This is a genomic window from Stenotrophomonas sp. YJH_SMC_16 (assembly GCF_059367875.1).
The window spans coordinates 1-52,020 of record NZ_JCAFRH010000014.1 but is presented as its reverse complement, the minus strand read 5'-3'; the positions used below and the strand labels follow the sequence as shown (position 1 = coordinate 52,020).

The following is a 52,020-nucleotide window of genomic DNA, read 5'->3' as shown; positions in this document are numbered from 1 at the left end:
AACATTCTGGCAAGGAAGCTGGCCAGGATCGCCTGGGGCGTGTTCAAAAGCGGCCGAGACTTCGATCCGGCCATGCTGAAGGTCGGTCAAGCCTGCTTCCAGCAGGCTTGACCACGAACATAGGATCTCGACTCTACAAAGTTCTGTCGCCCGCCAGCACCGGAGCACCGCCAGCCAGCTTTCGCCAGCCAGCTGCTCCACCGCCCGCCAGCCGACAACGAAAAAGCCGGGGAATGCCCCGGCTTTTTCGTGTCTGACGTCAGGCAAGGCGTGTCAACCGAGGTCGACACCTACCAGGCGGGCGCCTTACTCCACCGACAACCCTTCCACCTTCTGCCAGCCGCGCGGCAGCAGGTGGCCGCGGGTGGCGCGGGCGCCGAGGTAGGCATCAAGCTCGTTGAACTTCAGCCCCATCGTGCGCTGCCCGCTGCGTACCTGCAGGGTCTGTCCCGGGCTGATCGCCACGATGGCGACCACGCGTTCGGTGGCGAGCTTGGCCTTCGGGATCTCGATGATCTTGTTGCCCTTGCCCTTGTCCAGTTCCGGCAGGTCGTTGGCAGCGATCGCCAGCAGGTTGCCCGAACTGGTCACTGCCACGATGCGATCGGTGGCGACATTGGCCACTACCGACGGGGTCAGCACCGATGAACCCGCCGACAGGTTCAGCATCGCCTTGCCGGCCTTGTTGCGACCGATCAGGTTCTCGAAGCGGGTGACGAAGCCATAGCCATGACTGGAGGCCAGCACGAAGCGGGTGTCCGGCTCGGCACTGGCCAGGGTCACGAAGCTGGTGCCCGCGGCTGGCGAGAAGCGGCCGGTCAGCGGTTCACCGTTGCCACGCGCGGAGGGCAGGGTGTGCACCGGCGTCGAGTAGGCGCGGCCCTCGCTGTCGAGGAACGCGACCTGCTGGGTGCTGCGCGCACGCACCGCGCCCTGCAGGGCATCACCGTCGCGGTAGGAGAGGGCGGACGCATCGACGTCGTGGCCCTTGGCGGCACGGATCCAGCCCTTCTCCGACAGCACCACGGTCATCGGCTCGCTCGGCACCAGCTCGGTCTCGTCGATGGCCTGTGCGGCCTGGCGCTGCACCAGCGGCGAACGGCGTGCGTCGCCGAACTTCTTGGCGTCGGCGGTCAGTTCATCGCGGATCAGCTTCTTCAGCTTGGCCTTGCTGTCGAGGATGCCGAGGATCTTCTCGCGCTCCTTGGCCAGTTCATCCTGCTCGCCGCGGATTTTCATTTCCTCCAGGCGGGCCAGCTGCTTCAGCTTGGTTTCCAGGATGTACTCGGCCTGTTCCTCGGACAGGCCGAAGCGCGCGATCAGCGCGGCCTTCGGCTCGTCTTCGGTACGGATGATGTGGATCACCTCGTCCAGGTTGAGGAAGGCGACCAGCAGGCCTTCCAACAGGTGCAGGCGGCGCTCGACCTTCTGCAGGCGGTGCTGCAGGCGGCGGGTGACGGTGTTGCTGCGGAAGGTCAGCCATTCGCTGAGCAGCATCTTCAGGTTCTTCACCTGCGGACGGCCGTCCAGCCCGATCACATTGAGGTTGACGCGGTAGCTGCGCTCCAGGTCCGTGGTGGCGAACAGGTGGCCCATCAGCTGCTCGGCGTCGACGCGGTTGGAACGCGGCACCAGCACCACGCGCACCGGGTTGGCATGGTCGGACTCATCGCGGATGTCTTCCAGCCACGGCAGCTTCTTGGCGCGCATCTGTGCGGCGATCTGCTCGATCACCTTCGACGGCGACACCTGGAACGGCAGCGCGGTGACCACGATGTTGTGCGCTTCCTTGGTGAAGGTCGCACGTGCGCGCACGCTGCCGTTGCCGGTCTCGTAGATGTTGCGCAGGTCATTGGCCGCGGTGATGATCTCGGCGCTGGACGGGTAGTCCGGGCCCTGCACGTGCTCGCACAGGTCGCGCACGCTGGCATCGGGGTTGTCCAGCAGATGCAGCAGCGCGCTGACGATCTCGTTGAGATTGTGCGGCGGCACGTCGGTGGCCATGCCCACGGCGATGCCGGTGGTGCCGTTCAGCAGCAGGTGCGGCAGCCGCGCCGGCATCCAGGTTGGTTCCTGCAGGGTGCCGTCGAAGTTCGGTGCCCAGTCGGTGGTGCCCTGGCCCAGTTCGCCCAGCAGCACTTCGGCGATCGGGGTCAGCTTGGATTCGGTGTAACGCATCGCCGCGAACGACTTCGGGTCGTCGCTGGAGCCGAAGTTGCCCTGGCCCTCGATCAGTGGGTAGCGGTACGAGAACGGCTGGGCCATCAGCACCAGCGCCTCGTAGCACGCGCTGTCGCCGTGCGGGTGGTACTTACCGATGACGTCACCGACGGTGCGCGCGGACTTCTTCGGCTTGGACGCGGCGTTCAGGCCCAGCTCGCTCATCGAATAGATGATGCGGCGCTGCACCGGCTTCAGGCCGTCGCCGATGAACGGGAGGGCGCGGTCCAGGACCACGTACATCGAGTAGTCGAGGTAGGCGCGTTCGGCGTACTCGCGCAGCGGCAGTTGTTCGAATCCGTGGAACACGGGGCGGGCAAGTTCGGTCATGCGGCGTTGTTACCTGTTGTCAGGAGGCGGCGACGGCGTCGCCGCTCGCAATCCTGTGATTATCCGGATGCGGCGGGGGATGCCAAGCCGCGTGCAGGGTCCAGCCCGGTTTCCAGGCCGTGGCCGGCCCGTGCCAGGTAGCGCCCCGGCGGCAGCCCGAAGTGGCGGCGGAACACGGTGACGAAGGCGCTGGCGCTGCTGAAGCCCAGCGCGTGGGCGATGTCGGCCACGCTGCGGCCGTCGGTCAGCTGGCGCAGGGCCTCGGACAAGCGGGCCTGCTGCCGCCACTGGGCGAAGCTGAGCGTGGTCTCGTCGCGGAAGTGACGGGTCAGGCTGCGCGGCGACAGGCCGGCCCAATGCGCCCATTCGGCCAGGCTGCGCTCGTCGGAGGGGTCGGCCAGCAGCTGCGAGGCGATCTTCAGCAGGCGCCGGTCGTGCGGCATCGGTAGATGCATGCGCTGGCGCGGCGCGGTGCGGATCTCGTCCAGCAGTACCTCGATGATGTGCTGGCGCTCGGGTGTGGTGTCATAGCCCAGCGGCCATTCGCAGATGCGGTCGGCCAGCGCCTGCGCCAGCTTGGACAGGCCCAGCACGCAGGGATCGGCAGGCAGGGTGGCGCAGGCCGGCGCGGCCAGTGCCATGCCCCAGCCGCGCAGCGGGCCGTCGAGGGTGACCGTATGTGGCTCCAGCGGCGGCATCCAGCCGGCCGAGCCAGGCGCCAGTGACCATGTCCCGTGCGAGGTCCGGGTGGTCAACAGGCCGCGCTCCACGCAGATCAGCTGCGCGCGCTGGTGATGATGCCAATCCACTTCTCGGACCAATCCCTGCGGGCTGTCGAAGCGGAAGGCGACAGCCGGTGGCCCGTCATTGCGCTCGAACCAGTCCAGTGCGTCGTCCCTGAGCAGGCGCTTGGGAGGGGGAATTTCTGCCTTGTTCATCATATCCGCTGGCTGAAATGTGTCATCCATTGGCTGAATTGTACTACCGGGCCACCTGACCAGATCATTAAGGTAGGCGCCTTCATTGATCCAGCCCACTGCTGCAACACAGCATTCGATGCCAGATCGAATATTTCCATTGAGAAATATTTTTTTTGGAAGAGAATGCTCCCCCATGATCTGTCCTGCAACCACTCCCCCCAGCTTCGGCCTGCTGCTGCGCCAGGTGCGCGACGGCCTGGTCCGTCAACTCGACGCATCCATGGCTGAAGAAGACCTGGGTATCGGTTTCACCCACTACATCGGGTTGAAGGTGCTTTCCAACATGGCCCCGTGCACGGCCAACGAGCTGGCCCAGGCCATCGACCAGGTGCCCAGTGCGGTGACCCGCCTGTTGGACAAGCTGGAGGCGCTGGGCTGCGTCCGCCGCGAGCCGCATGCACAGGATCGGCGGGCGCTGCAGATCGTACTGACCGATGAAGGCCGCGCGCTGTGGGCGCGGCTGAAGCTGCGTGGCGACGCAGTGATGGATTACGCCCTGCGTGATCTTTCCGCCGACGAGCGCACGCTGCTGCTGTCCCTCCTTACCCGAATCCGCGATTCCCTGACGACCCCATGAACCCGATCCCGCATTCCACTCTCCGCCGGTCCGGGCGCGCGCTGCTGGTGTCAGCGCTGGCCCTGGCCCTGGCCGCCTGCGCCAGCAGTCGTGGCCTCAACCCGCAGGGCCACGTGCTTGACGTGGACAGCCTGCACAGCGAACGCACCTTGGCCGACACCGACCTGAGCGCCACCGGCTTCCCGGCGCAGGACTGGTGGAAGGCGCTGGGCGATGCGCAGCTGGACGCGCTGGTTGCCGAGGGCCTGGCCGGCCACCCGAGCCTGGACGCCGCCGACGCGCGTCTGCGCCAGGCCCAGGCCCAGGTCGGCACCGCACGTGCCGATGAACTGCCCAGCCTGTCGGTGTCCGGTGGCTACACCGGCCTGCGCCTGCCCGAGTCGATGGTCGGCAGCGAGATGGGCGGCCGCTACGGCGGCAGCAGCCAGGTCGCCTTCGACTTCAGCTACGGCGTGGACCTGTGGGGCGGCAAGCGCGCTGCTTGGGAAGCCGCCGTGGACGGTGCGCATGCCGCCACCGTCGAGGCGCAGGCCGCACGCCTGAGCCTGTCCACCGGCATCACCCAGGCTTATGCCGACCTCGCCTATGCGTGGCAGCTCAATGATGTGGCCGAAGAAGAACTGGCCCGCTCGCAGAAATCGCTGGAGCTGACCCGCCAGCGCCGCAGCGCCGGCATCGACAGCGACCTGCAGGTGCGCCAGGCTGAGGCCCGGGTACCGGCCGCACAGCAGCAGGTGCAGGCCGCGCAGCAGCGCATCGATGCCGCCCGCACCGCACTGGCCGCGCTGGTCGGCAAGGGCCCGGACCGCGGCCTGTCGATCCAGCGCCCGCAGCCGCTGAACCCGGTGGCGCTGCAGCTGCCGGGCGTGCTGCCCAGCGAACTGCTGGGCCGTCGCCCCGACATCGTTGCCGCACGCTGGCGCGTGGAAGCGGCCGACAAGCAGATCAAGGTGGCAAAGACCAAGTTCTACCCGAGCTTCAACCTGACCGCGCTGGCCGGCGTGGTCGCCCCGAACGTGGGTGACCTGCTGAAGAGCAGTTCCACCTTCGCCTACATCGGCCCGGCGCTGAGCCTGCCGATCTTCGAAGGCGGCAAGCTGCGCGCCAACCTGGCCAACACCGATGCGCAGTACGACCTGGCGGTGGCCAACTACAACCAGACCGTGCTCGATGCGCTGCGCGACGTGGCCGACCAGGTCAACGCGGTGCGCTCGCTGGCGCAGCAGGCGCATTCGCAGCAGCAGGCCGTGGACACCGCACGCTCGGCCTTCGACCTGGCCCAGCAGCGCTACCGCGCCGGCATCGGCAGCTACCTGGACGTGCTGACCGCGCAGTCCACGCTGTTGCAGTCGCAGCAGCAGCTGGCCGGCCTGCAGTCGCAGCAGGTGCAGACCTCGGTGCGCCTGAGCAAGGCGCTGGGCGGTGGTTTCCAGCCCGCTGACGCCGACCGCGCACCGATCGCCTCCCATTCCGATTCCTCGCATTCCTGAAGACTTCCGCCATGAGCCAGACCCAAGACACCGCGGCCCCGGCCGCCTCCAACCGCCGCGGCAACCTGCTGCGCGGCCTGTTCGTGATCGTCGTGCTGCTGCTTGCCGCACTGGCGCTGTGGTACTTCATGTTCGGCCGTTGGTTCGAAGAGACCGACGACGCCTACGTGCAGGGCAACCAGGTACAGATCACCCCGCTGGTGGCCGGTACCGTGGTCGCCATCAACGCCGATGACGGCATGCGCGTGGAGCGCGGCCAGCTGCTGGTGCAGCTGGACCCGTCCGACACGTCGGTGGCGCTGCAGCAGGCCGAAGCCAACCTGGCCAAGACCGTGCGCCAGACCCGTGGCCTGTACCGCAGCGTGGAAGGTGCGCAGGCGGACCTGAACGCGCGCCAGGTGACCCTGAAGCGCGTGCGCGAAGATTTCGCTCGCCGCAAGGATCTGGCCGCCACCGGCGCCATTTCCAATGAAGAACTGGCCCACGCCCGTGACGAGCTGGCCGCTGCCGAAGCCGCCGTGGCCGGTTCGCGCGAGACCGTCGAGCGCAACCGCGCGCTGGTCGACGACACCGTGATCGCCACCCAGCCGGACGTGCAGGCGGCCGCCGCGCAGCTGCGCCAGGCCTTCCTCAACAACGCCCGCGCCGGCATCGTCGCGCCGGTCACCGGCTACGTTGCCCGTCGTTCGGTGCAGGTCGGCCAGCGCGTGCAGCCGGGCAACGCGCTGATGGCGGTAGTGCCGACCGAGCAGATGTGGGTCGAGGCCAACTTCAAGGAAACCCAGCTGCGCCACATGCGCCTGGGCCAGGAAGTGGAGCTGAAGTCGGACCTGTACGCCGGTGACGTGAAGTACAAGGGTCGCGTCCAGAGCCTGGGCCTGGGCACCGGCTCGGCGTTCTCGCTGCTGCCGGCGCAGAACGCCAGCGGCAACTGGATCAAGATCGTGCAGCGCGTGCCGGTCCGCATCGCCATCGATGCCAAGCAGCTGGCCGAACACCCGCTGCGCATCGGCCTGTCGATGAAGGCTGAAGTGAGCCTGCGCGACCAGAAGGGCGAAGTGCTGCCGAGCACCGCGGCCAAGGGCACGGTGTTCGACACCGACGTGTATGCCAAGCAGCTGCATGATGCCGACGAGGTGATCCATACGATCATCCAGGGCAACCTGCCGCAGCAGCAGGCGAAGGTGGGCTGAGGTCGCCATGTCCGCACAAGCTCCAGCCGCGCCCGGCGCTCCGGGTGCACCGGCGGCGCCGGGTGCGGCCTCCGGGTTCCTGCCGCCCAGCGTCGCCCTGTGTACCGTCGGCCTGGCGATGGCCTCGTTCATGCAGGTGCTCGACACCACCATCGCCAACGTCTCGCTGCCGACCATCGCCGGCAATCTCGGTGCCAGTTCGCAGCAGGCGACCTGGGTCATCACCTCGTTTGCGGTCAGCACGGCCATCGCGCTGCCGCTGACCGGCTGGCTCAGCCGCCGTTTCGGCGAACGCAAGCTGTTCGTCTGGGCCACGCTGGCCTTTGTCATCACCTCGCTGCTGTGCGGCCTGGCGCAGAGCATGGGCATGCTGGTGGTGTCGCGTGCGCTGCAGGGCTTCGTGGCCGGCCCGATGTACCCGATCACGCAGTCGCTGCTGGTCTCGATCTACCCGCGTGAGAAACGTGGGCAGGCATTGGCGCTGCTGGCGATGATCACGGTGGTTGCGCCGATCTGCGGCCCCATCCTCGGTGGCTGGATCACCGACAACTACAGCTGGGAATGGATCTTCCTGATCAATGTGCCGCTGGGCATCTTTGCCGCGCTGGTGGTGGGCAACCAGTTGAAGGGGCGCCCGGAGCACATCGAGAAGCCGAAGATGGACTATGTCGGCCTGGTCACCCTGGTGATCGGTGTCGGTGCGCTGCAGCTGGTGCTCGACCTGGGTAATGACGAGGACTGGTTCTCGTCGATGAAGATCGTGGTGCTGGCGTGTGTGGCTGTGGTCACGCTGACGGTGTTCCTGATCTGGGAACTGACCGACAAGGATCCGATCGTCGACCTGAAGCTGTTCCGGCATCGCAACTTCCGCGCCGGTACGCTGGCGATGGTGGTGGCGTACGCGGCGTTCTTCAGCGTGGCCCTGCTGATTCCGCAGTGGTTGCAGCGTGACATGGGTTACACCGCGATCTGGGCGGGCCTGGCGACGGCGCCGATCGGCATCCTGCCGGTGATCATGACCCCGTTCGTGGGCAAGTACGCATCGCGCTTCGACATGCGAATGCTGGCCACGGTCGCGTTCATCGTGTTGTCGATGACCAGTTTCCTGCGTTCGAACTTCAACCTGCAGGTGGACTACACCCACGTGGCCGGCGTGCAGTTGATCATGGGCATCGGCGTCGCGCTGTTCTTCATGCCGGTGCTGCAGATCCTGCTGTCGGACCTGGATGGGCGCGAGATCGCGGCGGGCTCCGGCCTGGCCACCTTCCTGCGTACGCTGGGCGGCAGTTTCGCGGCGTCGCTGACGACGTGGCTGTGGGCGCGGCGCACCCAGGTGCACCATGCTGACCTGACCGAGCACATCTCGGTCTATCAGCCGGGCATGCAGGACCAGGTGACGGCGATGGGGCAGGGCAACCTGCAACATGGTGCCGCGGTACTGAACAACATGATCAACCACCAGGCATCGCAGATGGGCTTCAACGACATCTTCTTCCTGCTGGGCTGGATCTTCCTGGCGATCATCGCGTTCCTGTGGCTGGCCAAACCGCCGTTCGGCGCAGGCGCAGGTGCGGCCGCCGGCGGCGGGCACTGAAAACTCCCTGGAAACACGTGCTGTATTTTGACCCCGCCGCAAGGCGGGGTTTTTGTTTGTGCAACGTGGGTCGCACGGGCCCTGCCGTTGGGGGAGTGCAGCGGCGCAGGTTCAGCGCGTGCGATAGATGCGCTTGAACACCACCCGATCACGGAACAATCGGGAAATGGCCCACATTCCCGCCACAAGTACGGCGCCGCACGTGATCCAGCCGGCAGTGGCCTGCAATCGGCTGCCGACCAGTGCGCCGCAGATGATGGCGGCGACAAAGACGAACATTACGGCCTCCTTCGATGCGCCGTAGTGGACCTCGGCCTGGCATCCCACGCATACGCGTACGCCGTGGTTCGAGCCGGTGTGGCAGTGAGGGCAGATGATGCTGCGCTGCATTGGGGCGTCCTTTGGGGAAAGGGGGGCGCTGGTCAGGTCGTGGCGATAGACCTGCAACCGGCTCCCGTAAATCTGCCTTCCACCGAAAAGGAATCGGGTAGATCTCCGACTAGGAAAATTACGAATTGAACGCGCAATGTGAAATGCGACCCAGAAGAAAGCCGTTCAGGGTTTGGTGACGACGCGCCGGGAGGAGGTATGCATCAGCGGGTGACGCCTGGGTGGTGCGAGATACGACAGTTCGAGCGGTAGATGCGATGCCACGCTCGCCAAACCCCGGAAACGAAAAAACCCGCTTTCGCGGGTTTGATCATCTTGAGTCGTGGTGCCCAGGAGAGGACTCGAACCTCCACGGTTTTACCCGCTAGTACCTGAAACTAGTGCGTCTACCAATTCCGCCACCTGGGCGACTCAGGAGATGAATTGTGCGGTACGGCAGAGGATGTGTCAACAACATTTCACAGCTTTTTCTGCGGCTGCACGCCCAGGTGAAGCAGCAGGCTGCGCATTGCCGATGACAACTGCGCCCACTCGGCAAAACAGGCGCACAGGCGGCGCTGTGCCCACGCATCGGCGAGCGGTACGGCGACGGTATGCGTGCTGCGCCGATGCTGGCGGGCGATGGTCCGCGGCACGATGCCGATACCAATGTCGTGGCCGACCATGATGCACACCCCTTCGAAGGTCTTCATGCGGATGCGCACGTCCAGGCGCCGCCCGATGTCGCGTGCCTGGTCCTCGATGTAGGTCTGCAGTGCATTGCCATCGGCCAGGGCGACGAAAGTCTCGCCGGCAACATCGGCGAAGGCCAGGCTGCGCCGCGATGCGAGGCGATGGTCTGCGGGCAGCAGCATCACCAGTGGATCTTCGGCCACCACATGCTGCTGCAGGCCGGCAGCGTCGACCGCATCACTGATGATGCCGGCCTCGGCCTGGCCAGCGCTGATCGCACGCACGACTTCGGGGCTGGTGCGCTCCAGCAGTTCCACGTGCAGGCGTGGGCGTTCGGCCAGCCACGGTGCCAGCCGCGAGGGCAGGTAGTTGGTCAGCGCGGCGGTATTGGCATACAGATGCAGGGTACCGCGCGCGCCATGCGCGAATGCCTGCAGTTCGCCGCGCAGCTGCGCCTGCTGCTGCAGGATCAGGCGTGCATGGTGGGCGAGGGCGGCGCCGGCTTCAGTCAGGCTGACGCCACGCGGATGGCGGTTCAGCAGCACGGTGCCGGCATCGGCTTCGATCGTGCGCAGGCGTTCGCTGGCCGAGGCCAGGGCCAGGTTCGCCTGCGCCGCGCCGGCCGTGATGCTGCCCGCCTCGGCAATCGCCAGGAACAGGCGCAGGTCGGCGATATCCATCCGCATGTCATGCCCTCATCGCAACGCCCGAGCCTTCGGATCAGCCGAAGGGTGGGCCGGGAAGACCGCATTGTGCGCCGGGCGACGGCCCGATCCAATGAAGGCATGAATGAATCGATGTACTTCTACGCGCTGCTGGTGGTGGTGTTCGTGCTGGCTGGCGTGGTCAAGGGCGTGACCGGCATGGGGTTGCCGACGGTGGCGATGGGGCTGCTCGGTGGCGCGTTGTCGCCGGTGGCGGCGGCATCGATGCTGTTCATCCCCACCTTTGTCACCAACGCGTGGCAGCTGTTGTCCGGGCCGTCGCTGGGCCCCATCGTGCGGCGCCTGTGGCCGATGATGCTGGCGGTGGTGGCGGTGACACTGGGTTCGGCGGCGCTGCTGGTGCGGGTCGATCGCACCTGGTCGCGCGTTGCGCTGGGAGTGGCGCTGGTGGTCTATGCCGTCTATGCCCTGCTTGCACCGGTGTTTCGCGTGCCGCAGCGGCGCGAGCGTTGGCTGGGGCCGCTGGTGGGGGCATTGTCGGGCGTGGTGACCGGCGCCACCGGCGTGTTCGTGATGCCGGCGGTACCGTATCTGCAGTCGCTGGGATTGCAGCGCGAGGAGCTGGTGCAGGCGTTGGGGCTGGCCTTCACTGTGTCGACGATTTCGCTGACCACCGGCCTGGTGCTGCATGGCGCATTCGGCATCCAGCAGCTGGGGCTGAGTGCGTTGGCGGTGCTGCCGGCATTGCTGGGCATGTGGCTGGGGCAGGTGATCCGGCAGCGCATCAGTGCACGGGTGTTCCGGGCCTGCTTCCTGGGTTTCCTGCTGCTGCTCGGGCTGGAGCTGGTGCTGCGGCCGTTGTTGTGATGCCGGTGGCCGCAATGCCGGATTCCGGGCATGAAAAAACCCGCTTTCGCGGGTTTTTCTCATTCTCGACGTGGTGCCCAGGAGAGGACTCGAACCTCCACGGTTTTACCCGCTAGTACCTGAAACTAGTGCGTCTACCAATTCCGCCACCTGGGCGTCGAGGAGCGAGATTATGGGGTGTTGTGACGGGGGTGTCAACACCTGTGCCCGGTATGCCTGCGAGGGGGCTCACAAGGGCAGCCAGGCCCCCATGCATCCCACCCGTTTGCCGTCTGGATTGCCGCACGTTTTGGCCCGATGATGCAGCGCTGACCGATGCGGCGCAGGGAGCATGCCTGCCGTGGTCGGGTTGGAAACGAGATCCTGGCATGCAGCAGCAAGGAGTGAATGGTGGAGTGTCGGTCGTGCGGTGCGCCCCTGCGGGCAGCAATGCGGGTGTGTGCCTACTGTGGAAGCCTGGCGGAAGAGGCAGCGGCGGTCGGGCCCGCGATGGATGCCTGGAGTGCCGGCGAAGCGGAGCCGCGTGCCCTGGGGGCCTCCTTGCGTCGCGAGCTCGCGTTTCTTGTCGAGCAGCAGGTTGAAACCGGTCATCCGAGCATTGCCCGGAAGATTGAAAACGTCGAGCGGAGGCTCGGCGCACTTTTGCAGCAAACAGGGGGAGTGTAAGTGTCGGATGCAGCAGATTCCTTCGTCGAGAAAACCTTCGACGAGTTCACCGAAAAGACCGAAATCACGCATGTCCAGCAGTTCATGTGGGGAGAGGGCAACCTCTACATCCGCGATTACCTGGACGAGGTCGCCATCAGCTCGGAAAATCTGAGCGCGTTCAATGCCCGGTTTACACTGCGGCGTGTCAAGACGGCTGAGCTCGATGTCCTTGTGCTCGATTGCGTGGTGATCCGTGCCGATGATTGGTTTCATGCGCGCGATGGTGTGATCATCTTCAATTGCGACCAGGTCAATCAACGGGTCGAGTTCACCGAGCAGGACACCCAGGTCGAGCACATCGGTGGCCAGCTGTTCTGCTTCGAGAATGGGCGTTACATCATCTCCGAAGCGCTTCTGAAGACGATCTGCGCTGCTCAGGTCCTGAAAGTGCGCATCCAGGGCGCGACCGTCCATTCGGATCCGCCGCTGGACTGGTGCCAGGGATTCCAGAAGTACTGCAGGCAGTTCTACAACAACGTCTACGATGCCAGCGCCTGGCCCGAAGCGGTGGCCGGTGGCCTGCCGCCGCCGGCGAAGACGGGGTGTTTCATTGCCACGGCGGCCATGGGCTCATATGAGGATGGCAGCGTGCGGGTGCTGCGGCGGTATCGGGACCGCGTGCTGCGCAGGACAGCGGCAGGCCGCCGCTTTGTCAGGCTCTACTATCGCTGCTCGCCGCCGGTGGCTCGCCTGATCGAGGGCAGTGCGCTGGCCCGTGGCGCTACGCGGGTGCTGCTTGTTGCACCGCTGGCTGCGTGGGCGCGCCGTCGCCTGTCTGCCAACATGATCGAGGCCTGACTGCATGGCGCTCATTGATGTCGTTGCGTTCGAGAACACTGCGCAGGACTTCGTCTGGAAGTTTCCCTCCACCCGCCTGAGGTGGGGTTCGCAGCTGGTGGTGAAGCCTGGCCAGGTCGCGTTCTTCGTCTACCGCGGCACCATCCGCGAGGAGGTGCGCGAAGGGACGATTACGCTCGATACGCACAACCTGCCTTTCCTGACCACGCTCACCAGCGTGCCGTTCGGAATGGACAGTCCGTTCCAGGCCGAAGTCTGGTTCGTCAATCTCGTCTCGAAGCTGGACAACCTGTGGGGGACCCGTCGCCCGATCCAGCTGGAGGATCCCCGATACAGCGTGGTCGTGCCGGTGCGCGCCTATGGCCAGTACGGTTTCCGGATCACCGACGCGCGGCGGTTCCTGGAGTCGCTGGTGGGGGCGGGGACCGGCTTTTCGGCCGGGCAGGTGGTCGAGTACTTCACCGGTGTGGTGCTGCAGGCCGTCAACGTGCACCTGGCGCGCGCGCTGACGACGCTGCGCATCTCCGTCGTCGAAGCGTCGCTGCACCTTGAGGAGATTGCTGCGCAATGCAGTGCGGCCATCGATGAAGAGATGGGTCAATTCGGCGTCAGCGTCGTCAATTTCTACTTCCACTCGGTCAACGTACCGGAAGACGATCCGAGCTTCCGGCGGCTGAAGGAACTGAAGGAAAAGACGGCTGAGCTGAACATGCTGGGGCGCGATATCTACCAGTACGACAGGTCGATCGACGTGTTGAAAACCGCAGCGGCCAACGAAGGCAATCCGGCGGTGCAGGCCGGGCTGGGGCTCGGTGCTGGCCTGGGGTTGGGGCGGGGCATGGCAAGTCAGCTGGATGCGCTGACGCCGCGTCTGCCGGCACAGCCTCCCTTGCTTCCTGTCGCCACGCAGTACTTCCTGGCCGTGGACGGCAATGCGTCGGGGCCTCACGGCCTTGAGCAGGTGTTGCGCCTCCTGCGTGAGCGTCGCATCACTGTGGAGACACTGGTCTGGCATGAGGGATTGCCTGCCTGGAAGGCGGTGCGGGAGATCCCGCCGCTTGCAGAAGGGGGCATGCCACCGATCCCGGGTGGCCCGCCGCCGCTGCCCTAGCGCCTCTACCGGTTATCCGCCGGGACGCCGATGGCGGCGTCCCGTTTCCATGCCGCCATTGCTGGCGTGGGGGACGGGCATAACGCAAAAACCCCGCCATGGCGGGGTTCTGTGCGGCCGAAGCCTTGAAACGTGGTGCCCAGGAGAGGACTCGAACCTCCACGGTTTTACCCGCTAGTACCTGAAACTAGTGCGTCTACCAATTCCGCCACCTGGGCGTTCCAGAGGCGCAATTGTGAAGATGAATCCGCAGGCTGTCAACGACTTCCTGAATATTTTTCACGCAAGGCCTTCAAGACGGCCACTGACCCGTTCTGCACGCCGTCAACGGCTACCATGTAGGGCGATGACTACCAAAAAACCAAGCAAGGGCGGGAGCACCTCCCGCAGCCAGGGCCCGAAGAAGGGCGCCAAGGCGGGCGCAGCCCGCACCACCAAGCCGGGCAAGCCGTTGCCGGGCTGGTTCCCCGAATTGAATGAGGGCGGCGCACCACCGCGTGGCCGCAAGGTCCGCAATACCGACGCGCCAGGCCCGACCCCGGGCCGCAAGCTGCCGCCGACCGGCAAGGTGATCGACGATCCCTATGCCGCGCGTGAAGCGGAGAAATACGAACAGCCCATCGCCAGCCGCGAGGCCATCCTGGCCCTGCTGGAGCGCTGCGAAGGGCCGCAGACCGCCGAGGAACTGGGCGCACGCCTGGGCCTGACCGCACCCGATCGTGCCGAAGCGCTGTCGCGCCGGCTCGGTGCCATGGTCCGTGATGGCCAGCTGGTGCAGAACCGCCGTGGCGGCTTCGCCCCGATCCAGACCCTGAACCTGGTCACCGGCGTGGTGATCGCCAACCCGGAAGGGTTCGGCTTCCTGCGCCCGGTCGAGGGGGGCGACGACCTGTTCCTGCCCCCGTATGAAATGCGCAAGGTCATGCACGGTGACAAGGTGCTGGCCCGCGTGACCGGCATCGACCACCGTGGCCGTCGCGAAGGCAGCATTGCGCGCGTGCTCGAACGCGGCATGACCCGCCTGATCGGTCGCTTCAGCATTGAAATGGGCATCAATTACGTGGTGCCCGATGACAAGCGCATCCAGCGCAACGTGCAGGTACCGCCGGACCAGACCGGTGGCGCGCGCGATGGCCAGCTGGTGGTCTGCGAACTGACCCAGGCGCCGGACAGCCGCCGCCCGCCGATCGGCCGCATCATCGCCGTGCTCGGCGACAAGCTGACCGCATCGCTGGTGGTGGAGACCGCGATCCACGGCCACGAGCTGCCGTTCGAGTTCCCGCAGGAGGTGCTGGACGAAGCCGCCTCGGTGCCGATGGTGGTTGAACCGGCGATGATCGGCGACCGTGTCGATCTGCGCAGCACGCCGCTGGTCACCATCGACGGTGAAGATGCCAAGGACTTCGACGACGCGGTGTACTGCGAGCCGAATGCCGACGGTTTCCGCCTGGTGGTGGCGATTGCCGATGTTTCGAACTACGTCCGTCCCGGCACGCCGCTGGACGAGGAAGCGCAGAAGCGTGCGACTTCGGTCTACTTCCCCGGCTTCGTGGTGCCGATGCTGCCGGAGACGCTCTCCAACGGCATCTGTTCGTTGATGCCGAAGGTCGACCGCATGTGCTTCGTCTGCGACATGCAGATCGACCGCGACGGCCTGGTGACGCATTCGCGCTTCTACGAGGCGGTGATGAACTCGCACGCGCGCCTGACCTATACCCAGGTGTGGAAGGCGGTGGGCGAGGACGATGCCGATACCAAGGCCTGGATGGGTGACCTGCTGCCGCAGGTGCAGCGCCTGCACCAGCTGTACAAGGTGCTGTCCAAGGCGCGCGCCAAGCGCGGTGCCATCGAGTTCGAAAGCAGTGAAGTACGCTTCGTGCTGGACAACCGCGGTGAAGTGACCCAGGCCGGCATGCTGGTGCGCAACGACGCGCACAAGCTGATCGAGGAATGCATGATCGCGGCCAACGTCGAGGCGGCGAAGTACCTGCTGTCGCGCCACGTGCCGGCCCCGTACCGCATCCACGAGAAGCCGCCGGAAACCAAGTACGCCGACCTGCTTGAGTTCCTCAAGGAGTTCAAGCTGAGCCTGCCGCCGTGGTCCAAGGTGCGCCCGGGCGATTACACCAAGCTGCTGAAGAAGATCCGCGACCGCCCCGATGCCACGCTGCTGGAATCGGTGCTGCTGCGCAGCCAGAGCCTGGCGATCTACAGCCCGGAGAACCACGGCCACTTCGGCCTGGCGCTGGAGGCGTACGCGCACTTCACCTCGCCGATCCGTCGCTATCCCGACCTGCTGGTGCACCGCGCGATCAAGCACGCGCTGTCCGGCAAGCCGTTGGACAAGTTCACCTACAACGCGCGCGAAATGGCTGCGCTGGCGCTGCAGTGCTCCGAGCGTGAGCGCCGTGCCGATGAAGCCGAGCGTGAGGTCGACGAGCGTTACCGCGCGGCGTGGATGGAAAAGCACGTGGGTGGCCAGTTCGATGGCGTGATCAGCGGCGTGACCAGCTTCGGCCTGTTCGTCGAGCTGGATGAGTCGAAAGTGCAGGGCCTGGTCCACGTGACCCAGCTGCCGCAGGACTATTACAAGTTCGACGCCACCCGCAAGACGCTGACCGGCGAGCGCCGTGGCGCCAGCTACCGGCTGGGTGACCGCGTGCGGATCCTGGTGCTGAAGGCCAGCATGGAAGAGCGCAAGATCGACTTCCGCCTGGTCGAACACAAGGGCGAGGACGAAGGCGAGGGCCTGCCGCCGCTGCCGGAGCGTGGAAAGCCGGCCAAGCGGACGAAGAAGCAGTATTGAAAGGTGTGCCGACCAACGGTCGGCACCTGCCTCACCCGGTAGGTGCCAGCCGTTGGTTGGCACATCCCTCACCCGGTAGGTGCCAACCTTGGTTGGCACGACGTTACGGAGGACCGCAGATGCAGGGCCAACCCGAGTACAGCGGCGGCTGCCAGTGCGGCGCGATCCGCTTCCAGGCGCGTGGCGCGCTCACCGACAGCTCGATCTGCCATTGCCGGATGTGCCAGAAGGCCTTCGGTGCCTACTACGCGCCGCTGGTGTCGGTGCGCGGCGTGCAGTTCAGCTGGACCCGCGGCCAGCCGCGCTATTTCCAGTCGTCCAACGTGGTGCGGCGTGGCTTCTGCGCCGACTGCGGTACGCCGCTGACCTACGAGGCGCCGGACGGCGTGGCGGTGGCGGCCGGTGCCTTTGACGAACCCGAGCGCCTGCCGCCGACGATCCAGTACGGAGTCGAGCGCAAGCTGCCCTTCGTCGACAGCCTGGCCAGCCTGCCGGCGCGACGTACCGAGGAAGACATCGCCGCGCTGGATTTCCTGGCCACGATCGTGTCCCACCAGCACCCCGACCACGACACCCCGCACTGGCCGCCGCGCAGCCGTTCAGCCGGGGGATGAACGGCCGGTAGCGCCGGGCCATGCCCGGCGAGCGCGAAGCGCGGCCGCCGCCGATGCTCTACCATAGCCACCCCCTTTCCGGTCCCCGCCCGCATGAGCAAGAACAGCCAGTGGATTGTCGGCGTCAACGCCGTCGCCTCCTCCATCGAGAACGACGCCGAGAACGTCCGCGAAGTGCTGGTCGAGGCCGGTGCGAAGAACCCGCGCTTGACCGAGATCGAGGAAAACGCCCGCCGCAAGGGCATCGACGTGCGCAAGGTGAACAGCCAGGCGCTGGATGGCGTGGGTGGTTCGGTGCGCCACCAGGGCGTGGCCGCGCGCTATGCCGCCGCCCGTACCTACAGCGAGAACGAGCTGGAAGGCCTCGTCACTGCCGCCGAGGGCAAGGCCCTGCTGCTGGTGCTGGACGAAGTGCAGGACCCGCACAACCTCGGCGCCTGCCTGCGTTCGGCCGCTGCCGCCGGTGCGACCGCAGTGATCATCCCCAAGGACAAGTCGGCCACGGTCAATGCCACCGTGCGCAAGACCTCGGCCGGTGCCGCCGATCTGATCCCGGTGGTGGCGGTGACCAACCTGTCGCGCTGCCTGAAGGACCTGCAGAAGCAGGGCGTGTGGATCTATGGTCTGGCCGGCGAAGCCACCGCTTCGCTGTACCAGCTGGACCTGAAGGGCAACATCGCCCTGGTGCTGGGTGGCGAAGCCGACGGCCTGCGCCGACTGACCCGCGAGAACTGCGATGGCCTGGTCAAGATCCCGATGCCGGGCGAGATCGAGAGCCTGAACGTCTCCGTCGCCGCCGGCGTCAGCCTGTTCGAGGCCGTGCGCCAGCGCGGTTGATCTGTAGAGCCGAGCCCACGCTCGGCTGCTCTTCGTTGCAGCCGAGCGTGGGCTCGGCTCTACAGGACGGGCCTCAGCCCGCGCTGCCGCCCAGCGCCTTGAACAGGGTCACGTCGTTGTTCAGCTGGCCCTGGCGCACGCGCGCCAGTGACAGCTCGGCGTCGCGCCGGGTCTGCTGTGCCTCCAGCCAGGTGCGCAGATCGGTGGCACCCACGCGGTAGCGCACTTCCTGCGCGCGCTCTACTTCCACCGCTTCGTCATACGAAGCCTGCGAGGCCGCCACCTGGCGCGCCAGCTGCTCACGTGCCGACAGCGCGTTGTCCACTTCCGAGAGCGCGGTGTACAGCGTCTTGCGGAAGTTGGTTGCAGCAATCTGGTACGCCGTACCGGCGATGTCGGTATCCAGCTGCGCGCGCTGCAGGTTGAGGAACGGCAATGACAGGCCGGCGCCCAGCGTGGCCACCGGGTTGCGCAGCACATCGCCCAGCGAGGTTGCACTGGAGCCGAGGCTGCCGGTCAGGCTCAATGCCGGGTAGTATTGGGTCGCGGTGACCTTGATGGTCTTCAGGCTGTTGCGCAGGCGCAGTTCGGCTGCGCGCAGGTCGGGACGGCGGCCGAGCAGGTCGGTCGGCAGGCCTTCGTTGATCCCGGGGCTGCGTGCGGCCAGCAGGTCCTGCGGTTCGTCCTGCTGTGGCCACGGCGTGCCGTCCAGCAGCACGGTCAGCGCATTGCGCACTTCCACCCGCTGCTGTTCCAGCGCGCTCTGTGCGGAGCGCTGCGACTGCAGGTTCTGCAGTGCCTGGCGTACTTCCAGGCGCGATACCGCACCGGCGTCGAAGCGGGCCTGGACCAGTTCGCGGGTACGTTCCAGCCGCTCCAGGTTGGCCTGGCCGGTGGCGATCGACTGGTTGAGATAGGCCAGGTTCCAGTACTGGGTGATGGTGTCGCCGATCACCAGCAGCGCGGTGTTCTGCCGGTCTTCCTCGCTGGCCTCGGCTTCCCAGCGGGCGATGTCGCGCTGGGTGCGCAGGCGGCCCCACAGATCGACCTCCCAGCCCAGCGAAACGCCGGTGGAATAGCTGCGACGCCAGTCATCAGCCTGGTCGGTGGCGCGGCTGGCGCTGCCACTGACCCCGGAAGACGAAGGCTGCGGCCACAGCGCGTTGCTGGCCAGGCCAGCCTGCAGGCGCGAACGCTGCACGGCCAGACCGGCGGCGGCCAGATCGCTGTTGGCGGCCAGCGCCTGCGCCACCAGACGGTCCAGTCGTTCATCGCCGAAGCCGGTCCACCAGGTGTCCTGGCGGATGTCGCGGCCGGGTGTATCCAGGCTGCTGCGCGGGTCGTCGGCCGGTGCGTTGAGGGTGGCATCGCCACGCCCGTAGCTGGCCGCCACGTCGGGGGCCTGCACCGGGTAGCGGCCCACCGATGCACAGCCTGAGAGGGCGAGCAGAACAGCGCCCGCCAGCAGCAGGCGCGAGGGAGCAGGGAAGGGCAGTCGGGTCATCATCTTCATTCGCGGGCCAGGGCCTCCACCGGGTCGAGCTGCGCGGCATTGCGCGCGGGCAGGAAGCCGAACGCCACGCCGATCAGGGTCGAGCAGGCGAAGGCGGCAACAATCGAGGCGGTGGAGAACAGCACCTGGAAGTCGCTGGCGAAGCGGCCGATCATCGAGCCCAGCAGCAGGGCCAGGCCGATGCCGAGCACGCCGCCGAGCAGGCACACCAGCACCGCTTCGATCAGGAACTGTTGGCGGATATCACTCTGCCGCGCACCCACGGCCATGCGCACGCCGATCTCACGCGTACGCTCGGTGACCGACACCAGCATGATGTTCATCACGCCGATGCCACCGACCAGCAGCGCGATGGCGGCGATCGCGCCGATCAGCAGCGTCATCGTGCGCGTGGTCTGTTCGATGGTCTGGCGGATCTCGGCGCTGTTGCTGAGGAAGAAATCCTCGGTGCCATGGCGCATCGTCAGCAAGCGGGTGATCGCTTCCTGCGCCGCATCCATCGGCGTGTCGTCGTCCACGCGCACGGTGATGCTGGAGACGTGGCTCTGGCCGAGCATGCGCGACATCACCGTGGTGTACGGCACCCACACGCTGAGGCTGGTGCTGCCGCCGAAACCGAAACTCTGGCGCTTGGCCACGCCGACCACGCGTGCTGGCACGTTGCCGAGCAGGATCACCTGGCCGACCGGGTCGACATCGGGGAAGAACTGGGTCTGGGTGTTCTCGTCGATCACCGCCACCTGGCCGAGGCCCTTCACTGCATCACTGTCGAAGAAGCTGCCACTGAGCAGGGTCACGCCCTTGACCCGGAAGAACTGTTCGCCGACGCCGCTGACCTGGGCGGTGGACGACTGGTTGCGGTAACGCGCGGTGACCGAGGTCGACACGCTGGGCGTGGCGCTGTCCACGTAGCTCTGCTTTGCCAGTGCATCGGCATCGCTGGCCTTGAGCGTCTGTACCCGCGCCGAGCGCATGTCGCCGAAACCACGGCCTGGATAGACGTCGATGGTGTTGGTGCCGAGCGCGCTGATGTTCTGCAGGATCTGCTGCTGCGAGCCATTGCCCAGCGCCACCACCGAGACCACCGAGGCGATGCCGATGATGATGCCGAGCATGGTCAGGAAGGTGCGCAGCCGATGCGCGTTCATCGCCAGCAGTGCCATGCGGAACGCTTCGGTGAAGCGGTCGCGGGCCGCCCGCCAGCTGTTGCCGCGGGCGACGCCGGTGCTGGCCTCGCGCTGCGCACGGTAGGTCGGTGCGTTCGGGTTGGCGCGGTCGGCGATGATCTCGCCGTCGCGGATCTCGATGATGCGCTGTGCGTGTTCGGCCACGCTCATGTCGTGGGTGACGATGATGATGGTGTGGCCTTCGGCGTGCAGCTCGCCGAGGATCGCCATCACTTCCTCGCCGGATTTCGTGTCGAGCGCGCCGGTGGGTTCGTCGGCCAGGATCACCTCGCCGCCGTTCATCAGGGCACGTGCGATCGACACGCGCTGCTGTTGGCCACCGGACAGCTGCCCCGGCTTGTGGTGCATGCGGTCGCTCAGGCCCAGCCGCTGCAGCAGCTGCTCGGCCCGTGCGTTGCGCACTGCGCCGGGGCTGCCGGCATACACCGCCGGCACTTCCACGTTGCCGCGCGCGTCCAGGTCGCCCAGCAGGTGATAGCGCTGGAAGATGAAACCGAAATGTTCGCGGCGCAGTTCGGCCAGCTCGTCCGGTTCCATCTTCCCGGTTTCGCGGCCGGCCACCTGGTAGCTGCCACGGGTAGGGCGGTCGAGGCAGCCGAGGATGTTCATCAGCGTTGACTTGCCCGAGCCGGACTGGCCGACGATGGCCACCATCTCACCGGCGTGGATGTCCAGGTTGACGTCACGCAGCACGGCGATCACATCGTCGCCGGCCGGGAATTCGCGTCGCAGGTCGCGCAGGCGCAGCAGCGGCGCCGTCGTGCTCATCGGCGCCCCATGCCCGGGCCGCCGACCCGCATCTGCATGCCGCTGCGGTTGCCGCCGCCAGCGCTGGCACCGGCCGCACCGGCTTCGCCGACCACCACGCGCTCGCCTTCCTTCAGCCCGGACAGGATCTCGGCCGAGGCGCCGTTGTTGATGCCCACGCTGACCTTGCGCGGCTGCGGCTGGCCCTTGTCGTCCAGTACCCGCACCATGCGCTCGTCGCCACGGCGCTTCGGCCCCAGTGCCACCGCCGGCACCATCAGCACATTCTTGGCCTGCTTGAGCAGCACGGAGACCTGGGCGGTCATGTCGATGCGCAGCGTGCCGTCCGGGTTCTCCACATCGAACAGCGCGTTGTAGTAGACCGCGCTGCTGGAACTGGAGCTGGACGAACTGCTGGAGCTGGATGAATTCTCGTTGGCGATCGAGGCCGGCGCCGGATTGATCTGGCGCAGGGTGGCGTGGTACTTGCGGTCCGGGTCGCCCAGCGTGGTGAAGTAGACCGGCATGCCGGCCTTGATCTTGACCACGTCGGCCTCGGAGATCTCGGCGTTGACGGTGACCACGTCCAGCCGCGCCAGCATGACGATGGTCGGCGCGGTCTGGTTGGCGTTCACGGTGCGGCCTTCCTCGGCCACCACCGCCACCACGGTGCCGTCCATCGGCGCGGTGATGCGGGTGTAGGCCAGGTTGGCACGGGCGGTGCCCAGTTCGGTTTCGCGGCCCTTGATCTGCGCCTCGTAGGACTGCAGCTGGGCGCGGGCGGTCTTCAGCTGTGCCTCGGCGGCATCGTATTCCTGGCGCGAGGTGGCTTCGGCGGCGAGCATCTGCTGCTGGCGCGCGAACTCCAGTTCGGCCTGGCGCAGGGTGGCCTGCTGCACGGCACGCTGGGCGGTGACCTGGTCCAGCGAGGCCTGCGCGTTGAGCACCTGGTTCTGCTGGGTGGTGGCGTCGATCTCGGCGATCAGATCGCCTTCCTTCACGGTGTCGCCCAGCTGCACCTTCAGCGACTTGATCTGGCCCGAGGCCTGGGCACCCACGCTGACCAGCTTGTAGGCGTCGATCACACCGGTGGCCTCCACCGTCTGCTCGATGTCACCACGGCTGACGGGCGTGGTCGCCACCGCCGGGGCGGCGGGCTTGCGCAGCAGCCACCAGGCGGCTGCGGCGACGGCAAGGGCAAGCAGGGCGATCAGTATCAGGCGACCCCGGCGGGTCGCGGGCAGCAGGCGGAACGTCACGTCGTGGCTTCACTCTCGGGGCCGCGGCGGCGGCGTTGGTGGGCATTGTGAAGACCGGGCGATGGGCGGCTCAATCCTCGGGGTATGTCTCTATGTAACACTGTCGGTGAATACGCGTAACCACAGGTATCCCGCCCACGGGTGGATACACTGGTACGCATTGCCCCGGATGCGGTTCAGCTGCCGACACGGGATGATCGCGACATGGAGACTGAAAACACGATGCATCGACTGCTGATCGTCGACGACGACAACGACATCCGCACCCTGCTGGCCGAACAGCTCGGCCGTGCCGGCTACCAGGTGAGCACGGCTGCCGACGGCACCGCCATGCGCCAGTTGCTGGACCGCGAGCACGTGGACCTGATCGTGCTCGACCTCAACCTGCCGCGTGAGGATGGCCTGACCCTGTGCCGCGACCTGCGCGCACGCTCGAACACGCCGGTGATCATGCTGACCGCACGCGCCGAGCCGATCGATCGCGTGCTGGGCCTGGAAATGGGCGCCGACGACTATCTTGCCAAGCCGTTCGAACCGCGCGAGCTGCTGGCGCGCATCCGCAACGTGCTGCGCCGGACCGAGGCGCTGCCAGCCAACCTGGAGCCGCTGGCGGTGCGCCGTGCGCGCTTCTCGCGGTGGGTGTTCGATCTGGAGCATCGCCACCTGGTGGACCCGGACGATCGCGTGGTGGTGCTGTCCGGCGCCGAGTTCCGCCTGCTGCGGGTGTTCATCGCCCATGCCAACAAGGTGCTGTCGCGCGAGCAGCTGGTCGCGCTCAGCAGTGGCCGCAACTACGAGGCACAGGATCGCGCGATCGACCTGCAGGTCAGCCGCCTGCGCAACAAGCTGGGCGACGATGGTGGCCCGGACGGGCTGATCAAGACCGTACGCAACGAAGGCTATGTACTGGCCTCCTCGGTGAACCTGGAATAAGCCGCGATGAAGCGCCTGCGCCATTTCCTGTCCTCGATGGTCGGGCGGTTGTTCGTGATCCTGCTGCTGGGCATGAGCGTGGCCGCGATCGGCGCGACCATGCTGGCCACCTCCAAGCGCCAGCAGGAGTTCGAGCGGCAGAACCTGAACCGCATCGCCGACCGCCTGCAGGGCTACGTCAACCTGCTCGACGGCAATCCCGAGCTGCGTGAGCGCCTGCTCGAAATCGGTGGGCCGAGCGTCCGCGCGCTGCAACCCGGCGCGCGCCTGGGGCGGGCCGACACGGCGTTGATGGAAGTCCTGGATGACCGGCCGGGGCCGGTCGCTCGCGCGCATGTGCACTTCGCTTCGTTCCGCTCCTGCATTCCCAAGCTGCAGGACCTGTTGCCGCCGCCGCCGCCCGGGCATCGCAAGCACCCGCGCGAGCGTGATCCGGCATTCATCCCGCCCAAGTGCCGTGCGGTCGACGTGACCCTCAACGACGGCACGTTGCTGAAGCTGGCGCTGGATTCGCCGGCGGTGGCGCACAACGGCATCCTCGCCGTTGATCCGTGGTTCCTGACGCTGCTGGTGCTGGCGATCGCGGTGCTGGCCTACATCGTCGCGCGCATCGCCAGCGCGCCGTTGCAGGAGCTGGCGGCCGCCGCCGAAGACCTGGGCGACGACCTGCAGCGCGATCCCCTGCCGCTGCGCGGGCCGCGCGAGGTGCAGCGTGCTGCCGAAGCCTTCAATGCCATGCAGCATCGCCTGCAGCGGCACCTGGCTGAGCGCACGCAGATGCTGGCGGCGATCACCCATGACCTGCAGACCCCGCTGACCCGCCTGCGCCTGCGCCTGGAGAACGTCAGCGACGAGGTACTGCGCGAGCGCCTGATCGGCGATCTGGCCGCGATGCAGGCGTTGGTGCGCGAAGGCCTGGAGCTGGCGCGCAGCGCTGAGAGCGCCGAGCAGCGTGCCGCACTGGACCTGGATTCGCTGCTGGAGAGCATCGTTGAAGACACCGCCGAGGGTGGCGGTGATGTCGTCTTCGAAGGGGGCAGCGGTGCGGTGTTGATGTTGCGTCCGCTGGCCATGCACCGCCTGTTTTCCAACCTGGTGGACAACGCGGTGATGTACGCCTACCGGGTGAGGGTACGGGTCGAGCGCAGTGGCGGCGCGATCACCGTGGTGGTGGCCGACGACGGCCCCGGCCTGGCCGAAGATCAACTGGAAGCCGTGTTCGACCCGTTCGTGCGGGTGGAGACCTCGCGTTCGCGCGAAACCGGCGGCGCCGGTCTGGGCTTGACCATCGCCCGCGCTCTGGCCGAGAAGGATGGCGCGAGGCTGTGGCTGCGCAACCGCGCCGAAGGCGGGCTGGAGGCGGTAGTGCAGTGGCCGGCCAGTGCACAGGTAACGCCGCCGGGGCGCGCGGGCTGAGTCTTCGCGGCTGGCGATGGTGACGCCGTGGGCCGGGTTTGGCCTATCATCTGCGCATCTTCCCAGTTTCCCCCCGATGAGCCAGCCCGTTCCCGCCGGCATGCCGTTCAGCGCTGCCTGGCAGCTCCCGCATGCTGCCAGGCCCGGCAGCCCTGCCTGGCCGCCGCCGCTGCACTGATGGCCGGACAGGGGGACATCGGGCGCTGGGCGGAGCGCTGCGGATCAGGTATCGGTCGATGGCTGCGACAGGGCCTGCTGTGGCTGCTGCTGGCCCTGTCACTGCCGGTGGCTGCGCAGGAGGGGGCACCGCCGCTGCGCGATTACGCCATCGATGTATGGACGTCGCGCAACGGCCTGCCACACAACTCGCTGCGCGACATCGCGCAGACCCCCGAAGGCCACCTGTGGTTCGCCACCTGGGAAGGCCTGGTGCGATACAACGGCCTCGATTTCACCGTGTTCGACCGCAGCACCCGCCCGGGTCTGCGCGACAACGGCATCGGTGCGCTGTTCGTCGACCGTCAGGGCGGGCTGTGGATCAGTGATTCGCGCGGCAACGTCAGCCACCGCGGTAACGATGGCCAGTGGCGGGTCTGGGAGCACCAGGCCGATACCCCGCAGGTACTGATCCAGTCCATGCAGATGGACAGCCAGGGCCGCCTGTGGCTGCTCTATGAAGGCAAGGGCATCGGCTATCTGACGCCGGACACCGGCATCGTCTACCAAGCGCCGGCCGCCGACCTGCCGATGGCGATGAGCTTCACCAAGCTGGTGGTCGATGCGCAGGACCGGGTCTGGGCCGGTACGTTGGACGGGCTGGTGCTGCGCGACAACGACGGCGTGCTCAAGCGGGCGCCCGCGGCGTGGGGGCTGGGCGCCGGCAGCGGCCTGTCGTGGCCGTACCGCGCTCCGGACGGCGCGCTGTGGATCGTCGCCGGCGAGCGCCTGTACCGCGTGGAAGATGATCAGCTGGTGCTGATGCACCGCCTGCCGGGCCAGCTGCACCTGACCTCGATGCTGCAGGATCGCCATGGAGATTTGTGGCTGGGCACCGAGAACCAGGGCCTGCTGCGGATCTCCTCGCATGGCCTGGAGCGGCTGCCGGCGGGCCTGAACCTGCCGGGTGGACGCGTGGTCAGCCTGCGCGAGGATGCCGAGGGCAGCATCTGGGTCGGTGCCAACGGCGGCCTGTACCGCCTGCGCGAAACGCTGTTCAGCAGCTACACCGAGCGCGATGGCCTCAGTGGTGATTATGTGCGCACCGTGTTCGAGGACCGCGACCGCCAGCTGTGGGTCGGCAGTGCCAGCGGCCTCGATCTGCAGACCGCCGATGGCCGCTTCCGTGCGATGCCGCTGCACAACCGCGGCGGCAAGGCACCTTCGGTGCTCAGCCTGGCGCAGGGCCCGGACGGTGACCTGTGGGTCGGAACGTTCGGCGATGGCGTCTACCGTCTTGGTCGTGACGGCCGGCTGCGGCACAACTATGCCGCCGCCGATGGCATGCCGGGTGGCAACATCCGCGCGATCAGCGTGGACCCGCAGGGTGTGGTCTGGGCCGGCACGCAGAAGGGCGTGGTCCGCATCGACGGTGACCGTGTGCAGGTATCGAACGTCCCGGGCATGCCCGGCGGCCTGATCACCGCACTTGAGCACGATCATCAGGGCAACCTGTGGATCGGCACCATCGAGGGAATCCGCGTGCTGCGCGGCGACCACGTGCAGTCGATCGACCTGGCGCCGCTGGGCGGTGGCCGCAGCGTGTTCGGCTTCCATCAGTTGGGCGACGCGATGTGGATCAGCAGCGACCGCGGCCTGTACCGCTGGCGGAACGGCACGCTGGCGCGGGTGGGGCTGGAGCAGGGCATGCCGGTAGATGCGGTGTTCCAGCTGGTGCCGGATCGCCTTGGCAATGTGTGGATCAGCAGCAACCGCGGTGTACTGCGCACCGACATGGCCACCCTCAACGCCGTGGCCGATGGTCGCGCACCCCGGGTGATGGTGGAGCGCTACAACGAGATCGACGGCATGGCCAATGCGCAGGCCAACGGCAGCTCCGGACCCTCGGCGATCCTGCGCCAGGACGGCACGTTCTGGGTGGTCACCGCCGGAGGCCTGAGCACCGTTGACCCGCAGCGCCTGCAGCGTTTCCGTGAGCGCCTTTCACCGCCGGCAGCGATTGAAAGCGTGCAGGTGGATGGCGCACCGGTGCATTGGGAGGGCCCGGACCGCAACTACATTCCCGGCGGCCGTCGCTTGACGGTGAGCTATGTCGGCCTGAGCTACCTGATGTCTGACCGGATCCGCTACCGCACGCGGCTGGATGGCCTGGATGCGGGGTGGGTCGAACGCGGCCCGCAGCGCAGCGTGGAGTTCGTCGGCCTGCCGCCGGGCGATTACACCCTGCACGTGGCCGCTGCCCATCCGAGTGGCAGCTGGGGCCAGCAGGAAGCGGTATGGAGCTTCACCGTGGAGCCGTTCTGGTGGCAGCGACGCAGCGTGCAGGGGTTGGGTGGACTGTTGCTGCTGGCCGGGCTGGTGGCGCTGTACCGCCTGCTGCTGCAGCAGCTGAAGGCCAGCAACCTGCGCCTGGCGCGGCGGGTGGACGAGGCCACCTTCGACCTGCAGGCGAAGACCGTGCACCTGCAGGCGCTGAACCAGGAAAAGACCGAACTGGCCGAGCGCCTGGCACGCCAGGCCGAGGCCTTCGAACGGCAGGCCCGCGAAGATGCGCTGACCGGCCTGGCCAACCGCCGTGCCTTCGATGAAACGCTGGCCCGCGACTTTGCGCGTTCGCAGCGCAGTGGTCATCCGCTGTGCCTGGTGGTGCTGGATATCGACCACTTCAAGGACGTCAACGACCGCCACAGCCACAGCATCGGCGATGCCGTGCTGGTGCAGGTGGCGCGGCTGATCGCCGCCGCCAGCCGCGACTCGGACCTGCCCGCGCGGACTGGTGGCGAAGAGTTCGCGCTGCTGCTCAACGACACCCGCCTGGAGGAAGCCGCACAGCTGTGCGCACGCCTGCGCGGCCTGTTCCATGACCACCCCGACTGGGCCGGTGTGGACGGCCTGCGCGTGACCTTCAGCGCGGGGCTGGTGGAGCTGGACGCCGACGACCGCACCCCGGCGCTGCTGTACCAGCGCGCAGACCGCGCGCTGTACCGCGCCAAGAGCGACGGCCGCGATCGCACGAGCATCGGTTGATCACATCCGCGCGTGGCGTGGATATGCCTCTATCGATCGGTAGAGTCGAGCCATGCTCGACTACAGCGCGACAGCGCGGAAAAAGGCGCAGCCGAGCATGGCTCGGCTCTACAGAAAGCGCTGCCTTAGCGTGGCCAGGCGTTGGCGATGGTGCAGAACAACCGCGCGGTCTGCTCGGTGTCATACACCGCGCTGTGCGCCTCGTTGGCATCCCAGCCCAGTCCGGCGGCCGTGGCCGCACGCGCCAGCACGGTCTGCCCGTAGGCGATGCCGGCCAGGGTCACCGTGTCGAACACGCTGAACGGATGGAACGGATTGCGCTTGTGACCTGTACGTGCCACCGCCGCATTGACGAAACCTAGGTCGAAATGGGCGTTGTGGCCGACCAGGATCGCGCGCTGGCAGCCGTATTTCTTCATCGCCGCACGCACCGGGGTGAAGATGTGGTCCAGCGCTGCCTTCTCTTCCTTGGCCAGCCGGAACGGGTGGTCGAGGATGATGCCGGTCACTTCCAGCGACTTCGGGTCGATCTCCAGGCCTTCGGCCGGCACCACGTGGGCGCTGGCGGTCTGGCCGGGGTAGAGCAGGCCGTTCTCGTCCATCTCGATCGGCACGGCGGCAATTTCCAGCAGCGCGTTGCGCTGGCTGTCGAAGCCGCCGGTTTCCACATCCACCACCACCGGCAGGAAGCCGCGGAAGCGTTGTGACATCGCGCGCTGCGCCTGGGGTACTGCGGAATCGGGAGCGGCGGCAGGTGCGGGCGTGGGGTCAGTCATGCGTGAATTCTAGCAGAGCGACCCTGAGCGCCCGGCCAGCCTTCTGTGCATGGGTTCCCTGCGTGGTCGTGTGTCGACCAAGGTCGACACCTACCGGGCACCGCACGCTCAGGATTCCGGTAGGTGCCAACCTTGGTTGGCACGGTGCGCGCCGACCAGGGTCGGCATTTACCGGACTGCGGGCCGTGCCGTCGTGCCCGATGGCTGCCACCGCGCCAACCACGCATCCACGCTCAGCCTGCCGGCGCCGGTGAAGATCAGTGGCAGCAGCATCGCCATGAACAGCACCGGCAGCTTGAAGTTGCCGAAGCCCTGGTCAGTGATCGCATAGCCCATGGCGAGGTCGGCCAGCGAGTTCCACTCCATCGGCCAATGCACCGCATAGGTCGCTACAACGGTCAGCACCAGCAGGCTGGCCGCGGCAAACCGGGTGCCGAAGCCAACCAGCAGGCAGGCCGCGCCGATCAGTTCGAACCACGTGGCGAGCTGCCAGTTCAGGGTGGCCGGCAGCTGGTCGAACGGGAACGGGAAGGTATCCTGCAGGTCGGCGAACCAGTTCTGGCCGTGCAGCTTCTCGCGGCCGGATTCGAAGAATTCCCAGGCCAGCAGCAGGCGCAGGCCGAGCGGGGCCAGCCAGGGGGCGAGACGGTCCAGCTGGCCGCGCACGGTGGCCAGGGTCGGGAGGTTCATCGGCGGTTCTCCGGGGAAAGGGGGCGTCAGCCGGGGACTGCGAGCGGGCCGATCACGCCGGCCTGCAGGAACTGCTGCAGCAGCGCAGCACCGGGTCCGGCCAGCGCGTCCTCGGCCAGGCCGTGCGCGGCGGCCAGGTGCCGCAGGTAGCCATGGCCATCCAGGCCGGGGTGTTCGCCGATGCTGGACAGCAGGTACACCGCCAGCGGGCTGAGTACGGCAAAGCGCACCTCGCCATCGGCCTCGCGACGGACCAGCAGGCCGGTCGGTTCGGCTGGCGGTTGTGACGGTGCGTCCTCGGCACCGAGCCGGTGCACGGGCCACTGATACAGCAGTGGCCATGCCAGCGGCGAGCGCCGCAGCGGAACCCGTAGTGGGTCGATGTCACCCGGCACCGGCAGCGGCTCGGCAGGAAGCTGGTACAGCGCGGTTTCCACCCACTCGTAATGAGCAAGTTCGGCCAACGCCGGATGCGGCAGCTGTGGCTGCGCCTGCAGCCACTGCACGAATTCGGCGGCCAGTTCGGTGAACAGCGGCGTCTGGCAGCGATGGGTCGCGAAGTACTGGCGCAGCAGTCCGCTCCAGGCCGGTTCGCCGAGCAGGCGCACGCAGACCGGGAAGCCGTTGCTCAACAGGCCGAGCAGATTGTCGAACAGCAGCCGTTGGTACACCGCCACCCGGCGTGGCTCCAGACCGGCCGGTGGTGGTACGCCCTGCGGATCGCGCAGGTGAGCGGTGAACGCGTGCTGCTGCGCGCGCAGGGTGTCGGTGGTGTCAGCCATGTACAGCCCCGGCGTGCGCGGCCTGCAGGCGGCGGATGGTCTGCAGTTCGCCCTGCAGTTCGGCGTAGGGCGGGAAATTGAAATCGCGTTCGAGCAGGGTGGGGCGTGGGCCGATGCGCGCGTAGGTACGCGCCAGCAGCTCCCAGACCGGGTCGATCACCGCGCTGCCATGGGTATCGATCTTCAGGTCCGGTGCCTCGTCCAGGTGCCCGGCCACATGCAGGCAGACGATGCGCTCTGCAGGCAGCCCGGCAATGAAGACGTCGGCGTCGTAACCATGGTTGCAGGCGTTGACATAGACGTTGTTGACGTCCAGCAGCAGGTCGCAGTCGGCCTCGGCGAGCACGGCCTTGGTGAAGGCCAGTTCGTCCATTGCCGGCTCCGGTGCCAGGTAGTAGGACACGTTTTCCACCGCGATGCGGCGACCCAGCAGGTCCTGCACGCGGGCGATGCGTGCGGCAGTATGGCGCACCGCCTCGTCGGTGAACGGAATCGGCAGCAGGTCGTACAGGTGGCCGTCGTCGCTGCAGTAGCTCAGATGTTCGCTGTACAGCGGCACGCGGTGCATTTCCAGGAATTGGCCGACCTGTTCCAGCAGCTGCGTATCCAACGGCGCACTGCCGCCCAGTGACAACGACAGACCGTGGCAGCTCAACGGATGGCGCTGCGCCAGCTCGGCCAGCGCATCCCCAGCGGGACCACCGACATGGATCCAGTTCTCCGGCGCGCATTCGAGAAAATCGAAATCGCCCGCCGGTGCATCGCGCAGATCCTGCAGCAGCGCCCTGCGCAGCCCCAACCCTGCGGCCGCCGCATGAAGCGGCGGTCGCAGGTGGACGGCGCTGGCGCGGACGTCAGTGCTTGGCACCGCACTTGCCTTCGCCGCACTTGCCCTCGGCCGATTTCTTGTCGCCGGTCTTGGCCTTGGCGCCTGCCGCAGCACCGGCGGCCTTGCCCTTGTCGGCGCCGCACTTGCCTTCGGCACTCTTGCCGTCGGCACCACATTTGCCTTCGGCGTGCTTGGTCGCGTCGGCGGCCATCCTGGTATCTGCTGCCTTGGCATCGGTGCTGGCCTTGGCTGCCTGGCCGGCCACCAGATAGCCCTGGGCCAGGTCGCTCATGCTCAGCGCCGAGGCACTGGCGGTCATGCCCAGGCCGGCGGCCAGGGCGGTAGCAGTCAGCAGGGACAGGGTCTTGTTGGAACTGCTCATCGGTCGTGCTCCTGGGTGGTGTGGGCGGGTGCCCGGGTGGCCGGCAGGGATGCCGGTGGAAACGATGGTGCAGCGATCCTACTCAACGAATCCTCGCCAAGACCTCAAATTTTCGTGAGGTTTGTTACAGAAGCATCCGGAAGGTTCGCACCGGGCAAGCCCGGCGTCCACAACGCGGGTGGAACGCCCAGAAACAAGAAGGCCGCTGTCACCAGGACAGCGGCCACCTTGGAGTCGACTCCGGTGTTGCAGTGCAGCGTCAGGGCTGGCCGGTGCTGGAGGTTTCGTCGCGCTTCTCGCGCGGCGGCAGCGGCTGCTCGCCGTGCACCAGGAACCACACGTTCTCGGCGATGTTGGTGGCGTGGTCACCCACGCGCTCCAGGTTCTTGGCCATGAACAACAGGTGCGTGCACGGGGTGATGTTGCGTGGGTCTTCCATCATGTAGGTCAGCAGCTCGCGGAACAGCGCGGTGTACTGCGCGTCCAGGCGGGCATCGTCCTCGCGCAGTGCCAGCGCGGCGTCGGCGTCGTTGTCGCGGTAGGCGGCAATGGCGCGGCGCACCTGCTGCGCGGCCAGGCGGCCCAGTGCGCGCAGGCCCTGGATCTGCGGCAGCGGAGGCACCTTGCCCAGTGCGATCGAGCGCTTGGCGACGTTGGCCGCATAGTCGCCGATGCGTTCGATGTCGGCGGGGATGCGCAGGCCGGCGAGGATCTCGCGCAGGTCGCGCGCCATCGGGCCACGCAGCGCCAGGCGCATCACGTCGTGGCTGATCTGCTGCTCAAGCGCATCGATCGCTTCGTCGTTGGCGATGATGCGATGGGCGGCGTTCTCGTCGCGCTTCTCGATCACGTCCATCGCCGCTTCGAGCTGGGCGACGGCCATCTCGCCCATGCGCACGATTTCGGCCACCAGGCGCTGCTGCTCTTCGTCGTAGCTCTTGACGATGTGGTCGTTGGGAAGATTCATGGTTGTTCCACTCTGTAGAGTCGAGCCATGCTCGACTGCCGTTGTCTGTAGAGCCGAGCCACGCTCGACTGCCGTTTCAGCCGAAGCGACCGGTGATGTAGTCCTCGGTCTGCCGCTGCGACGGCTGCGAGAAGATCACTTCGGTGCGGTCGTGCTCGATCAGGTCGCCCAGGTACATGAAGGCGGTGTAGTCGGACACGCGCGCGGCCTGCTGCATGTTGTGGGTGACGATCACGATCGTGTACTCGTGCTTGAGTTCTTCCACCAGCTGCTCGATGCGGCTGGTCGAGATCGGATCCAGCGCCGAGGTCGGCTCGTCCAGCAGCAGCACCGACGGGCGCAGGGCCACGGCACGGGCGATGCACAGGCGCTGCTGCTGGCCACCGGACAGGCCCAGTGCGCTCTGCCCCAGCTTGTCCTTCACTTCGTCCCACAGCGCGCCCTGGCGCAGCGCCTGCTCGACGCGGTCGGCCATGTCGGCCTTGCTCAGCTTCTCGTGGTGGCGGATGCCGTAGGCCACGTTCTCGAAGATGGTCATCGGGAACGGCACCGGCTTCTGGAACACCATGCCGACCTTGCTGCGCAGGCGGTTCATCGGGTACTTCGGCGACAGGATGTTCTCGCCGTCCAGCAGCACTTCACCGCGCGCCTCCAGCTTCGGGTACAGCGCATAGATGCGGTTGAAGATGCGCAGCAGCGTGGACTTGCCGCAACCGGAGGGACCGATCAGCGCGGTCACGCGCTTTTCCGGGATTTCCAGGTTGATGCCCTTCAGGGCGTGGAACTTGTCGTAGTAGAAGTCCAGTCCACGTGCAGCCAGCTTCACCGGCGACGGCGTGTGCAGGCTCTCGTGCGAGGACGGCACGGCGATGCGCTGCATCGGCACGGCGTTGGAAAGGTCGTTCATGGCGTTATCCACGGAAAGGTCAGTCATGGGAGATACGGTTGCGCAGCAGGATGCCGCGGGCGGCAAGGCTGACCAGCAACACGAAGACAGTCAGCACCAGGGCACCGGCCCAGGCCAGCACCTGCCAGGATTCATACGGGCTGCCGGCGAACTGGTTCATCACCACCGGCACCGAGGCCATCGGCTGGAAGATGTTGTTGTTCCAGTACTGGTTGCCGAAGGCGGTGAACAGCAGCGGCGCGGTCTCGCCGGAAATGCGGGCCAGCGCCAGCAGGATGCCGGTGATGATGCCGGCCGATGCACTGCGGTACAGCACCTGCACGATTACCTTCCACTGCGGGATACCCAGCGACAGGGCCGCCTCACGCATCTGCGAGGGCACCAGGCGCAGCATCTCGTCGGTGGTACGCACCACCACCGGCAGCACAATGAAGGCCAGTGACAGGGCACCGGCGAACGCCGAGAAGTTGCCGCCGGTCTGCATCACGTACAGGGTGTAGACGAACAGGCCGAGCACGATCGACGGCGCCGACAGCAGGATGTCGTTGACGAAGCGGACCACGGTGCCGGCCTTGCGGGCGTTGCCGTACTCGGCCAGCCAGGTGCCGGCCAGCACGCCCAGCGGGGTGCCGATGCCGATCGCCAGCGCGCACATCACCGCGCTGCCGAAGAAGGCGTTGGCGAGGCCGCCTTCCTGCATCGGCGGCGGCGTCATCTTGGTGAACAGATCCCAGTTGATGCCAGCCATGCCCTTGGAGGCCAGGGTGAACAGGATCCAGCCCAGGAAGAACAGGCCGAACAGGGCGGTGGCGCAGGAGGCAGTGATCGCAACGACGTTGCCGATGCGACGGCGCAGGTACAGCGAATCAGCGGTGGTGGACATCAGTTGCCCTCCTTGCGGGACAGGCGCATCAGCATCAGTCGGGCAATGGCCAGCACCACGAAGGTGACGATGAAGAGGACGAAGCCGAGCAGCAGCAGGGCCGAGCGGTAGGTTTCAGTGGCTTCGCCGAAATCGTTGGCGATCAGCGCGGCGATGGTGGTGCCCGGTTCCAGCAGCGACGGCGACAGGCGCACGCTGTTGCCGATAACGAATGCCACCGCCATCGTCTCGCCCAGAGCGCGGCCGAGGCCGAGGAAGATGCCGCCGATCACCGCCGAGCGGGTGTAGGGCAGGACGATGTCCCAGCTCACTTCCCACTTGGTGGAACCCAGCGCGTAGGCCGATTCCTTCAGGCGGGTCGGCACGGTCAGGAACACTTCGCGCATCACCGAGGAGATGAACGGAATGACCATGATGGCCAGCACGAAACCGGCGGTAAGCATGCCGATGCCCAGCGGCGGGCCCTGGAACATCGGGCCAATGATCGGCCATTCGCCCAGGGTTTCGTTGAGGAACGGGGTGACGTACTCGGTCATCACTGGCACCAGCACGAACAGGCCCCACATGCCGTAGATGATCGAGGGGATGCCGGCCAGCAGTTCGATGGCGGTACCGACCGGGCCACGCAGCCAGCGCGGCGCGACTTCGGTGAGGAAGAAGGCGATGCCGAAGCTGACCGGCACGGCGATGACCATCGCGATGACGGCGGTGACCAGGGTGCCGTAGATCGGGGCGAGGGCGCCGAACTTGTTTTCGACCGGATTCCAGTCGGCGGAGAAGAAGAAGCTCAGGCCCTGCATCTGCAGGGCATGGCGGCCGCCCCACAGCATCGACAGCGCGGCGCAGGCCAGGGCGATCAGGACGAAGATGACGGTGCCGACCAGCACCCATCGGAACAGTTTGTCGTTGCGGGCATCACGCGCATCGCGCGTGGACGGGGCGGCTACAGGCTGGGCGATGGCATTCATGGGGACGGCAGGGCCAGGAAGGGGCGGGGCGGCATGGCGTGGAAGAAGCGGTGCCCGCGCGGGGCGGGCACCGTCGGGTCCATCACTTCAGGTCGGTCGCCCAGTAGGCCTCGATCTGCTTGACCAGTTCGGCCGGCAGCGGCACGTAGTGCAGCTCGTTGGCCTGGGCCTGGCCGTTCTCGAAGGCCCACTTGAAGAAGGCCAGGGTGTCCTGGTTGCGCTTGGCGTCCTTCGGCTTCTTCTGCATCAGCATGAAGTTGGTGGCGGTGATCGGCCACGCCTGCTCGCCCGGTGCGTTGGTGATGACCAGGTTGAAGTCCTTGGCGCTGGCCCAGTCGGCGCTCGCGGCCGCTGCGGCAAAGGTTTCCGCGCTCGGCTCGACCCAGTTTCCGGCCGCGTTCTGCATGGCGGTGTACGGCATGCCGTTCTGCAGCGCGTAGGCCAGTTCGACGTAGCCGATGGAGCCCTTGATCTGCTTCACGTAGGAAGCAACGCCTTCGTTGCCCTTGCCACCGACGCCGTCCGGCCACTGCACCGAGGTGCCCTCGCCAACCTTGCTCTTCCACTCCGGGCTGACCTTGGACAGGTAGTTGGAGAAGTTGAAGGTGGTACCCGAACCGTCCGAACGATGGACCAGGGTGATCTTGCCGTCCGGCAGCTTCACGCCCGGGTTGGCGGCGACGATGGCCGGGTCGTTCCAGGTCTTGACCTTGCCCAGGAAGATGTCGGCAAGCAGGGCGCCGCTCAGGCGCAGCTTGCCGGCTTCCAGGCCTTCGATGTTGACCACCGGCACCACGCCGCCGATGGCGGACGGGAACTGCGCAAGGCCGGCCTGGGCCAGCTCTTCGCTGCTCAGCGGCTTGTCGGAGGAACCGAAGTCGACGGTGCCGGCCTTGATCTGGGCGATACCGCCGCCCGAGCCGATCGACTGGTAGTTGATCTTGGCACCGGTGCTGGCGTTGTAGTCAGCCGACCACTTGGAGACCAGCGGGAAGATGAAGGAAGCGCCGGCACCGGACACTTCGGCGGTCACCTTGGCACCGGCAGCGGCCGGGGCCGCGGCACCGTCGGCAGCCGGCTGCTGCGCGGCCTGCTTGTCGCCACCGCAGGCCGACAGGCCCAGGGCGATGGCCAGGGAAAGGGCGGCAAGGCCGGCCGAGTGCAGTTTCATGGTCACTCCATAGCGGGGTAGAGCCGACGACGTCGGCGGATGCGGCTATGAAATGATGTTTTTGTTACAGCCGTATTACGACCATGACAGAGGTGTCCTGGATCACGTTCTGACAAGGGTTTCACGGGGTTGGCCGGCCCTTGGCAGGAGCCCTGAGACCCCGGATCTGCGCATCGATATGACGGCCTGGGCGCTGGGTAGAGTCGAGCCATACTCGACTGCTCCCTGTCCTCGGTAGCTGCGGACCGTTGGTCTGCACGCTCCAGCACCCAACCGAGCATGGGCTCGGCTCTACAGAGCCTGGTGCACCCCAAAAACAAGAAGAGCGCGAGATCTCGAGGATCTCGCGCCCGGGTTGGGATCGGCGGGGGAGAGAGGACCCGCCGATCCCGTTCCTGCGGGGGAACGCGCTTACTTCAGGTTCTGGGTCCAGTAGGTTTCGATCTGGCGGACCAGACTGTCCGGCAGCGGCACGTAGTCCAGTTGGCGGGCCTGGGCATCGCCGTTCTTGTAGACCCAGCGGAAGAACTCCTGGGTGGCCTTGCCATTGGCAGCATTCTTCGGCGTCTTCTGCACCAGGATGAAGTTGGTGGCGGTGATCGGCCAGGATTCAGCGCCCGGCGCATTGGTCATGACCAGGTAGAAATCCTTGGCGTTGGCCCAGTCGGCGCTGGCGGCGGCAGCGGCGAACGACGCATCGCTCGGCTGCACGAACTTGCCGGCGGCATTCTTCATCGCGGTGTACGACAGCTTGTTCTGCAGCGCGTAGGACAGTTCGACATAGCCGATGCCGCCCTTGATCTGCTTCACGTACGCTGCAACGCCTTCGTTGCCCTTGCCACCGATGCCGGCCGGCCACTGCACCGAGGTGCCTTCACCGACCGAGCTCTTCCACTCCGGGCTGACCTTGGACAGGTAGTTGACGAAGTTGAAGGTGGTGCCCGAACCGTCCGAACGATGCACGACGGTGATCTTGGCGCTCGGCAGGGTCACGCCCGGATTCAGCGCGGCGATGGCCGGGTCATTCCAGGTCTTGATCTTGCCCAGGAAGATGTTGGCCAGCACGGCGCCGTCCAGCTTCAGCGCGCCCGGGGCGATGCCGGCCACGTTCACCACCGGCACCACGCCACCGATCACCGACGGGAACTGCGCCAGGCCCGAGGCGGCCAGTTCTTCCGGCTTCAGCGGAGCATCGGAGGAGCCGAAATCAACCGTCTTGGCCTTGATCTGGGCGATGCCACCACCGGAGCCGATCGACTGGTAGTTGACCTTGTTGCGGGTCGCAGCGCTGTAGTCGGCCGACCACTTGGACATGACCGGGTAGATGAACGATGCGCCCGCGCCGGTGATGTCGGCGGCGTTGGCGGCGAACACGGACGATGCAGCCAGGATGGCGACAGCGGCGCGCGATTTGAAGGCGTGGATCACGGGGAGACTCCTGGGGTGGTGGTCGAAGGGCGGTTGCCCGACGTTTCGGTGCACATTCCATAACGGTTGCGTGACATGTCCGCGTCTGTCATATGACGCGGACGTGACACGCGTCATGAGGGGTGTCACGTCCGCTGCGCCGGCAGGGCGGCACGGGCACCGCTGCAACGACGAAGGCACGGACGGGGCCGTGCCTTCGCGGTTCAACGCAGGCGGCTGGACTTACCAGAAGAACTGCGCGCGGGCTTCCAGGATGTTGGGATCGTCGTTGACGAAACCGCGCGCCGTGGAGCTGTACTTCTTGCTGTCGACCATCACGTAGTTGAGCATCAGCTTGAAGTTGGAACGCAGGTACCAGTTGGCGCCCACGGTCCAGATGTCCATCTTGCCGCCCAGCACGCCATCGACGATCGGCGGGCGACCAGCGACCGGGTTGGCGGCGAGGTTGCCGTCATTGAGATCCATGTGGTCGTAGCGCACGCCCAGCTGCCACTGGCCGCCGGCCGGGTTGTTCGGCAGGCCGGTGCCCGGAGTGCCGCCCTTGTAGCTCCAGGTCTCGCCGGTGACGTTCCAGACGCCGCTGATGTAGTAGCCGTCGCTGGTGTAGTTGTCGTGGTCGTAGCGCTTGGCCTTGCTGGTGTAGTACTCGGCCTGGGCCTTGAACGGGCCCTGGAAGTACATCGCTTCGGCACCGATGGTGCTGACCCGGTCGGTGTCGGTCAGGTTGCCGCTGTCGATCAGGCGGGCAGTGGCGAGGTCGGCATTCGGACGCGCACGCACGCGCAGGGTGTCGGCGTCGGCGTCGTAGTTGACGTAGCTCAGACCGAAGTGCAGGACCTGGCCCTTTTCATTGATCGGGGCCCAGGTGCCACGCGCGCCGTAGCCGCTGCCGTGGGCCAGGTTGCGGGTCAGCTCGCGTCCGAAGGCGCTGGCGGTCACCGACCAGTTGTCCTGGCCGTAGCTGTACGCGCCACCCAGGCGGCGGGCGATGGCATAGGTATTGGTGACTGCTGCCTTGGAAATGAAATCGTTGTTCTTGGTGCTGGACAGTTCTTCCAGGCTGTTGGGCTGCTTGAACTGGCCCAGCTGCAGGAAGTGGTTGGCGTTGCCCAGCAGCTTGTACTTCACGTTGGTGTCGAGGAACTTATCGGCCTTGGCATCATAGCCGACCACCCATTCCACGTTGCCCGGGCCCTTGCCCTTCAGCACCAGCTCGGCGCGACGCAGTTCGAATTCGCTGTTCTTGCCGTTGCCGGCGTCGCCACCGTTGAGGTCGGTCAGGTCGTTGTCGAACCAGTTGCCGTCGGCCTGGACCAGGCCTTCGAAGGTGATTTCCGAACCGCCGATCACGTCGATGGCGACTTCGGCGTGTGCAGCCGGCACATACAGCGCAGCAGCCATGGCCACCGTCAGGAGTTGGTGATGCAGTTTCATGGAGAGGAGCCTTGCAGGCAGGTTGGAAGATGCGCGCAGGCTAGAAGGTAAAGATTGCGTAAATGTGACAGTTCGCGCGCGGCAGACATCCACCGCAGGCCCCGTCACGGCATGGCCTGCCATTGAAACCGCTTGCGTATGACGCCCGGATTGCGCCCCGGTTGCAGTAGATCCACGCCATGCGTGGATGCTGTCGTCACTCTGCGAGGGTCTTGTCCTTGAACCGGCAGAGGTCGGCGATCACGCAGCCCGGGCAATCCGGCTTGCGCGCCTTGCACACATAACGCCCGTGCAGGATCAGCCAGTGATGCGCGTCGAGCAGGAACTCGGCCGGAATCACCTTCACCAGTTTGTCTTCCACTTCACGCACGTTCTTGCCTGGCGCCAGGCCGGTGCGGTTGGATACGCGGAAGATATGCGTGTCCACCGCCATCACCGGCTCGCCGAATGCAGTGTTGAGCACCACGTTGGCGGTCTTGCGTCCAACGCCTGGCAGCGCTTCCAGTTCATCGCGATCGCGCGGCACTTCACCGCCGTGCTTCTCCAGCAGGATCGCACAGGTGGCGATCACGTTCTTCGCCTTGGCGTTGAACAGGCCGATGGTGGCGATGTACTGCTTCAGCCCGTCCTCGCCGAGTGCGAGGATCTTCGCCGGCGTGTTGGCGACCGGGAACAGACGGCGCGTGGCCTTGTTGACGCCGACGTCGGTGGCCTGCGCCGACAGCGCGACCGCCACCAGCAGCTCGAACGGCGAGCTGTACTCCAGTTCGGTCTTCGGGTGTGGATTGAGTTCGCGCAGGCGGGTGAACATTTCCACCACGTCGGCGCGCGGCATCGTGCCGCCACGCCGCGCCGGGGCGCGTGCGGTCTTCTTCATGGTGGCCATTACTGCTCCTTGCCGCTGGCGCGGGCCTTGGCCCGGGCGAGGATGGCGGCGGCTGCGGCGGGCAGGGCGGGTTTCACGTCCGGCGCCGGGGCCGGCGTACGGCGTGCATCGCGCTCGGCTTCGCGCCGTGCCAGCCGCACCGCACGCGCACGGTAGCGTTCGCGTGCGGCCCAGGCCGTATGCAATTGCTGCTGCGCCTGCTGCAGGCGTCGCGGAAGGTCCGGGTGGCCGGGCAGCAGCTGTTCGTCGCCGGCGCGGGCGACGTAGTCCATCAGGCCTGCCTGCAGGGCACCATCGAGATCGTCTGCCTGGACCCGGGCGAACAGCTGCGCGGGGTTGGGTCGGGATGCCATGGCGTCAGCGGTTCTGGAAGGCCGGCGGACGGCGCTGCAGGAACGCGCTGGTGCCTTCGCGCATGTCCTCGGTGGCGAACAGCAGGCCGAACTGCGCGCTTTCGTACTCCAGCCCTGCCTCCAGGCTGCATTCGCCACCCACGTGCACGGCATCCAGCAGGCCACGCAGGGCCAGCGGCGCCGAGCGCGCCAACTGGCGGGCGACATCCTGCACACGGTTGTCCAGCGCGTCGGCGGGTACCACCTCGTTGACGATGCCCAGTTCCAGCGCACGCGCGGCGTTGATCGGTGCACCCAGCAGGCACAGCTCCAGGGTGGCGGCGCGGCCGCACAGGCGCAGCAGGCGCTGGCTGCCGCCGAAGCCGGGAATCAGGCCCAGATTGATCTCCGGCTGCCCGACCTTGGCCGTATCGGCAGCGATGCGCAGGTGGCAGGCCATGGCCAGCTCCAGCCCGCCGCCCAGGGCGAAGCCGTTCACGCGCGCGATCACCGGCTTGGGCATGCGCTCGATCTGGCGCATCAGGGCCTGGCCGAGCAGGGAGAAATCACGTCCCTGAACCGCACTGAGTGTGTTCATCTCGGCGATGTCGGCCCCGGCCACGAACGCCTTCGGACCGGCACCGGTCAGCACCACCACGCGCACGTCCGGGTCGGCAGCGGCGGCGCTGAACGCTTCGGCCAGCGCCTGCAGGGTCGCGGCATTCAAGGCGTTGAGCTTGTCCGGGCGCTGGACGGTCACGGTGCGGATGGCGCCGTCGTCGGCGACAGCGATCAGGGCATCGGCCACGGGAAAACTCCTGAAACGTTAAAAAAAAGTGAGATTGAACTCCGCCAACGCAGACGGGTCTTAGCCTGCATCGTGAGTAGCGGTTACACGTTGTGCCCGTTATCCTAACCCGTCGCCTCAGGGCGGCGCAGAACGTCCCTGAGTTACCACCCCTGGAGAACTGTTTGATGAAGTTGCGTTCTATCGCGGTCGCCGTCGCGGCCCTGGCCCTGACGGGCAATGCCTTCGCCCAGGACGTCTCGTCCGAAAAGGGCAAGCTGAGCTACTACTTCGGTTACGACTACGGCAACAACCTGGCGGAGCTGACCGGTCGTGGTGAGCAGCTGGACATCAACTCGGTGGTGAAGGGTCTGCAGGACGCCTACGCCAAGAAGCAGCCGGCGATCACCGCCGACCAGCTGAAGCCGGCCGTTGAAGCGTTCCAGAAGCGCGAGCAGGGCCGTGCCCAGGCTGCCAAGGCCGAGTACGAAAAGGCTGCTGCCGAAAACAAGACCAAGAGCGATCAGTTCATCGCGGCGAACAAGGCCAAGGCCGGCGTGCAGTCCCTGCCGAGCGGCGTCCAGTACCGCGTGATCGAAGCCGGCAAGGGCGCCAAGCCGACCCAGGCCAGCACCGTGCAGCTGGAAGTGGCCGGTCCGTTCCCGTACGGCCAGCGCCCGACCGAAGCCCGTCCGGCCCAGCAGATTCCGTCGATCAAGGTCAGCGACGTCGAAATGAAGGCCATGCGCGAGACCCTGCTGCAGATGCCGGCAGGCTCGAAGTGGGAAGTCACCCTGCCGCCGGACCAGGCCTACGGTGCCGACCCGCGCACCCCGTTCCCGCCGAATGTGGCTGTGCAGTTCGAGATCAAGCTGGTCAGCGTCAAGTAAATCGAAGCCGTAAACGAAACGCGCCGGTGATTCCACCGGCGCGTTTTTGTTTGCGCGGAGCGCGACGGTGCCACGCACCGCATCTGCACCCCGCGCAAATTCAGCCCGATCGCGCTACTGTTGCCGGGTGCAAACAATGGAAGAAACGGCGCGTGTTGTCGCAAGTCCCTGCATCGGAGTGTGCACGCTGGATCCGGACCGGCAATGCACCGGCTGCGGGCGGCACATCGATGAAATCGCACGGTGGTCGTCGATGAGCAACGAGGAGCGCAGCCGCATCCTGCATCGCGTGCAACCCCTGCGTGAACAGCTGCAGCAATCACTGCGCGGCTCGCTGGCCGATCACGAACGCTTGATGCGCGCGCTGCATCCACTGGCCGAGCCGCCGGCCGGCGACGGCTGGAACCGCAGCGAACTGAGTGACCTGCTGCCGCCGGGGCCACCTGTGGAAGCCGCCGTACTGGCCGGCATCGTGCCGCGCGCAAATGGCGCACAGGTCATTCTTACCCGTCGCACCGAAACCCTGCGCCAGCATGGTGGCCAGGTCGGCTTCCCCGGCGGGCGCACCGAACCCGATGACCGCGACGCACTGGCGGCCGCGCTGCGCGAGAGCCAGGAAGAAATCGCACTGGCGCCCGGCCAGGTGCAGGCGCTGGGCTATCTCGATCCCTTTGTGACGATCACCGGCTACCGGGTCACGCCGGTGGTGGCCGTGGTCGATCCGGACTTCGTACCGGTGCCGCAGCCCAGCGAAGTGGCCGAGGTGTTCGAGGTGCCGCTGGCCTACCTGATGGCCGCAGACAACCTGCGCCAGGTCGAAATCAATCACCGCGGCCGCATCCGCCACGTCCTTGAGTACGGCTGGCCCGGCCAGCGTATCTGGGGCGCGACCGCCGCCATTCTCTACAACCTGCGTCGCCGCCTGGAGCAAGTGCAATGAAGCCGATCGATCCGCCGTGGACCACGCTTGTCGATGTCGCCAGCCTGGCGGCAGCATTGGGTGAGGGCGTACGTGTCGTCGATGCACGTGCCACCGCCAGCACCGCCGTACGCGTGGTCGATGCGCGGTCCTCGCTGGCCGACCCGCAGGCGGGTAGCGGCCAGTATCTGGCGGGGCATGTTCCGGGCGCGGTGTATGCCGACCTCAATCGGGACCTGTCGGATCTGACCCGCAGCGGCCACGGCCGTCATCCACTGCCGGACAGCGATGCCTTCGCCGCGAAGCTCGGCCAATGGGGTATTGGTCCCGACACCCAGGTGGTGGTCTACGACGGCAGCGACGGCAGCATGGCCGCCTCGCGCCTGTGGTGGCTGCTGCGCCTGATCGGGCACCGCAAGGTGGCCGTGCTCGATGGTGGTATCACCGCCTGGCAGGCCGCAGGGCACCCCTTGGCGACGGGGCAGGATGAGGTGACCGCGCTGCCGGCTTACCCGGGCCGTTTCGACACCACCCAGATTGCCAATGCCGACGAAATCAGCGCACGCCTGAAGCACGCGCCGGGCTGGCTGGTCGACGCACGCGCGGGCGAACGCTTCCGTGGCGAAGTCGAGCCGCTGGACCCGGTTGCCGGCCATGTACCCGGCGCGGTCAACCGCCCGTTTGCGTTGAACGTTGCCGACGGCCGCCTGCGGGATGCACAGGAACTGCGCGCCGAACTGCAGGGCGTGATCGGCAACCGTGATCCGCAGCAGGTGGTGCTGATGTGCGGCTCCGGCGTGACCGCCTGCCACCTGCTGCTGGCGATGGAAAGCGCGGGCCTGAGCGGCGCACGCATCTATGCCGATTCCTGGAGCGGGTGGGTCAGCGACAACAGCCGCCCGGTGGCGACCGGCGCCTGAGCGATCCGAGCAAAAAGCAGTCGAGCGCGGAGCCTCTCCAGAGCCGAGCGGCCGGCTCCACGCGCATGGCGATGCGTTCAAATCATCGGCGCCCGCAGGTCATGGAGCGCGGCTCGACTCTACAAAGGCACCCTCCGATCGATCCGACTCCGTGCCGACCAACGGTCGGCATCCACCAACAGCGGCAGAAATCTGTCGAAGGCGGGGTGGGTCCGGTTGCGGGGGTGTCCGCGGCATGGATGCCGCGGCCAAGCCCCCAGGGACGGGTTTACGGCGTCCCCCGCAACCGGACCCACCCCGCCATCCCTCGGAATGCGAGCTCTTGACGTTGACGTTGCTTCTGCGGGTGCAGGGCGCAGCCCTGCAAACCCTCACCCAACCGGCTGCAGTGGCACCTTCGCCAGCACCCGCGCCCACGGGAACAACGGTCCCGGATCACGCTTGCGCGCCACCATCAGCGTCGGATCATCGCTGGCCGGCACCTGCTCCAGATCCAGCTGGTCGTGCCCGGCAATCCGCCGCAGCGACGGATAGCGCGCCACCAGCGCCAGCAGCAGCGCCTCCAGCGCCGCCAGCTGTGCCTCGGTGTAGGCCTCGTCCATCGCCTGATGGCGGCTGTCGAGCCAGTCCGGGTAGCGCCCGGTGTTGACCAGCTCGATGCCCAGCGTATGCGCGTTCATGCCGCGCACGTGGTGGGCCACCCGTTCCGGTGCGACGTACTGCACCACGCTGCCATCGCGGTCGATGTAGAAGTGGCCGCTGTTGCCGGCGCCGCTGTCATACAGCACGCGCTCGCCGTACTCGCGGGCCATCGCCAGATCGGGCAGCTCGGTGCAGTGGATCACCACCATCTCCAGCGTGGCCGGGTCGCGCAGCGGCAGGCGGTCTTGATAGGGCAGGGGCTGCAGCTGCAGGCCGGGAAGGAGCGGGTTGGGCATCCAGCGATGCTAGCATTGCGGCATGAACCTGCCTCCTCTTTCGCCGCCGACCCGCTCCCACGGAGCGCGCGCATGAGCCGCGGCCACTGCATCCTGTCCCACGGTTTCGAGAGCGGCCCGGAAGCGACCAAGGTCACCGCGCTGGCCGACGTGGCGCAACGCCTGGGCTGGACCCATGAACGCCCGGACTACACCGACCTGGACGCGATGAGCGAGGTCAGCCGGGTGGGTGACGTGCGCACCCGGCTGCAGCGCCTGGTGGAACGCGCCGCCATCGCCGCCCAGCAGGGCCCGGTGGTGCTGGCCGGCTCCAGCCTGGGCGCCTACATCTCCGCCATTGCCTCGCTGCAGGTGCCTGTGGCCGGCCTGTTCCTGATGGTGCCGCCGACCACCATGGGCCCGATGCCGGCGCTGGATGCCGCGGCGGTGCCGATCACGGTGGTGCAGGCCTGGCATGACGACGTGGTACCGGCCGCCGGGGTGATTGCCTGGGCGCAGGCGCGTTCGGCACAGCTGCTGCTGGTCGACGACGGTCACCGCCTGGAGCACCACGTGGAGGCCTCCGCGCAGGCCTTCGAGCGCTTGCTGCGGCAACTGTGAAGCCCGGGCGCACGGTGCGCCCGCCCGCTTTGACTACAATGGCAGCCCCGCCGCCCCCGGCGCGGGCCTGCCGGCCGTGCCTACGGCCCTCCTTTCCGACTGGCCCGGCCCCTGTGCCGCGCCCGACCACCTGCGAACCGATCCCGTGAAATTCTTCGTCTCCTGCGCCAAGGGCCTGGAATACCTGCTTGCCGATGAACTGTCGGCCCTGGGCCTTGCCAAGGCCACTGCCACCATTGCCGGCGTCAACGCCGAGGGCGAACTGGAGCAGGCGCTGCGGATCGTGATGTGGTCACGCCTGGCCAGCCGCGTGCTGTGGCCGATTGACGAGTTCGAGTGCCCGGACGAGCAGGCCCTGTATGACGGCGTGCGTGCGCTGCCGTGGCATGAGCACATCAAGCCGGAGATGACCCTGGCGGTGGACGCACATGTGTCCGGCGACAAGATCACCCACGCCCGCTTTGCCGCCCAGCGGATCAAGGACGCCATCGTCGACCGCATGCGCGATGAGGGGCTGGAACGCCCCTCGGTCAACACCGACCTGCCGGACGTGCGCGTCAACCTGTCACTGCGCAAGGGCCGCGCCTCGCTGTCGATCGACCTCGGCGGCGGCCCGCTGCATCGCCGTGGCTGGCGCGGTGCCGCCCACGAGGCACCGCTGAAGGAAAACCTGGCTGCCGCGCTGCTGCTGCGCGCGCAGTGGCCGCGCCTGCACGCCGCCGGGGGTGGCCTGCTGGACCCGATGTGCGGCAGCGGCACGCTGCTGATCGAGGGCGCGCTGATGGCCGCTGACGTCGCTCCCGGCCTGATGCGCCATGGCAGCCTGCCGCCGAGCCGCTGGCTGGGCTTCGACAAGGCCGCCTGGAAGACCATCCAGTGCGAAGCGCGTGACCGTGAGGCCGCAGGCCTGGCCGCGCTGAAGCCGGTCATCCATGGCAGCGACATCGACCCGACCGCGATTCAGGCGGCACGCGAGAACGCGGAAGTGGCGGGTGTCGCCCACGCGATCCGCTTCACCCGCGCCGACGTCGCCGACCTGGCCGCGCCGGAGCAGGAGATCGGCGCGGTGGTCTGCAACCCGCCGTACGACGAGCGCCTGGCCGCCGATCCGGCGCTGTACCGCGCACTGGGCAACGCCCTGCAGAAGGCCGTGCCGCAGTGGCGTGCCAGCCTGCTGTGCGGCAACGACGAGCTGGCCTTCGCCACCGGCCTGCGTGCGGGCAAGAAGTACCAGATGTTCAACGGTGCGCTGGAATGCGCGCTGATCGTCTGCGACCCGATCGCGGTGCCGGGCCGCGATCCGGCACAGCCACGCGAGCTGAGCGAAGGTGCGCAGATGGTGGCCAACCGCCTGCGCAAGAACCTGAAGAAGTTCAAGAGCTGGCGTGCCCGCGAGGACATCACCTGCTTCCGCGCCTATGACGCCGACCTGCCGGAGTACGCCGCCGCCATCGACGTCTACGAGGAAGACGGCGGCAAGCGCCGTACCTTCCTGCACGTGCAGGAATACGCCGCACCGGCTGCCATTCCGGAGAACGACGTGCGCCGTCGCCGCAACGAACTGCTGGCCGCTGCGCGTGAAGTGTTCGGCGTGCCGCCGGAGCAGGTCTCGATGAAGTCGCGCGAGCGCGGCAAGGGCGGCAGCAAGTACGGCCGCTTCGAGCAGCGAGACGAGTTCATCGTGGTGCGCGAGAACAACGCGCTGCTGCAGGTGAACCTGTTCGACTACCTCGATACCGGCCTGTTCCTCGACCATCGCCCGCTGCGCCGGATGATGGCCGAGCAGGTGCGCGGCAAGCGTTTCCTCAACCTGTTCTGCTACACCGGCGTGGCCAGCGTGCAGGCCGCGGTGGCCGGTGCCGCCAGCACCACCAGCGTCGACCTGTCGGCCACCTACCTGCAGTGGTGCTACGACAACCTGGCGCTGAACGGGCAGGGCGGCAACCAGCACCTGCTGGTGCAGGCCGATGCCATGGCCTGGCTGGAAGGCGACCGTGGCCAGTACGACGTGATCTTCTGCGACCCGCCGACGTTCTCCAACTCCGCGCGTGCCGATGACTTCGATGTGCAGCGCGAGCAGTTGAAGCTGCTGCGCGCAGCCGTGGCGCGGCTGGCACCGGGCGGCGTGCTGTATTTCTCGAACAACTTCCGCCGCTTCAAGCTGGAAGAGAACGCCATCGCCGAATTCGCCCAGTGCCGCGAGATCACCGCGCGCACCATCGGTCCGGATTTCGAGCGCAACGCGCGCATCCACCGCGCGTGGGAACTGAAGCGGTTGGGCTGACCAGGTACCTGGGGTCGGATCCCCTGCGCGCAGCGCAGGGCCTCTGACCCCGGTAGCGCCGGGCCATGCCCGGCGGGTAGATCCACGCCATGCGGGGATGCGCGGTGCCTGGATGGGGGCACAGCCCTTGCGCTGCACGCAAGGGATCCGACCCCAGCTGTCGGGTTACAGAACGGCCACCACCAGCCCGACCACCGGCAACGCGATCGCCAGCGGCGCGATCCATTTCGGTCGGTAAGGGTACAGCCCGAACGACAGCGCCACACCGCCCAGGGTCATCGTGCCCAGCCACAGCACCGGGCCCATCGCCCAGCCATGGTCGACCACGCACAACGCGAACGCCACCGTCAGCAGGGCCCAGCCCAGCACCCGCCACTGCGTGCGCCGTGCCGGGGGAGCTGCAGCCTTGCCGTGCAGGTCGTGCTGGTGCTTTTCCATCGCCAGCGACAGGGCAGTGAACGCAGAGAACGACAGCGTCAGAGCCAGCAGCATCATGCGCTGGCCTCCGCTTCGGCCGCTTCGACTGATGCCTTCGGCGCTGCTGCGGCAGCCGCGCGCTTCTTCTTCTCGGCCGCACTCAGCGGTGGCGTCCAGCGCTGCATGCGCCAACCGCACATCGCCAGCATCGCGCCGAAGGCAATCATCGACAGATCAACGCCGGCCAGCACCAAGTCACCGTTGCGCAGGGTGACGCCCAGGTGGGCATGCGTGGTCAGCGCGTTGACCACCGGCACCAGCGCGAACGCGGCGGCGCCCAGGTACAGCTGCCACGCCCACATCATCCGCTTCGGCCAGATGAAAGCGGCCAGCAGCGCGCCGCCCCAAGCGTAGAAGAACACGTCGGCTTCCGCACTCGAGCGCTCGGCGATGGCCAGCGGCAGCAGGCGGTTGCCCCAGAAGTAGGCGGCAAAGGCGATCGGCAGCCCGGCCACGGTGCCGATGTTCAGCGCATCGACCAGGCGCAGGCCGAAGCCGATGCGTCCACTCTTGGCATGCTTGGGACGTTCCTTCACCGCCCACAGCACCACGCCGCTGGCGACCATCAGGCAGCCGACCAGGCCGGACAGGAAGAACAGTGCACGCAGGCCCCAGTCGGCAAAGCGTGCCAGATGCAGGCCGTACAGCACGCCGCGGGTGGCGGTGGCGCCACCGGAGGGCGGTGTTTCTTCCAGCAATGCACCGCTGACCATGTCGTAGCGCACGGCCGGGGTGTCGGTGGACAGGCGCTTGCCATCACGCTGGCGGATGTCGATCACCGCATTGGCCGCGCCCGGGTTGGACACGGTGAAGCCGGCCACTTCCACGCCGTGCCAATGCGCACGCGCGCTGTCCAGCAGTTGCGCGATCGGCAGCGGTGTTGCGCGGCCTTCGGCCGGCGCGGTCACCTCCGGCATGCCGCCGAAGGCTTCGCTGAAGAACTTGTCCTCGTCCTGCGGGTAGGCGACTTTCACGCCCCACGGCAGGTACATGATCATCAGCGTGACGATGCCGGTGTAGGTGATCATCGCGTGGTAGGGCAGGGCCATCACCGCGCTGACGTTGTGGAAATCGAGCCAGGAGCGCAGGCCCTTGTCCTTGCGGAAGGTGAAGAAGTCCTTGAAGATTTTCTTATGGGTGATGACGCCGGTGATGATCGCCACCAGCATGAACATCGCGCAGAAGCCGACCAGATAGCGTGCCCACAGCACCGGGATGTAGTGCAGGTCGAAGTGCAGGCGGTAGAAGAAATCACCGCCGCGGGTCTCACGGGCCTTCAGTGCCTGGCCGGTGTTGGGGTCGAGCGTGGCATCGCCGAAGCCGCCTCGACGGCCACGGCTGGGGTCGGCCAGTTCCGGGGGCAGTCGCCAGAACATCTGCATGGCCGGGTTGCGCGGCTGCGGCAGGGTGACGAACCAGTTCTCGGCCTGCGCGGCGTTGGCCTGCAGGTAGTCCACCGCGCGCTGCGCGGCGACGTCGATGCTGACGTTGCTGGACGGCAGCTCCGGGCGCATCCAGCGGCTGATTTCCTCGCGGTAGTAGCTGGCCGTGCCGGCCATGAAAATCAGCAGCAGCAACCAGCCGACCAGCAAGCCGGTCCAGGTGTGCAGCCAGGCCATCGACTGGCGGAATCCGTTCTTCATGCCCAGGCCCCCAGCATGCGCGCGATGGCAGCCATCAGCAGGGCGGGAGCGAGAATGCCGACCCACGCACGCAGCGCGCTGCGGGTGGCGAACGCCCACAACGCCGCGCAGGCGGCGACCAGAATGGCCAGCAGCATGCCGGTCAGCACGGTCTGCCCGCGTGCGCCGGGCAGCGCCACCGCGCAGAACACGCTGGTGGCCGAAGCCAGCGCATAGCCGCCGAAGATCGCAGCCAACGAGCGTGACAGCACGCCCCAGCGCGGGTTGGAGAAGAAGGTGCGGGGGCTGGCGGTTGCGGGCGAGCGGTCCACGGCGTTCCTGCAGGTAGGGGAGGGGATGGAACGCGTCCGCGGCCCCCTTGCGCCCTGCGCATGTCGCCCAGCGTGTCCCATCGACGAAGCACCGCCCGCGCAGACGGGCAGCCCAGAGGTCGGGGATGTACACGGGCGATGGGCGCGTCTTCCGCGCCCGTTTGGCTAAGCGTACAACCGATCAGTAAATGATAGGCATTCGCATTTTATGAATCAAGCATGATAAGCGTGAGGAGGGGCGACGCCTAGAACCTGAACACCACGGTTGCCGCATGCAGCAGCAGGCCAATCAGGCCACCTACCAGGGTGCCGTTGAAGCGGATGAACTGCAGGTCGCGGCCCACACTCAGTTCCAGCTGCTCGACCAGGTGCCGCTCGTCCCAGCCCTTCACGGTCTGCGCGATATGCGTGGTCACGCCCTCGCGCAGGCGCCCGGTCAGGCGCTGCGCACCTTCCAGCAGGTGCTGGTTGAGGGCCTCGCGCAGGGCCGGGTCGGCCTGCAGGCTGCTGCCCAGCGACGCCAGGCTGCGCTGCAGGTGGCCGACCAGTGCCGAGTCCTCGCGTTGCAGGTCGGCGCGCAGGCTGGCATGGATGCGCGCCCACAGCCCTTGCACGTAGTCCTGCAGGGCGGGGTGGTCGATCATTTCCTGCTTGAGCTGCTCGATGCGCTCGGCCAGGGCCGGGTCCTCGCGCAGGCGCTGCACGTAGTTCTGCAGCCAGCTCTCGTAGTCCTGGCGCAGCGGATGCTGCGGCTCGGCCAGCACCTGCTGCAGTTCTTCCAGCACCGCCCGCGCCAGGCGCTCGGCCAGGCTGTCGCCGATCTCGTCGATCGGCTTGACCCAGTTCACCGTGCTCGACAGGGTGGGCCACTCGCGCTGGATGTAACGCACGATCAGCTGCGAAGCACGCTCCTTCACTTCCGGTTGCTCCAGCCAGCGCCCCAGGCGCTGCAGGCCCTCGTCCAGCACGCGCTGGTGGCGCCCATCGGCGGTCAGCAGGGCCAGCAGCTCACCGGCGGTGGCGGCGGCATTCCACTGCCGCAGCTGCTGCACCACAAAGGCGTGCAGCTGGCGGCGTACGGCGGTTTCGTCGAAGAAATCCAGCGCCTGCAGGGCCCAGCCGCGGGCCATGTCGGCCAGCATCCGCGAGCGCGCCGGGTCGGCCAGCCAGCTGCCGAGGCGGCTGGCTGGATCGAACACCTGCAGCTTGGCCAGCAGCACACCCGGCTCCAGGAACTGGTCGCGCACGAACAGGGCGAGACTGTCGCCGATGCGTTCCTTGCTGCGCGGGATGATTGCGGTATGTGGGATCGGCAGGCCCATCGGCCGCCGGAACAGCGCGACCACAGCGAACCAGTCGGCCAGCGCGCCCACGGCCGCTGCTTCGCAGAAGGCCGAGACCCAGGCCCAGATGCCGCGCTCGCCCTGCCAGTGGCTGATTGCGAAACCGGCCAGCATCAACAGCAACAGGCCCAGCGCGAGGGCTTTCAGGCGCCGCAGTTGAGCGCGGCGCGGATCGTGGGCAGGCGTCATGCGGAAAGTCTAACCGCAGCTTGGTGACGCCTGTCTGTAGAGCCGAGATCCTATGTTCGCGGTCAAGCCTGCTGGAAGCAGGCTTGACCCACTTTCAGCATGGCGGGGTCAAAGTCCCGCCCGCTTTTGAAGACCCCCCAGGCGATCCTGGCCAGCTTTCTGGCCAGGATGTT

General features: G+C 67.0%; 44 protein-coding genes, 3 tRNA genes and 3 pseudogenes. 19 read left to right on the top strand and 31 right to left on the bottom strand.

All coding sequences use genetic code 11. The annotated features are described in order from the left end of the window. A pseudogene (locus AC5P6E_RS20615) lies at window positions 1-111 on the top strand (IS110 family transposase); the annotation flags it as partial. Window positions 112-306: 195 nt separating this feature from the next. Here the strand turns inward: AC5P6E_RS20615 and parC are convergent. Further along, window positions 307-2,550 carry a DNA topoisomerase IV subunit A gene (parC, locus tag AC5P6E_RS20610; protein WP_313123813.1) on the bottom strand — a complete coding sequence of 748 codons (2,244 nt, stop codon included), beginning with the start codon at window positions 2,548-2,550 and terminating at the stop codon, window positions 307-309. Window positions 2,551-2,609: 59 nt separating this feature from the next. Continuing rightward, window positions 2,610-3,491, bottom strand: coding sequence for a helix-turn-helix domain-containing protein (locus AC5P6E_RS20605; protein WP_191863023.1), 882 nt, complete (start codon window positions 3,489-3,491; stop codon window positions 2,610-2,612). 172 nt (window positions 3,492-3,663) lie between these two features. On the opposite strand from AC5P6E_RS20605, the gene emrR reads away from it, so the two are divergent. Genes emrR through emrB form a run of 4 tightly spaced genes read left to right on the top strand, consistent with a single transcriptional unit; the run spans window position 3,664 to window position 8,384 of the window. Then, complete coding sequence (gene emrR / locus AC5P6E_RS20600; protein ID WP_005415875.1) at window positions 3,664-4,107, top strand: multidrug efflux system transcriptional regulator EmrR; 444 nt, start codon at window positions 3,664-3,666, stop codon at window positions 4,105-4,107. Then, window positions 4,104-5,597 carry a multidrug efflux transporter outer membrane subunit EmrC gene (emrC, locus tag AC5P6E_RS20595; RefSeq protein WP_053442751.1) on the top strand — a complete coding sequence of 498 codons (1,494 nt, stop codon included), beginning with the start codon at window positions 4,104-4,106 and terminating at the stop codon, window positions 5,595-5,597. Before emrR ends, emrC begins: the two co-directional genes overlap by 4 nt. 11 nt (window positions 5,598-5,608) lie before the next feature. After that, window positions 5,609-6,790, top strand: a complete 1,182-nt coding sequence (gene emrA / locus AC5P6E_RS20590; RefSeq protein ID WP_010486273.1) for a multidrug efflux MFS transporter periplasmic adaptor subunit EmrA — start codon at window positions 5,609-5,611, stop codon at window positions 6,788-6,790. A 7-nt stretch (window positions 6,791-6,797) separates the two neighbouring features. Then, on the top strand, window positions 6,798-8,384 hold the full coding sequence (emrB, locus tag AC5P6E_RS20585) for a multidrug efflux MFS transporter permease subunit EmrB (protein ID WP_241888499.1): 1,587 nt from the start codon (window positions 6,798-6,800) through the stop codon (window positions 8,382-8,384). A 111-nt stretch (window positions 8,385-8,495) separates the two neighbouring features. On the opposite strand, the gene AC5P6E_RS20580 is transcribed toward emrB, so the two are convergent. The 3 genes from AC5P6E_RS20580 to AC5P6E_RS20570 all read right to left on the bottom strand — a co-directional run bounded on the left by AC5P6E_RS20580 (window position 8,496) and on the right by AC5P6E_RS20570 (window position 10,132). Then, entirely contained in the window at window positions 8,496-8,774 is a 279-nt protein-coding gene (locus tag AC5P6E_RS20580) for a hypothetical protein (RefSeq protein ID WP_010486261.1), read from the bottom strand. A gap of 323 nt (window positions 8,775-9,097) precedes the next feature. Then, window positions 9,098-9,182 (bottom strand) — tRNA-Leu (locus tag AC5P6E_RS20575). A gap of 50 nt (window positions 9,183-9,232) precedes the next feature. Beyond that, window positions 9,233-10,132, bottom strand: coding sequence for a LysR family transcriptional regulator (locus AC5P6E_RS20570; protein WP_029380078.1), 900 nt, complete (start codon window positions 10,130-10,132; stop codon window positions 9,233-9,235). Window positions 10,133-10,231: 99 nt separating this feature from the next. Between AC5P6E_RS20570 and AC5P6E_RS20565 the strand changes: the two genes are divergently transcribed. Next, on the top strand, window positions 10,232-10,978 hold the full coding sequence (locus AC5P6E_RS20565; RefSeq protein WP_010486252.1) for a sulfite exporter TauE/SafE family protein: 747 nt from the start codon (window positions 10,232-10,234) through the stop codon (window positions 10,976-10,978). 71 nt (window positions 10,979-11,049) lie between these two features. Here AC5P6E_RS20565 and AC5P6E_RS20560 read toward each other — a convergent pair. Beyond that, window positions 11,050-11,134 (bottom strand) — tRNA-Leu (locus AC5P6E_RS20560). 510 nt (window positions 11,135-11,644) lie between these two features. Between AC5P6E_RS20560 and AC5P6E_RS20555 the strand changes: the two genes are divergently transcribed. After that, the gene (locus tag AC5P6E_RS20555; RefSeq protein WP_049436501.1) at window positions 11,645-12,484 is read left to right on the top strand and encodes a CFI-box-CTERM domain-containing protein; all 840 of its coding nucleotides are present in this window, start codon (window positions 11,645-11,647) and stop codon (window positions 12,482-12,484) included. 4 nt (window positions 12,485-12,488) lie between these two features. Beyond that, window positions 12,489-13,595, top strand: a complete 1,107-nt coding sequence (locus AC5P6E_RS20550; RefSeq protein ID WP_495231308.1) for an SPFH domain-containing protein — start codon at window positions 12,489-12,491, stop codon at window positions 13,593-13,595. A gap of 133 nt (window positions 13,596-13,728) precedes the next feature. Here AC5P6E_RS20550 and AC5P6E_RS20545 read toward each other — a convergent pair. Further along, a tRNA-Leu gene (locus AC5P6E_RS20545) sits at window positions 13,729-13,813 on the bottom strand. A gap of 359 nt (window positions 13,814-14,172) precedes the next feature. Here AC5P6E_RS20545 and rnr point away from each other — a divergent pair. The 3 genes and pseudogenes from rnr to rlmB form a co-directional block, all read left to right on the top strand. Then, window positions 14,173-16,401, top strand: a pseudogene (gene rnr, locus AC5P6E_RS20540) (ribonuclease R); the annotation flags it as partial. 119 nt (window positions 16,402-16,520) lie between these two features. Then, window positions 16,521-17,015, top strand: a complete 495-nt coding sequence (locus AC5P6E_RS20535; protein WP_235652101.1) for a GFA family protein — start codon at window positions 16,521-16,523, stop codon at window positions 17,013-17,015. Window positions 17,016-17,108: 93 nt separating this feature from the next. Further along, window positions 17,109-17,852, top strand: a complete 744-nt coding sequence (gene rlmB / locus AC5P6E_RS20530) for a 23S rRNA (guanosine(2251)-2'-O)-methyltransferase RlmB (RefSeq protein ID WP_005408775.1) — start codon at window positions 17,109-17,111, stop codon at window positions 17,850-17,852. Window positions 17,853-17,925: 73 nt separating this feature from the next. Here rlmB and AC5P6E_RS20525 read toward each other — a convergent pair whose 3' ends face one another. The 3 genes from AC5P6E_RS20525 to AC5P6E_RS20515 are packed head-to-tail and all read right to left on the bottom strand — an operon-like array spanning window position 17,926 to window position 22,558. Beyond that, on the bottom strand, window positions 17,926-19,365 hold the full coding sequence (locus AC5P6E_RS20525; protein ID WP_054171354.1) for an efflux transporter outer membrane subunit: 1,440 nt from the start codon (window positions 19,363-19,365) through the stop codon (window positions 17,926-17,928). Further along, window positions 19,362-21,320: a MacB family efflux pump subunit gene (locus AC5P6E_RS20520; RefSeq protein WP_010486241.1), complete on the bottom strand. Its 1,959-nt coding sequence runs from the start codon at window positions 21,318-21,320 to the stop codon at window positions 19,362-19,364. Before AC5P6E_RS20520 ends, AC5P6E_RS20525 begins: the two co-directional genes overlap by 4 nt. Next, window positions 21,317-22,558 (bottom strand): efflux RND transporter periplasmic adaptor subunit, encoded by a 1,242-nt coding sequence (locus AC5P6E_RS20515; RefSeq protein WP_049411507.1) that lies wholly within the window; start codon window positions 22,556-22,558, stop codon window positions 21,317-21,319. The genes AC5P6E_RS20520 and AC5P6E_RS20515 overlap by 4 nt, the downstream gene beginning before the upstream one ends. 204 nt (window positions 22,559-22,762) lie before the next feature. On the opposite strand from AC5P6E_RS20515, the gene AC5P6E_RS20510 reads away from it, so the two are divergent. From AC5P6E_RS20510 to AC5P6E_RS20500, 3 genes are all read left to right on the top strand, one after another. After that, the gene (locus AC5P6E_RS20510) at window positions 22,763-23,491 is read left to right on the top strand and encodes a response regulator (protein WP_005408779.1); all 729 of its coding nucleotides are present in this window, start codon (window positions 22,763-22,765) and stop codon (window positions 23,489-23,491) included. 6 nt (window positions 23,492-23,497) lie between these two features. Then, the gene (locus tag AC5P6E_RS20505) at window positions 23,498-24,907 is read left to right on the top strand and encodes an ATP-binding protein (protein ID WP_010486233.1); all 1,410 of its coding nucleotides are present in this window, start codon (window positions 23,498-23,500) and stop codon (window positions 24,905-24,907) included. Between the two features lie 177 nt (window positions 24,908-25,084). After that, window positions 25,085-28,111, top strand: coding sequence for a ligand-binding sensor domain-containing diguanylate cyclase (locus AC5P6E_RS20500; RefSeq protein ID WP_010486230.1), 3,027 nt, complete (start codon window positions 25,085-25,087; stop codon window positions 28,109-28,111). Between the two features lie 125 nt (window positions 28,112-28,236). On the opposite strand, the gene rnt is transcribed toward AC5P6E_RS20500, so the two are convergent. The 15 genes from rnt to AC5P6E_RS20425 form a co-directional block, all read right to left on the bottom strand. Continuing rightward, complete coding sequence (gene rnt / locus AC5P6E_RS20495) at window positions 28,237-28,887, bottom strand: ribonuclease T (protein WP_014036542.1); 651 nt, start codon at window positions 28,885-28,887, stop codon at window positions 28,237-28,239. Window positions 28,888-29,055: 168 nt separating this feature from the next. Continuing rightward, window positions 29,056-29,577: an HvfX family Cu-binding RiPP maturation protein gene (locus AC5P6E_RS20490; protein ID WP_235651058.1), complete on the bottom strand. Its 522-nt coding sequence runs from the start codon at window positions 29,575-29,577 to the stop codon at window positions 29,056-29,058. A 26-nt stretch (window positions 29,578-29,603) separates the two neighbouring features. Beyond that, a complete protein-coding gene (locus AC5P6E_RS20485; protein ID WP_010486224.1) occupies window positions 29,604-30,359 on the bottom strand; it encodes an HvfC family RiPP maturation protein in 756 nt (251 codons plus the stop codon). Next, a complete protein-coding gene (locus AC5P6E_RS20480; RefSeq protein ID WP_029380076.1) occupies window positions 30,352-31,227 on the bottom strand; it encodes an HvfB family MNIO-type RiPP peptide maturase in 876 nt (291 codons plus the stop codon). The genes AC5P6E_RS20485 and AC5P6E_RS20480 overlap by 8 nt, the downstream gene beginning before the upstream one ends. Then, complete coding sequence (locus tag AC5P6E_RS20475) at window positions 31,214-31,570, bottom strand: hypothetical protein (protein WP_010486221.1); 357 nt, start codon at window positions 31,568-31,570, stop codon at window positions 31,214-31,216. Before AC5P6E_RS20475 ends, AC5P6E_RS20480 begins: the two co-directional genes overlap by 14 nt. A 259-nt stretch (window positions 31,571-31,829) precedes the next feature. Continuing rightward, the gene (phoU, locus tag AC5P6E_RS20470; RefSeq protein ID WP_008265615.1) at window positions 31,830-32,537 is read right to left on the bottom strand and encodes a phosphate signaling complex protein PhoU; all 708 of its coding nucleotides are present in this window, start codon (window positions 32,535-32,537) and stop codon (window positions 31,830-31,832) included. A 76-nt stretch (window positions 32,538-32,613) separates the two neighbouring features. After that, complete coding sequence (gene pstB, locus AC5P6E_RS20465) at window positions 32,614-33,444, bottom strand: phosphate ABC transporter ATP-binding protein PstB (protein WP_005408788.1); 831 nt, start codon at window positions 33,442-33,444, stop codon at window positions 32,614-32,616. A gap of 19 nt (window positions 33,445-33,463) precedes the next feature. Then, complete coding sequence (gene pstA, locus AC5P6E_RS20460) at window positions 33,464-34,327, bottom strand: phosphate ABC transporter permease PstA (protein ID WP_043402618.1); 864 nt, start codon at window positions 34,325-34,327, stop codon at window positions 33,464-33,466. Continuing rightward, entirely contained in the window at window positions 34,327-35,295 is a 969-nt protein-coding gene (pstC, locus tag AC5P6E_RS20455) for a phosphate ABC transporter permease subunit PstC (RefSeq protein ID WP_005412771.1), read from the bottom strand. Before pstC ends, pstA begins: the two co-directional genes overlap by 1 nt. Before the next feature lie 82 nt (window positions 35,296-35,377). After that, window positions 35,378-36,466, bottom strand: coding sequence for a phosphate ABC transporter substrate-binding protein PstS (pstS, locus tag AC5P6E_RS20450; protein ID WP_049411494.1), 1,089 nt, complete (start codon window positions 36,464-36,466; stop codon window positions 35,378-35,380). Window positions 36,467-36,877: 411 nt separating this feature from the next. After that, window positions 36,878-37,894 (bottom strand): phosphate ABC transporter substrate-binding protein PstS, encoded by a 1,017-nt coding sequence (pstS, locus tag AC5P6E_RS20445; protein ID WP_010486211.1) that lies wholly within the window; start codon window positions 37,892-37,894, stop codon window positions 36,878-36,880. Between the two features lie 222 nt (window positions 37,895-38,116). Then, window positions 38,117-39,328: an OprO/OprP family phosphate-selective porin gene (locus tag AC5P6E_RS20440; RefSeq protein ID WP_019337651.1), complete on the bottom strand. Its 1,212-nt coding sequence runs from the start codon at window positions 39,326-39,328 to the stop codon at window positions 38,117-38,119. 196 nt (window positions 39,329-39,524) lie between these two features. Then, the gene (nth, locus tag AC5P6E_RS20435) at window positions 39,525-40,214 is read right to left on the bottom strand and encodes an endonuclease III (protein WP_019337652.1); all 690 of its coding nucleotides are present in this window, start codon (window positions 40,212-40,214) and stop codon (window positions 39,525-39,527) included. Then, the gene (locus AC5P6E_RS20430; protein ID WP_043402629.1) at window positions 40,214-40,567 is read right to left on the bottom strand and encodes a hypothetical protein; all 354 of its coding nucleotides are present in this window, start codon (window positions 40,565-40,567) and stop codon (window positions 40,214-40,216) included. The genes nth and AC5P6E_RS20430 overlap by 1 nt, the downstream gene beginning before the upstream one ends. A gap of 4 nt (window positions 40,568-40,571) precedes the next feature. Further along, window positions 40,572-41,354, bottom strand: coding sequence for an enoyl-CoA hydratase/isomerase family protein (locus AC5P6E_RS20425; RefSeq protein ID WP_043402633.1), 783 nt, complete (start codon window positions 41,352-41,354; stop codon window positions 40,572-40,574). A gap of 167 nt (window positions 41,355-41,521) precedes the next feature. On the opposite strand from AC5P6E_RS20425, the gene AC5P6E_RS20420 reads away from it, so the two are divergent. From AC5P6E_RS20420 to AC5P6E_RS20410, 3 genes are all read left to right on the top strand, one after another. Then, window positions 41,522-42,223 carry an FKBP-type peptidyl-prolyl cis-trans isomerase gene (locus AC5P6E_RS20420; RefSeq protein ID WP_010486198.1) on the top strand — a complete coding sequence of 234 codons (702 nt, stop codon included), beginning with the start codon at window positions 41,522-41,524 and terminating at the stop codon, window positions 42,221-42,223. Window positions 42,224-42,359: 136 nt separating this feature from the next. After that, complete coding sequence (locus tag AC5P6E_RS20415; protein WP_043402636.1) at window positions 42,360-43,163, top strand: CoA pyrophosphatase; 804 nt, start codon at window positions 42,360-42,362, stop codon at window positions 43,161-43,163. Then, a complete protein-coding gene (locus tag AC5P6E_RS20410; RefSeq protein ID WP_053442759.1) occupies window positions 43,160-44,062 on the top strand; it encodes a sulfurtransferase in 903 nt (300 codons plus the stop codon). Before AC5P6E_RS20415 ends, AC5P6E_RS20410 begins: the two co-directional genes overlap by 4 nt. 371 nt (window positions 44,063-44,433) lie before the next feature. On the opposite strand, the gene AC5P6E_RS20405 is transcribed toward AC5P6E_RS20410, so the two are convergent. Then, entirely contained in the window at window positions 44,434-45,000 is a 567-nt protein-coding gene (locus AC5P6E_RS20405) for an N-acetylmuramoyl-L-alanine amidase (protein WP_053442760.1), read from the bottom strand. 72 nt (window positions 45,001-45,072) lie between these two features. Here AC5P6E_RS20405 and AC5P6E_RS20400 point away from each other — a divergent pair, with 72 nt between their 5' ends. Together AC5P6E_RS20400 and rlmKL are read left to right on the top strand one after the other, a co-directional pair. After that, window positions 45,073-45,600: an alpha/beta hydrolase gene (locus tag AC5P6E_RS20400; RefSeq protein WP_010486191.1), complete on the top strand. Its 528-nt coding sequence runs from the start codon at window positions 45,073-45,075 to the stop codon at window positions 45,598-45,600. A gap of 145 nt (window positions 45,601-45,745) precedes the next feature. After that, window positions 45,746-47,884, top strand: coding sequence for a bifunctional 23S rRNA (guanine(2069)-N(7))-methyltransferase RlmK/23S rRNA (guanine(2445)-N(2))-methyltransferase RlmL (gene rlmKL, locus AC5P6E_RS20395; protein WP_312660476.1), 2,139 nt, complete (start codon window positions 45,746-45,748; stop codon window positions 47,882-47,884). Window positions 47,885-48,049: 165 nt separating this feature from the next. Here the strand turns inward: rlmKL and AC5P6E_RS20390 are convergent, their stop codons facing one another. The 5 genes and pseudogenes from AC5P6E_RS20390 to AC5P6E_RS20370 form a co-directional block, all read right to left on the bottom strand. Next, a complete protein-coding gene (locus AC5P6E_RS20390) occupies window positions 48,050-48,379 on the bottom strand; it encodes a DUF3325 domain-containing protein (protein ID WP_312660478.1) in 330 nt (109 codons plus the stop codon). Continuing rightward, a complete protein-coding gene (locus AC5P6E_RS20385) occupies window positions 48,376-50,004 on the bottom strand; it encodes a PepSY-associated TM helix domain-containing protein (protein WP_329834735.1) in 1,629 nt (542 codons plus the stop codon). The genes AC5P6E_RS20390 and AC5P6E_RS20385 overlap by 4 nt, the downstream gene beginning before the upstream one ends. Further along, entirely contained in the window at window positions 50,001-50,315 is a 315-nt protein-coding gene (locus AC5P6E_RS20380) for a DUF3649 domain-containing protein (protein ID WP_053442764.1), read from the bottom strand. The genes AC5P6E_RS20385 and AC5P6E_RS20380 overlap by 4 nt, the downstream gene beginning before the upstream one ends. A gap of 245 nt (window positions 50,316-50,560) precedes the next feature. Further along, window positions 50,561-51,847 carry a DUF445 domain-containing protein gene (locus AC5P6E_RS20375; RefSeq protein WP_053442765.1) on the bottom strand — a complete coding sequence of 429 codons (1,287 nt, stop codon included), beginning with the start codon at window positions 51,845-51,847 and terminating at the stop codon, window positions 50,561-50,563. Between the two features lie 62 nt (window positions 51,848-51,909). Next, window positions 51,910-52,020 (bottom strand): annotated as a pseudogene (locus tag AC5P6E_RS20370) (IS110 family transposase); the annotation flags it as partial.

What these genes read in the sequence shown, in the direction of transcription:
- AC5P6E_RS20520 (WP_010486241.1), bottom strand. Translation starts at nt 21,320, where the DNA reads ATGAGCACGACGGCGCCGCTGCTGCGCCTGCGCGACCTGCGACGCGAA.
- AC5P6E_RS20565 (WP_010486252.1), top strand. Translation starts at nt 10,232, where the DNA reads ATGAATGAATCGATGTACTTCTACGCGCTGCTGGTGGTGGTGTTCGTG.
- AC5P6E_RS20440 (WP_019337651.1), bottom strand. Translation starts at nt 39,328, where the DNA reads ATGAAACTGCATCACCAACTCCTGACGGTGGCCATGGCTGCTGCGCTG.
- nth (WP_019337652.1), bottom strand. Translation starts at nt 40,214, where the DNA reads ATGGCCACCATGAAGAAGACCGCACGCGCCCCGGCGCGGCGTGGCGGC.
- AC5P6E_RS20570 (WP_029380078.1), bottom strand. Translation starts at nt 10,132, where the DNA reads ATGCGGATGGATATCGCCGACCTGCGCCTGTTCCTGGCGATTGCCGAG.
- AC5P6E_RS20490 (WP_235651058.1), bottom strand. Translation starts at nt 29,577, where the DNA reads ATGAACCTCCCGACCCTGGCCACCGTGCGCGGCCAGCTGGACCGTCTC.
- AC5P6E_RS20510 (WP_005408779.1), top strand. Translation starts at nt 22,763, where the DNA reads ATGGAGACTGAAAACACGATGCATCGACTGCTGATCGTCGACGACGAC.
- AC5P6E_RS20415 (WP_043402636.1), top strand. Translation starts at nt 42,360, where the DNA reads ATGGAAGAAACGGCGCGTGTTGTCGCAAGTCCCTGCATCGGAGTGTGC.
- pstS (WP_049411494.1), bottom strand. Translation starts at nt 36,466, where the DNA reads ATGAAACTGCACTCGGCCGGCCTTGCCGCCCTTTCCCTGGCCATCGCC.
- parC (WP_313123813.1), bottom strand. Translation starts at nt 2,550, where the DNA reads ATGACCGAACTTGCCCGCCCCGTGTTCCACGGATTCGAACAACTGCCG.
- AC5P6E_RS20525 (WP_054171354.1), bottom strand. Translation starts at nt 19,365, where the DNA reads ATGAAGATGATGACCCGACTGCCCTTCCCTGCTCCCTCGCGCCTGCTG.
- AC5P6E_RS20420 (WP_010486198.1), top strand. Translation starts at nt 41,522, where the DNA reads ATGAAGTTGCGTTCTATCGCGGTCGCCGTCGCGGCCCTGGCCCTGACG.
- AC5P6E_RS20405 (WP_053442760.1), bottom strand. Translation starts at nt 45,000, where the DNA reads ATGCCCAACCCGCTCCTTCCCGGCCTGCAGCTGCAGCCCCTGCCCTAT.
- pstC (WP_005412771.1), bottom strand. Translation starts at nt 35,295, where the DNA reads ATGAATGCCATCGCCCAGCCTGTAGCCGCCCCGTCCACGCGCGATGCG.
- AC5P6E_RS20410 (WP_053442759.1), top strand. Translation starts at nt 43,160, where the DNA reads ATGAAGCCGATCGATCCGCCGTGGACCACGCTTGTCGATGTCGCCAGC.
- AC5P6E_RS20605 (WP_191863023.1), bottom strand. Translation starts at nt 3,491, where the DNA reads ATGATGAACAAGGCAGAAATTCCCCCTCCCAAGCGCCTGCTCAGGGAC.
- AC5P6E_RS20580 (WP_010486261.1), bottom strand. Translation starts at nt 8,774, where the DNA reads ATGCAGCGCAGCATCATCTGCCCTCACTGCCACACCGGCTCGAACCAC.
- AC5P6E_RS20390 (WP_312660478.1), bottom strand. Translation starts at nt 48,379, where the DNA reads ATGATGCTGCTGGCTCTGACGCTGTCGTTCTCTGCGTTCACTGCCCTG.
- pstB (WP_005408788.1), bottom strand. Translation starts at nt 33,444, where the DNA reads ATGAACGACCTTTCCAACGCCGTGCCGATGCAGCGCATCGCCGTGCCG.
- rlmB (WP_005408775.1), top strand. Translation starts at nt 17,109, where the DNA reads ATGAGCAAGAACAGCCAGTGGATTGTCGGCGTCAACGCCGTCGCCTCC.
- AC5P6E_RS20400 (WP_010486191.1), top strand. Translation starts at nt 45,073, where the DNA reads ATGAGCCGCGGCCACTGCATCCTGTCCCACGGTTTCGAGAGCGGCCCG.
- AC5P6E_RS20550 (WP_495231308.1), top strand. Translation starts at nt 12,489, where the DNA reads ATGGCGCTCATTGATGTCGTTGCGTTCGAGAACACTGCGCAGGACTTC.
- emrA (WP_010486273.1), top strand. Translation starts at nt 5,609, where the DNA reads ATGAGCCAGACCCAAGACACCGCGGCCCCGGCCGCCTCCAACCGCCGC.
- emrR (WP_005415875.1), top strand. Translation starts at nt 3,664, where the DNA reads ATGATCTGTCCTGCAACCACTCCCCCCAGCTTCGGCCTGCTGCTGCGC.
- phoU (WP_008265615.1), bottom strand. Translation starts at nt 32,537, where the DNA reads ATGAATCTTCCCAACGACCACATCGTCAAGAGCTACGACGAAGAGCAG.
- AC5P6E_RS20485 (WP_010486224.1), bottom strand. Translation starts at nt 30,359, where the DNA reads ATGGCTGACACCACCGACACCCTGCGCGCGCAGCAGCACGCGTTCACC.
- AC5P6E_RS20375 (WP_053442765.1), bottom strand. Translation starts at nt 51,847, where the DNA reads ATGACGCCTGCCCACGATCCGCGCCGCGCTCAACTGCGGCGCCTGAAA.
- AC5P6E_RS20500 (WP_010486230.1), top strand. Translation starts at nt 25,085, where the DNA reads ATGGCCGGACAGGGGGACATCGGGCGCTGGGCGGAGCGCTGCGGATCA.
- emrC (WP_053442751.1), top strand. Translation starts at nt 4,104, where the DNA reads ATGAACCCGATCCCGCATTCCACTCTCCGCCGGTCCGGGCGCGCGCTG.
- AC5P6E_RS20505 (WP_010486233.1), top strand. Translation starts at nt 23,498, where the DNA reads ATGAAGCGCCTGCGCCATTTCCTGTCCTCGATGGTCGGGCGGTTGTTC.
- AC5P6E_RS20535 (WP_235652101.1), top strand. Translation starts at nt 16,521, where the DNA reads ATGCAGGGCCAACCCGAGTACAGCGGCGGCTGCCAGTGCGGCGCGATC.
- pstA (WP_043402618.1), bottom strand. Translation starts at nt 34,327, where the DNA reads ATGTCCACCACCGCTGATTCGCTGTACCTGCGCCGTCGCATCGGCAAC.
- AC5P6E_RS20385 (WP_329834735.1), bottom strand. Translation starts at nt 50,004, where the DNA reads ATGAAGAACGGATTCCGCCAGTCGATGGCCTGGCTGCACACCTGGACC.
- AC5P6E_RS20430 (WP_043402629.1), bottom strand. Translation starts at nt 40,567, where the DNA reads ATGGCATCCCGACCCAACCCCGCGCAGCTGTTCGCCCGGGTCCAGGCA.
- rnt (WP_014036542.1), bottom strand. Translation starts at nt 28,887, where the DNA reads ATGACTGACCCCACGCCCGCACCTGCCGCCGCTCCCGATTCCGCAGTA.
- AC5P6E_RS20475 (WP_010486221.1), bottom strand. Translation starts at nt 31,570, where the DNA reads ATGAGCAGTTCCAACAAGACCCTGTCCCTGCTGACTGCTACCGCCCTG.
- emrB (WP_241888499.1), top strand. Translation starts at nt 6,798, where the DNA reads ATGTCCGCACAAGCTCCAGCCGCGCCCGGCGCTCCGGGTGCACCGGCG.